We start from the raw sequence: 57,671 nt of genomic DNA on the forward strand, positions 1-57,671 counted from the left end.
AGTTAAGCCCGTTAGCGCCGATGGTACTGCCACACCAGGTGGGAGAGTAGGTCGCCGCCTCCTTCAAACCCCTTTACGATTCGTAAAGGGGTTTTTTTATGCCTTGAATCGACTAATTAAGGCGAATAAAAAGGCAGATGATAAAATCTGCCTTTTAACTACTGTATAGTATTTACAATTACCAATAAACTGCTAACCCCTGTGTTTTTAATTATGTTTTGTAAGTGCTGTTTTCTCTATATATATTTAAGAATTGAATGAATCCAAAATAAAAAAGGCAGGTATTGATTACCTGCCTTTTGCTAATCCAAATTGGGTTTTGGATTAAACCCTTGGTAAATCGCCTTGGCCTTTTAATGGGAGTTGTGACGTTCCCATTAAATACTTGTCTACATGATGTGCTGCTTGTCTACCTTCAGATATAGCCCATACTATTAACGACTGTCCTCTTCTTTGATCTCCCGCAGCAAAAACACCCGGTATATTTGTTTTATAATTATTTTCTGATGCTTCTATGTTAGTTCTAGCATCCATTTTTAGACCAAATTGGTCTGCTAACGTTGTTTCGGAACCTGTAAAACCTAGCGCTAATAAAGCTAAATCACATTTCCATTCTTTTTCCGTTCCTTCAACTTCTTTTAATATGGGTCTTTGCCCTGGATTAATTTCCCATTCAACTTCTGTAGTAATTAATCCGGTAAGATTACCGTTGTCGTCCCCAATGAACTTTTTGGTAGAGATACTAAAGAATCGTTCAGCACCTTCTTTATGAGAGGTGCTAGTTCTCAATCTCATTGGCCAAAATGGCCAGGGTTGGTTTACTGGTCTTTCTGTGGTAGCCATGGGCATAATCTCAAAATTAGAAACAGATTTAGCGCCATGTCTAATAGATGTACCTATACAATCTGATCCAGTATCGCCACCACCAATTACAATAACTTCTTTATCTGTTGCTAATATTTCTTCTGCAAAATCGGTAATGCCATCTACCCTTCTGTTATTTTGAGGTAAAAAATCCATTGCTTGTACAACACCTTTTAAATCTGAGCCGGGAATAGGTAAGTTTCTCCTAACAGTTGCACCTCCGCACAAGATAACGGCATCAAACTGCTCTTTTAATTCATCAGCTTTAATATCAATACCAACATGTACTCCGGTTTTAAATAGGATACCTTCTTGTTTCAATATTTCTAAACGCCTATCTATTACGTTTTTTTCCATTTTAAAATCTGGAATTCCGTATCGTAAAAGACCTCCTGGTTTTTCGTCCCTTTCAAAAACGGTAACGGTATGCCCTGCACGGTTTAGCTGTTGTGCAGCTGCTAAACCGGCTGGTCCGGAACCTATAACAGCAATAGTTTTACCTGTTCTTTTAAATGGAATAATTGGTTTAATCCATCCATTTTTAAATGCGTTTTCTACAATGTTTTTCTCAATGTTCTCTATGGATACAGGGTCTTCATTAATACCGAGTACACAAGCTTCTTCACATGGAGCAGGACATAAACGTCCTGTAAATTCTGGAAAATTATTGGTAGCATGTAGGATCTGCGCTGCTTTTTCCCATTTGCCTCTATACACGGCATCGTTAAAATCCGGTATTAGGTTTCCAAGTGGGCAACCGCTATGACAAAATGGTATACCACAATCCATACAACGAGCCCCTTGGTTTTTAATTTCATCCTCTTTAAGGGGTTGGGTAAACTCGTTATAATTTTTAATTCTTTCTTCAACAGGAATATAAGCTTCGTTTTGGCGCTTATATTCCATAAATCCTGTAGTTTTTCCCATGTTGTAAATTATATGGTTTCCAATTTTTCGTTCTCTAATCTTATTAATGCCTGTCTGTATTCTTCTGGGAATACTTTTACAAATTTTGATAGGTTCTTTTCCCAATGCTCAAGTATTCTTTGCGCTAAGGGACTTAATGTGGCATTATAATGATTTTCTATAAGCTGTTTAAGTTCGTTAATATCATTGTCCTCTTCAACGGCCAATAAATTCAATGCTTCATTTTGGCATTTAGCTTTAAAGGTATTTTTTGGGTCATAAACGTATGCAATGCCCCCACTCATACCTGCTCCAAAATTTCTTCCAACATCACCTAAAATAACCGCGATACCACCGGTCATGTATTCGCAACCGTGGTCTCCAATACCTTCTACAACCGCTTTAGCTCCTGAATTTCTTACGCAGAAGCGTTCTCCTGCCTTCCCGTTAATATATGCCTCACCACTAGTGGCTCCGTACAGGGTTACATTTCCTGTAATAACATTCTCTTCTGGAGTAATTGTTGCTGCATCTGGAACTTTGATGACCAGTTTAGCGCCTGAAAGCCCTTTACCTAAGTAATCGTTTGTGTTGCCGTTTACGACCATAGTGAGGCCCTTGGTGGCAAATGCTCCAAAACTTTGTCCTGCGGAGCCCGTAAAGTTTAATTTTAGGGTATTTTCTGGGAGCCCTTCTGCTCCGTAGATTTTAGAAATTTCATTACTGGTAATTGCACCAACCGCTCTATCCGTATTACAAATAGGAAACTCCAAAACTGTTTTTTCTTTACGGAATAGTGCAGGGTGCGCTTTAGCAATAATTTCAAATTCTATACTATCCTTTATATCATGAACCTGTTTTTCTGTATTGTATAAAGGGGTGCCTTTTGCTACATCTACTTGGTAAAGGATTGGCGACAAATCTATACCTGCAGCCTTGTAATGGGCAATAACTTTTTTCCTATCGAGTTTCTGAACTTGCCCAACCATTTCATTAACGGTTCTGAAGCCTAATTTGGCCATTATTTCCCTTAGTTCCTGGGCAACAAAATACATGTAATTAACAACGTGTTCTGGCTTACCCTTGAATTTTTTCCTAAGTTCAGGATTTTGTGTAGCTATACCTACAGGGCAAGTGTTTAAATGACATACACGCATCATTATACAACCTGAGGCTACTAGAGGAGCAGTTGCAAAGCCAAACTCTTCTGCACCCAGCAGACAGGCAATTGCTACATCTCTACCTGTTTTAAGTTGTCCATCACATTCTAAAACTATCCTGTTTCTTAAATCATTGAGTACTAATGTTTGTTGCGCTTCTGCAATACCCAATTCCCAAGGGAGACCTGCATGTTTTAAAGATGTTAGTGGTGATGCACCAGTGCCACCATCAAATCCTGAAATCAGCACAACATCTGCCTTTGCCTTAGCTACTCCCGCAGCTACGGTACCAACGCCAACTTCAGAAACTAGTTTTACATTAACCCTAGCCTCCCTGTTGGCAGATTTAAGGTCATAGATTAATTGGGATAAATCTTCAATTGAATAAATATCGTGATGCGGCGGTGGTGAAATTAGACCAACGTAGGGTGTAGAATTCCTTGTTTTGGCTATAGAAGGGTTCACTTTAGGTCCTGGTAGTTGGCCACCTTCTCCAGGTTTAGCACCTTGAGCCATTTTAATTTGAATTTCGCTAGCATTGGTCAAGTAGTTTGAAGTAACACCAAACCTACCAGATGCAACCTGTTTTATTGCACTATTGCGCCAATCACCAGACGGACTTTTATAAAAACGGTTCTCGTCTTCACCACCTTCACCAGAGTTACTCTTACCTCCAATACGGTTCATTGCAATGGCTAAGTTTTCATGAGCCTCCTTACTTATACTACCGTAAGACATGGCCCCAGTTTTAAAACGCTTAACAATCTCTGTCCAGGGTTCTACTTCTTCTAATGGAATTGGATCGTAGTTAGAAAATTCAAATAACCCTCTTATGGTCATTAAATTTTTAGATTGCTCGTTTACCAGTGCAGAGTATTCTTTATATGTAGTTGGCTCATTATTGCGAACTGCTTTTTGTAGCTTGGCAATACTTTCCGGATTGAACATATGTTTTTCACCATTTCTTCTCCATCTGTATTCGCCTCCTATCTCTAAGTCTAAATTGGCTTCTACTTTGTCGTTGAAAAATGCGTTTCTGTGTCTTTTCGCTATTTCTTTTTCAATCTCATACAGACCAATGCCTTCTATTCTTGTTGGGGTATTAGGAAAATATTTATCTACCACCTTTGTATTAAGGCCTATACATTCGAAAAGCTGGGAACCACGATAGGAATTCAGAGTAGAGATTCCAATCTTGTTCATAACCTTTAATATGCCTTTACCAACTGCCTTGTTATAGTTTACAATAGCTTCTTCAAAGGAATAGTCTTTTATTTGGTTTTCTTCTATTTGTTGTCCTATTATTTCATTAACCAAATAAGGGTTTATTGCGCTAGCACCAAAACCGAATAACAGTGCAAAATGATGCACCTCTCTTGGTTCGGCAGATTCTACTATAATACTTAACTTGGAACGTTTTCCCTTTTTGCGTAAGCCGCTATTTACATAGGAGCAGGATAATAAGGCAGGAATTGGAGCCATCTCCTTACTTACCATTCTGTCTGATAAAATTATAATATTGGCTCCAGAATCAACAGCATCAGAGGCTTGCTGTAAAATGCCGTTCAACGCCATCTCTAAGCCATTATGCCCTTTTTCTATTTCATAAAGGGTGCTTATGGATACTACTTTGTAATTAGGACTCTTGTCATAGTTTTTAATTTTATCCAAATCTTCTTTGGATATTACGGGGTTTTGAATTTTTAGTTTTCTACAGTGTAATTCTGAAAATTCAAAAATATTATGGTCGCTACCCAGGGTAAGACTAATATCCGTAATCATTTCTTCCCTAATACCATCCAAGGGAGGGTTGGTTACCTGAGCAAATAACTGTTTAAAGTAATTGTATATTAGTTGTGGCCTTTCTGATAGAACGGCAATAGGAGTATCTGACCCCATGGATCCAATAGGTTCTTTACCGTTTTGCGCCATAGGCATTATTATGGTATTGATATCTTCTTGGGTATATCCAAATGCAGATGTACGCGTATCTAATGGGAATTCTCCTAAAAATAAGGGACAGTCGTTATAAGGAATGTCTTTTAGGTGAACCAAATTTTTATCTAACCATTGTTTGTATGGATGCTGTTTGGCAATTTTTTCCTTTATTTCTTCATCATTAACAATTCTGCCTTCTTCCATGTTCACCAAGAACATTTTTCCAGGCTCTAGTCTACCATGATATTCAATATTTTCTGGCTCTATATTTACCACGCCAGTTTCTGAACTCATGATTACGTACCCATTTTTAGTTACAGTATATCTTGATGGTCTAAGACCGTTACGGTCCAATACTGCGCCAATGTAATTACCATCTGTGAAAGGAATAGATGCCGGCCCATCCCATGGCTCCATTAAGCAGCTGTTATATTCATAAAATGCCTTTTTTGTTTCAGACATTTCGTTATTTTTTTCCCATGCTTCCGGTACTAGCATCATCATTACTTCAGGTAGCGATCTACCCGTCATCAATAGCAACTCTACCACCATATCCATACTTGCAGAATCTGATTTACTAGGAAGAATAACTGGAAGAATTTTTTTGATGTCTTCCCCAAACCAATCACTTTGCATAAGTTCTTCTCTAGAACGCATTCTAGCAACGTTACCCCTTAGGGTATTAATTTCACCATTATGACACATGTATCTAAAGGGTTGTGCCAAATCCCAGGTTGGGAATGTGTTGGTAGAAAAACGTTGGTGTACCAAGGCAAGTCTAGTTACCACTCTTGGATCCATTAAGTCTTCATAATATTTACTTATGTCTTGCGGCATAAGTAAACCTTTAAAAATAATTATGGTTTGTGAAAGACTTGGTAGGTAAAAGAATTCTCTTTGGGAAAGTTTTGAAGCCTCTATTTCGTGTTCGGTAATTTTTCTAGCAACAAATAATTTTTGGTTGAATTGAAAATCGTCCTTAGCATTACCCTTCCCAATAAATATTTGTTTTACAAAAGGCTCTGTTTCAGCAGCTATGGAACCTGGTACAGATTTGTTTACAGGCACATTTCTCCAACCTAAAAGTTCTAAGCCTTGATCAGCAATATTCTTTTCAAATGTTGTTATACAGAATTCTTTTTGATTTTCTTTTTGAGGTAAAAAAACATTACCGGTTGCATACTCACCCGCTTCAGGTAGTGAAAACGAGCAAACATTTTTAAAGAATTCATGAGGTATGTCTATTAGAATACCAGCACCATCACCTGTAACGCCATCTGCACTTACGGCGCCCCTATGTTCTAACTTTACTAATATCTCTAATGCCTTGTGTATAATGTCGTTAGACATTTTGCCCTGTAGGCTACATATAAAACCTGCCCCGCAATTATCATGTTCAAATTCTGGCAGATATAATCCTTGTCTTTTTGGCTTCATTGCTTATGGTATTTACTCAAAAATATCATAAACAGTGAATTATATGCAATAATGAATGTTAAACGCAACAAAAATTTTAACGTATGTAATTTTTTGCTGTGAAAACTTGAATTTAGGAATTAAATGATGTAATACTATTGAATTGGTAATGTGGTTACATCCAAATTTGCTTTACCTGTAAGAAATTAAGGTGAGTTAGTGTGTTAGGATTTTTACTAACAAACAACACCCCATTTTTTTAAGGGGTGTTGTCTAAATATTTGTAGATTGTAAATGGGTACCCCCTAATGGGCTAGCCTTTTATAATGCTTCTTGAAATAACAATTTTCTGTATTTCTGAAGTACCCTCATAGATTTGGGTTATTTTGGCGTCCCTCATTAAACGTTCTACATGGTATTCTTTAACAAAACCATTTCCTCCGTGTATTTGTACTGCTTCAGTTGCAACTTCCATGGCAGTTTCAGCGGCATATAGTTTTGCCATAGCGCCAGATAAATCATAGTTTTCTCCAGCGTCTTTATCACAAGCTGCTCTATAAACCAAATTCCTTGCGGCTTCAATCTTAGTGTGCATATCTGCCAACTTAAATGCTATGGCTTGGTGATTGCAAATTTCTGTTCCAAAAGCTTTTCGTTGCTTAGCATATTCCAATGCCATTTCGTAAGCTCCTGCTGCAATACCTAAGGCTTGTGCTGCAATACCTATTCTACCGCCGGATAAGGTCTTCATGGCGAATTTGAACCCAAAACCATCCTCGCCAATTCGGTTTTCCTTTGGTACCTTAACATCGTTGAACATTAACGAGTGGGTATCACTGCCTCTAATACCAAGTTTGTTTTCCTTTGGACCAATTTCAAAACCTTCCATGCCTTTTTCCACGATTAAGGCGTTGATCCCTTTGTGTCCTTTTTCGGTGTCTGTTTGTGCAATAACTAAATATACCTCAGCGGTTCCACCATTGGTAATCCAATTTTTGGTTCCATTTAGTAGGTAATGGTCACCTTTGTCTATTGCAGTAGTTTTTTGTGATGTAGCATCGCTTCCAGCTTCTGGTTCAGATAAACAAAAAGCTCCTATAATTTCGCCTGTTGCTAATTTGTGCAGGTATTTTTCTTTTTGAGCCTCGGTTCCGTAAGTTTCTAGACCCCAGCAAACCAGAGAGTTGTTTACGGAAACAATTACAGAAGAAGACGCATCTATTTTAGATAGTTCTTCCATTACTAGAACATAGGATAAAGTGTCAAGACCGCTACCGCTATATTTTTCGTCAACCATCATACCTAGAAAACCTAGCTCTCCCATTTTTTTAACCTGTTCTTTGGGAAATTTTTGCTGCTCGTCTCGTTCAATTACTCCAGGTAATAGTTCGTTTTGAGCGAAATCTTTCGCAGCTTGTTTAATCATTAATTGTTCTTCAGAAAGGGAAAAATTCATTTTTATTATGATATTATTAATCAGTCTTTACAAATATAAGTTTTGATTGGCATATTATTAATTTTTTAATCGATTTTGTAATATTATGTTAAACCAAAAATTAACCTTTGGATTTGGGAGAATCTTTTGGCAATCCTTATATTTAGCCCATAATATCGACTGGTTCTGGTTAGCTGGTCGATATTTTTTTCAATAAATATAACAGCATTAAAACCAACTGATTAATGGAGACGATTGTAATAATTGTGTTTTTAGCAGGTTATTTAGCTATCACTTTAGAGCATAACCTGAAAATTGATAAGCTAATTCCGGCTTTGGCCATGATGGCCATTTTATGGGCTATAATTGCCCTTACCCACATGGATGTTTTTGAGGTAAACGCCCAGCTAAAAGAATTGGAGCCAACTCATTTAGAAGAGATTCTACTGCATCATCTGGGGAAAACTGCAGAAATTTTGGTCTTCCTTTTGGGTGCCATGACTATTGTAGAGATCATTGATTATTTTGATGGTTTTGCTACCATCAAAGGCTATATAAAAACTAAAAGCAAACGTAAGTTGTTGTGGATTTTTTCAATCCTAGCTTTTATCCTTTCAGCCATAATTGATAACCTTACCGCTACTATTGTGCTAATTACAATTTTACAAAAGGTAATTAAAGATAGAGAAACCCGTTTATGGTTTGCCGGTTTGATTATTATTAATGCAAATGCTGGTGGTGCTTGGTCCCCAATTGGTGATGTAACTACAACAATGTTATGGATAGCAGATAAGGTACATGCAGGTTCTTTGGTTACCCATGTATTATTACCTTCCATTGTATGTATGTTTGTGCCAACTTTAATAGCAAGTAGGTTTAAAGCCTTTAGTGGTTCTATAGAAGTAGATGAAATACAAGAAGCGCCAAAATCAAAATTTGGTTCTACAATGTTGTACTTAGGGTTAGGGGCTATAGTGTTTGTGCCATTCTTTAAAACTATTACGCATTTACCTCCTTACGTAGGTATGATGTTGTCTTTGGCAATTGTGGCAACATTTGCAGAAATCTACAGTAACGCTAAATTCTCTATAACATCTGCTACAGATGATCATCATCATGAAGGTGCCCACCACAGCCCTGTGCATTCTGCATTAACTAAGATAGAATTACCTAGTATCCTTTTCTTTTTAGGTATTTTATTGGCTGTTGCAGCTTTGGAATCTTTAGGTATACTTTTTAATTATGCAGAAAGTATGAACGAAGCCATACCACAAACGGATATTGTGGTAATGCTATTGGGAATTGGTTCTGCGGTAATAGATAATGTTCCGTTGGTAGCGGCAAGTATGGGTATGTTCTCAGAGGGCCCCGATCATCCACTATGGCATTTTATAGCGTATTCTGCGGGTACGGGTGGTAGTATGTTGATTATTGGTTCTGCAGCAGGCGTAGTTGCAATGGGTATGGAAAAAATAGATTTCTTTTGGTACCTAAAGAAAATCACATGGTTAGCATTCGTAGGATTTGCTGCTGGTGGTTTGGTTTTCATTGCTTTGCGTGAATTTGTTCTGTAGCTATAATTTATTTGTGAAATTCCCGTTATTATTGCAATAAAATTGGGATTCACTTATGACATTATTTCAAGAGCAAGTAACTACAGAGGAAGTTGCTAGTACTGTATCAGAAGAAAAAACACTTTCTGTAATAGATTTAATAATAAATGGCGGGGCGGCCAGTACAATTATCGTAATTGTACTGTTCGTCCTTCTTTTTGTTGCATTGTATATTTATTTTGAACGCACCTTTGCCATAAATGCAGCGTCTAAAATAGATAAGAACTTTATGAATCAAATAAAGGACCATGTAATGAGTGGCAAATTAGAGGCGGCTCGTTTATTATGTGCCCAGACAGATTCTCCGGTGGCAAGGTTAACAGAAAAAGGAGTTGCTAGAATTGGAAAACCGTTGGATGATATTAATACGGCAATTGAAAATGCTGGCACGCTAGAAGTTTATAAATTAGAGAAAAACGTAAACATTTTAGCCACGGTTGCCGGTGCGGCACCAATGATTGGATTTTTAGGTACGGTTATTGGGATGATATTGGCGTTCCATGAAATGGCCAGTAGTGGTGGGCAGGCAGAAATGGGGTCTTTGGCTTCTGGTATCTATACCGCAATGACTACCACAGTGGCTGGTTTAATTGTTGGGATTATAGCTTATATAGGTTATAATCATTTAGTAAACAGGACCGATAAAGTGGTGCATCAAATGGAGGCACATGCTGTAGAGTTTTTAGATTTATTGAACGAACCTGCGTAACCCAATAGTCTAATATGAAATTAAAGGGTAGAAATAAAGTAAGTCCGGAGTTTAGCATGTCTTCCATGACAGATATTGTTTTTCTGTTGCTGGTATTTTTTATGCTTACCTCAAATGCGCCCAATGCACTGGATTTATTGTTGCCAAAAGCAAAAGGGAAATCGACCAATACACAAAATGTTTCGGTTACTATAGATAAAAACCTTAACTATTATGTGAACAATCAGCAGATAAACGGAGAATACATTGAAATTGAATTAAAAAAAGCACTAGAGGGTCAAGAAAAGCCTACAATAATTCTTAGGGCAGAAGAAAGTGTAGCCATCAAAGAGGCAGTAAACGTAATGGATATTGCCAATAAGAATAGTTATAAGGTGATTTTGGCCGTGCGACCTAATTAATGGCCTTTTTAAATACGAGACACAAGAAAAAATCTTTTACCGTTACCACTGTGTTATTAAGCATTTTGGTCTTGGTATTATTTTATATTGGGTTAACCTATATGGACCCGCCAGAGGAAAATGGTATAGCCATAAATTTTGGAACCATGGAGTTTGGTAGTGGAACCAAACAACCCTTGGAGAAGATTAAATCTGAACCTTTAGATATTCCAAAACCTACTAATTTACCCGAAGCTACAGAAGAAGAGGAGGTTAAGGAAGTAGAAACTGTGCCAAAAAGTACAGAAGATGCCCCAGCAGAAAAGTTGGTTACACAAGACGATGAAGAAAGTATTGTGTTAAAACAAAAAAGAGCAGCAGAGAAAGCGGCTAAAGATGCTGCAGATCGGGCTAAGGCAGAAGCAGAACGCATTGCTAAAGAAAAGCGGGACGCAGAAGCCAGAAAAAAAGCAGAAGAAGCAGCTAAAAAGCAAAAATTAGACGCATTAATGGGGGGTATAGGCAAGTCTGATGGCGCAGCCTCGGGCAGCGAAGGTGACGATAACCTACCTGGAGATAAAGGGGATCCAGCAGGTAATCCGTATGCAAGTTCTTACTATGGAGCGCCAGGAAGTGGATCTGGAACCGGAGGTTATGGTTTAAACGGAAGGTCTTTGGTATCTAAAGGTAAAGTACAACAAGAATGTAACGAAGAAGGCAGGGTGGTTGTTAGAATAACGGTAGACCGAAATGGTAGGGTTATAAAAGCTACACCGGGAGTTAAGGGTACAACAAATAATTCTCCTTGTTTATTGGAGCCAGCCAAGAAAACCGCTTTTATGCATAAATGGAATTTGGATTCTAATGCGCCAAACCAGCAAATAGGGTTTGTAGTAGTAAACTTTAAATTAGGGCAATAGATGACCTATAAAGAAACGGTTGCTTGGATGTTTGAGCAACTGCCTATGTATCAAAAAAAGGGAGTTGATGCATACAAGGGAAAGTTAGATAATATAATTTCATTTGCTTCCCATTTAGATAATCCTCAGAATAAGTTTAAATCTATACATGTAGGAGGTACTAACGGTAAAGGGTCTAGTTCTCACATGTTGGCATCAATCTTACAAGAAGCTGGCTACAAAGTAGGCTTGTATACTTCTCCACATTTAAAAGACTATAGGGAACGTATAAAGATTAATGGTAAAAAGGTAAGCAAGCAGTTTGTCAAAGATTTTATAGCCAACAATAAAAGCTATTTGGATTATAATGGTCTTTCTTTCTTTGAAATGACCGTGGGTATGGCTTTTACCCATTTTGCATGCGAAAAAGTAGACATTGCCATTATAGAGGTTGGACTAGGCGGTAGATTGGATAGTACTAATATAATTACTCCAGAGGTATCCTTAATTACCAATATTGGCTTTGATCATATGCAAATTCTAGGAGATACTCTAGAAAAAATAGCCATGGAAAAAGCAGGTATTATTAAAAGAACCGTTCCTGTTGTGGTTAGTGAAAAGCATGTCAAAACAGAAATGGTGTTTAAATTAATTGCTGGTCAGCTAAAATCTAAACTAATTTTTGCAGAAGATGTATCGTTTCCCAAATACAAGTTAGGTTTAAAAGGAACATATCAAAGTAAAAATGTAAAAGGTGTTCTTGCTTGTCTAAAAGAATTAAAAGGCTTTAAAGTAAAAGAGAGACACATTGAAAATGGTTTGGTAAATGTGGTTGATAATACTGGGCTCTTGGGAAGATGGCAGCGCTTGGGCAAATCGCCTTTAATTATTTGCGATACGGCACATAATGAAGCGGGTTTAAAAATAGTAACACAACAGATTAAAGAACAGCAATACAAAGAGCTTTTTGTGGTTCTAGGTTTTGTAAACGATAAGGAGGTAATTAAATTATTGAGGCTCTTTCCAGAAAAAGCGAATTTTATTTTTGTAGAGCCAAAAATATCTCGAGCTTTAAAATTAGAAGATTTAGAATCAATAGTGTCCCAAGTTGGGTTAAATGCTACTTTCATTCGTTCGGTATCAGCAGGTTATGAGTTGGCCAAGTCTAAAGCCAAAAAGAACGATATGATTTATATAGGGGGCAGTACATTTGTGGTGGCAGAAATTTTATAAAAAAAATCTATTTTTTGTTTGGCGATTTAAAATTAGCTTCTATATTTGCACTCCGAAAATGACACGGGCGCGTAGCTCAGTTGGTTCAGAGCACCTGGTTTACACCCAGGGGGTCAGGGGTTCGAATCCCTTCGCGCCCACAGAAAAAGTCTCCTTAAATAGGAGACTTTTTTATTTTATAAGGTTTTTACCACTTGAATTAGGTATTGCTAAACTTGGCTAGTTAAAAACAACTAAACTATCTTTGCTAACTTAAAAAAAGTACCCATGATTGCCACCATTTGTAGAAAGGCTCATTTTAATGCAGCACACCGTTTGCATAACCCTAAGTGGAGTGATGAAAAGAATATTGAGGTTTTTGGTAAATGCAACAGTCCGCATTATCATGGTCATAATTTTGATTTAGAGGTGCGAATTCGTGGAGAAGTTAATCCAGATACTGGATTTGTAATGGATTTGGCAGTTTTAGGAAGTTTAATTAAGAATGAAATAGAAGAACGCTTTGATCATAAAAACCTAAATGTAGATTGTCCTGAGTTTGCAGAAATTCTACCTTCTACAGAGAATTTTGTAAAGGTAATTTATGATATTTTAAAACCAAAGTTGGCAGGTGATCCACTACTCCATATTACGTTGCATGAAACCACTAAAAATTCGGCCGAGTACGGAGACTGGTAGTAGATAATAATTAGATTTAATGGAGTATTAGCTCAGTTGGTTTAGAGCGCTGCCTTGACAGGGCAGAGGTCACTGGTTCGAATCCAGTATACTTCACCATCCTTTCCTTTTTAATAGCAGCTTGCTGAGTTTTTTAATTTTCAATGTTAATATACAATTAAGCTAATATGAAATTTTCAAATTAGCGATATAATTATCTGTAAAACAAGTTTTTAATATTGCAAATAATCTTATAAAATTACAGGTGCAATTAAAATTTGTATTGTTTTTTAGACGTCATTTGCCGCCAAAATTTAACTATGGAAATAAGCATTATGCTTATTGGCTTTCTACTTGCAGGTTATGCGGTTATTGCAAATGATGTTATACAAACATTAGGCACTTTTATACTTTCTAATAAGAATTATCATTGGTCTTTACTCTGGGGTTTCGCCAGTATGATCCTTACCTTGACGTTAATTTACAGCTGGTATTTTAATGGTGGTGATGTTTCCTATCATAGGTTAGACAAAATTCCTGTACCAGAAAAATGGCATTGGTCTTTTTTATTGGCGCCTTTGGCGCTCTTGGTACTAACTAGAATTGGTGTGCCGGTAAGTACAACTTTTATAATTTTAAGTGTTTTTTCTGCTCAACAATTAATTGGTAAAATTGTTCTTAAATCAGTTTATGGGTACGCTATTGCATTTGTAAGTGCCTTTATTTTGTATGTGATAATATCAAAGAAAATAGAAAGTAAGACTGCCGTACTGCAGATTCAGAATGGTAAAGGGCGTCATTTTTGGATAATTGGTCAGTGGGTGTCAACTGCTTTCTTATGGTCTCAATGGTTAATTCAAGATTTTGCCAATATTTTTGTGTTTCTACCAAGAAGACTTTCCATCTACGAACTCTTTCTATCTCTAACCTTTATATTGGTTGTAATGGCGTTTATTTTTAAGCAGCGCGGTGGAAAGATACAAGAAGTTGTAAGTAAGAAAACCAATACCCAAAATATAAGGTCTGCTACATTAATAGATTTAGTGTATGCATTATTGTTGTTCGTCTACGGAAATATAAATTCGGTGCCAATGAGTACAACATGGACTTTTATAGGTTTGTTGGCAGGTAGGGAGTTAGCTATAAGTTATCTGCTTAACCGTTCCAATATTAAAGGTGTAACTGTGATGGTACGAAACGACTTGTTTAAGGTGATAACAGGTTTAATTGTAAGCATTCTTATCGTTTTTTTGATACGCTACTTTGTATCCTACAACTAGTAAAGTTTAGTCCTCAGTAATAGCTATTTATTTAACTGCAATTATTGGCAATAGCAAAAATGGGTAAAGAATAAATTTCTTTAGCGGTATTTTGGTTCTACATGTCTAATTGATATGTACTTAAAGGAAGTCTAAAATGCGTTCCATGGCCATACCTCTGGATCCTTTGATCAATAGGGTACCTTTGGGAATAGGATTTACTTCTAAGTATGTTTTAAGCTCATTAAAATTTCTGAATTTGTAAGCTGTAGTTTTGACTTGATAGTAGTTTTCGCCCACTAAGTAAGCATGCTCAAGTCCAAGGGAGTCCAAATAATCCGCTATAGATTGATGTTCTTCTTTAGCGGTTGGTCCCACCTCGAACATATCACCCAAAAAGGCAATCTTTTTCATTCCTTTTAATGCAGCAAAACTGGATAGTGCCGCGCTTGTACTTGTAGGGTTGGCGTTGTAGGCATCTAGAATAATTTTGTATCCATTTTTCTCTAGAACTTGAGAACGATTGTTTTTAGGCTTATAGTTTTCCAACGCGGTTTTAATTTTTTCCTTAGGAACGTTAAAATACTTGCCTATAGTTATAGCAGCACAACAATTGGTAAAATTGTAGGTGCCTATTAGCTGTGTTTGTACCGTGACCTCTTCAAATTGTAATCTAACATTAGGGTTGGTGTCTAGTAATTTAATTTGGTAATAGTTTTGCTGATTTTGGCTAAAACCAATCTTCTTTACATATCCGGACAATTTTTCTAATTGTATTGGGTCGTCAGCATTCAAGAAAATATGTTTATCGTGTTCTTGTAAATAATTGTAAAGTTCACTTTTGCCCTTGATTACCCCCTCAACACCTCCAAAACCTTCTAGATGGGCTTTTCCAAAATTAGTGATGTAACCAAAATCAGGTTGTGCTAGATTGGAAAGAAAGGCTATTTCACCTTGATGGTTGGCTCCCATTTCTATAATGCCTATTTCCGTTTCAGGAGTTAGTCTAAGCAAGGTTAATGGTACGCCAATATGATTGTTTAGGTTGCCATGGGTGGCAATGGTACTGTAAGTAGTAGAAAGCACCGCATGTATTAATTCTTTTGTTGTGGTTTTGCCATTACTCCCCGTAAGGGATACAATTTTGGTTTTACAGTAGTTTCTATGATATATAGCTAGTTTTTGTAATGTTTCAAGAACATCGTCTACCAATATTGTTTTTTCAGAAGTTTTATAGGTCACTTCGTCTACAATGGCAAAACTAGCTCCTTGTGCCAACGCTTGTTCAGCAAAAGTGTTTCCGTTAAAATTTGGTCCTTTTAAAGCAAAAAATAGGCAGTTGGGAGTAATTTTTCTCGTGTCTGTAGAAACACTATCGCAGCTTAAGAAGTGCTGGTGTATATGCGCTAATTCCATGGCTCGAATATATAAAAAAAGCCCTTGGTGTTTACCAAGGGCTTTTCTATTTTGAAACTAAATAGTCTTATTTCGCTTTTTTGTGTCTAACGGTCTTGTTCTTAGACTTAGACTTAGAGCCAACTCTTGACATTGCACATCTAAAGCCAATATCATCAGTTGCCATATACTGTGGTAAATACCTTCTTTGAGCAGGATCTAACCAGAAAGCTCTGTCTCTCCAAGAACCACCTTTGTATATTCTTACTTCATCGTTTATTAAGGAAGTTCTATAATTAGAAGTATCATACTGTCTTATTAATTTCCCTGTAGAATCTCTTTCTACCTTGTGCTTTGGAGAGTCGTACATTTTACGTTGGTCTTCTTCGTCGTCACTAAAACGGTCAAAGAACCTAGAAGAACCTGGGTCTCCATCTCTATAGCCTCTGTTGTCGCTAGATGAGAAATTGGTTCTTAAATAAGTTTCCTCCTCACCAACAGGAACTTCTTTAATTTCACCTGGTAAATTAAGCGCAACAATTTTTCCGTTCGGTAATGTGTCGTATACTATAGAATCTCTAAGTACTTTTACTTTACCATCTTCTCCAATAGCTTTTTTCATGTAAATGTTACCACGGTAGTAGTTAAAATCGCTTATTTCGTCATCAACAATTGGACGATACACATCTGCAACCCATTCACTAACGTTACCTGCCATATCATAAAGTCCAAAATCATTAGGCTTGTATGATTTTACCTGGGCGGTAATGTCTGCTCCGTCGTCTGACCATCCGGCTATCCCGCCGTAATCACCTTTACCTTGTTTAAAGTTGGCCAATTGATCACCTCTACCTAAACGTTGTCCATTACGAGTGTAATCTCCCTCCCAAGGATATTTTTTTCTACCTCTGTAGTTGTTGTACTCACGAGTTCCAATTAATGCTTGTGCAGCATATTCCCATTCTGTTTCTGTTGGTAAACGGTACTCTGGAGTTATAATTCCACTACTTCTCTTAGCAAAGGCGTTTATAGAATCTTTTTTCTTTTTACCTTGTAATGAATCTATTTGGCCTCCATATACAGATTCTGGATTGTTAAGATAGGCCTCTGTGCTAAATGTTCCGTCTACCTCACCTGTAAGTGCACCATACATTGCGTCTTCTGCCAAATAGCCCTCACGTACCAACATAATTTCATTTACACGATCTGTACGCCATTCTGCGTACTGCGTGGCTTGTACCCAATTTACCCCAACTACAGGGTATTCTGCATAAGCAGGGTGTCTTAAGTAACTATTGGTCATGGTTTCATTGAAACCTAAGCGGTTTCTCCAAACCAAAGTATCTGGTAAGGCACCTTTATATATATTCTCGTACATTGGGTTTTCTGGTGGATAAACCTTTTTTAGGTAATCCAAATACTCCATGTACATTTTATTGGTAACCTCGGTCTCATCCATATAGAAAGATTGCACGTGCTGCTGTGTTGGTCTGTTGTTCCAATCGTGCATCACATCATCTTGTACTTGACCCTTGGTAAAAGTTCCTCCTTCGATAAAAACGGTTCCTGGAGGTGTTTCTTGTTCCTTAAAGTCGGAATTGTGCTGAAAACCGCCTTCTTTTCCATTGATATTCCAGCCAGTGGCCCTGGATACATTTTTGGACCCAGAAGAATTTTTACAACTGGACAAACTTCCAATGACCAATGCAGAAGAAAGTGCAACTTTTAAGTATTTTTTCATAATTAAGACTTGAGTTCAAATAGTTGGTTTACAGTAACCAACACTTTAGTTTCATTTGATTTTAAAATCGCTTTCGGCAAATAGAACGCAAAGAATGAAACATTATTACATTTTAACAGATTTAAATTGTCAATCCATTCCTTGGTTCGCTAATCAATAAACGAAGCAAACAGGCTAAAATTATTCGTATTCCTTTTTTTTTTAATAAATGTTAATGGTTCATATAAGATTTGTACTAAAAACCCGTTTATACGTAATACGTCTAAAATTTTTTAGAAAAGATCAAATTTTTAAGACTTTTCAAACACTATTAATAGTACACACTAAAATGAAAAGAATCATATTATTCGCCTTAGTACTAGGCATTACCAAGGTTGTGGCTCAGGAACAAGACAGAACCATTACTACTGCTGTACCTTTTTTAACCATTGCGGCAGATGCTAGGGCATCTGGTATGGGCGATATTGGGGTTGCAACTTCTGTAGATGCTTTTTCACAACAATGGAACCCCTCTAAATACGCCTTTGCCGAAAGAAAAATGGGAATAGGTGTAAGTTATACTCCCTATTTGGAAAGCATTGTAAACGATATTTCTTTGTTAAGCGCTAATTATTATAACAAGTTAAATGATAGAAGTGCGTTTGCCGTTGGATTAAGGTATTTTGGGTTAGGTGAAATAGAATTGAGACAGAATCAAAGCGATGAAGGAACTCTGGTAAAGCCAAATGAGTTCGCATTGGATGGTACCTATGCGCTAAAATTAAGCGAAACTTTTTCCATGGCCGTTGGTGGGCGTTTTATCAGTTCTAATTTACGTTTTCAACAGTCGGGGCAAGATTCTCAGGCTGCAAATGCATTTGCTGTAGACGTTTCGGGTTTTTACCGTTCTAGGGAAATTGCCTACAACTCTTTTGATGGCCGTTGGAGAGCTGGTTTTAATATCTCTAACCTTGGAGGAAAATTGCAATACGATGAAGGTGGTCAGGAAAACTTTTTACCAACTAATTTAAAGTTTGGTGGCGGTTTTGATTTTATTTTTGACCAAGACAACGTATTGGGTTTATATACTGAATTTAACAAGTTATTGGTGCCAACTCCTCGCGATTTTAATGGTGATGGAGTAATAGATCAATCGGACACTGATGAATATGAGCAAATAGGTTTTTTTAGTGGGGTATTTGAATCTTTTGGAGACGCGCCAGACGGATTTAAAGAAGAATTACAGGAAACCACCATTGCCTTTGGGGCAGAATATCGTTACCAAGACGCTTTTATGCTAAGGACGGGATATTTTAATGAGAACGAAAATAAGGGGGCAAGACGTTTTTTAACTTTAGGTGCAGGTTTTAAGTTTAAAGCGGCACAGGTGGATTTGTCGTATTTATTTTCCACCTCCCAAGTTAAGAGTCCTCTAGAGAATACCCTACGCTTTTCGTTGACATTCAATTTGGGTGAAGAATTCTATAACGATTAATAAAAAAGATGTTAAAAAGATACCCCGGCATTGTCCGGGGTTTTTTATTTTAGAGCTCTATTTAAGTGAAAATCGAATGAAAAAAAGAACGGTAGTATGTGAATTGGAAGAGTATGATACTTCCTCAAAATTGCCGGCCAATGAGGCCGATTTGTTATCCAGTGCCATTACTGCTCGTAAGAATTCTTATGCCCCATATTCTAAATTTAATGTAGGGGCGGCCGTTCTATTGGAAGGTGGTGAAGTGGTGTTGGGTAATAATCAAGAAAACGCTTGTTATCCCTCTGGACTGTGCGCTGAGCGGGTTGCGCTTTATGCTGCTGCTGCCAATTATCCAGGAAAAAAAATATTGGGTATAGCTATAAGTGCCGGTTCTAAATTGCATAAAGTTGACCGTCCGGTTGGTCCTTGTGGTAATTGTAGGCAATCCATAATGGAGTACGAGGTAAAACAGCAAACCCCCATCTTTTTAATTATGCAAGGCGATGAGGGAGTTATTTTAAAAAGTAATTCACTACAGAATATTATGCCCATATCATTTGATGATTCTTTTTTGGGCGATTATTAATCCAAATTTTTCCCAAAAACAGATATATATGTATTTTTGTTTCCCGCTCACGGAGAGCGCTGTATCAAACAATGCATATTGATGGAAAAAATCACAAAAGAGGTATACCTAAAGTGGTACGAAGACATGCTTTTCTGGCGCAAGTTCGAGGATAAACTTGCCGCAGTCTATATTCAACAAAAAGTTAGAGGTTTCTTGCACCTATATAATGGTCAAGAAGCGGTATTGGCCGGTTCATTACATGCCATGGATTTAACCAAGGATAAAATGATAACCGCATACCGTAACCACGTTCAGCCAATTGGTATGGGTGTTGATCCCAAAAAAGTAATGGCAGAGCTATATGGTAAGGTTACCGGTACCTCCAAAGGTAACGGTGGTTCCATGCACATTTTCTCTAAAGAACACCGCTTTTATGGAGGTCATGGTATTGTTGGTGGCCAAATTCCATTGGGAGCTGGTCTAGCATTTGCAGACAAATATTTCAAGAGAGATGCAGTAACCCTTTGTTACATGGGAGATGGGGCCGTAAGACAGGGCTCTTTGCACGAGGCTTTTAACTTGGCTATGTTGTGGCAATTGCCAGTGGTATTTATTTGTGAGAACAATGGATATGCCATGGGTACTTCTGTAGCTAGAACCTCTTATTCAACAGATATTTGGAAACTTGGTTTAGGATATGAGATGCCTTGTGGGCCTGTAGATGGTATGGACCCGGCAACCGTAGCCAAAGAAGTTTCTAAAGCTGTAGAAAGAGCAAGGAGTGGTGGTGGACCAACTTTCTTGGAAATGAAGACCTATAGATATAGAGGACATTCAATGTCAGATGCACAGCACTACAGAACTAAAGAGGAAGTAGAAGAATACAAGAAGATTGATCCTATTACTCAGGTTAAGGATGTGATTTTAGAAAAGAAATATGCGTCTGAGGACGAAATCAAGGCCATAGACAAGCGCGTTAAAGCTTTGGTTAGCGAATGTGAAAAATTCGCGGACGAGTCAGATTTTCCTCCGTTGAGCCAATTATACGATACAGTTTACGAACAAGAAGATTATCCATTCTTAAAACATAAATTATAAGCAAATGGCCGAAGTAATCAATATGCCTAGATTAAGCGATACCATGGAAGAAGGTACAGTCGCTAAATGGTTAAAACAAGTAGGAGATAAGGTTGAAGAAGGGGATATTTTGGCCGAAATTGAGACCGACAAAGCCACTATGGAGTTCGAATCTTTTTACGAGGGTACTTTGCTACATATTGGTATCCAAGAAGGTGATGGTGCTCCAGTAGATTCATTGTTGGCCATCATAGGTGAAGAAGGTGAGGACATTTCCGCGTTACTAAACGGTGGTACCACTACTACTTCATCATCTAATGAAAAGGAAGCAGCTGCTGCTGAAGAAGGTTCAGCGGATAATAATGATGAGGCAACCACACCTTCTGCTGAAGTTCCAGAAGGCGTAGAGATTATTACGATGCCAAGGTTGAGCGATACCATGGAAGAGGGGACGGTTGCATCTTGGTTAAAGAAAGTGGGAGATGCTGTTGAAGAAGGAGATATACTTGCTGAAATTGAGACCGATAAAGCAACAATGGAGTTTGAATCTTTCTACTCTGGAACGTTGTTACATATAGGTATCCAGGAAGGAGAAGGTGCTCCCGTAGACTCACTTTTGGCAATTATTGGTCCTGAAGGAACCAATGTAGATGCTATTCTAAATGCTAAACCTAAAACAGAAAGTTCCGCGTCTAAAAGTGAAACCCCTAAAAAGGAGGAGGCTGCAAAAGAAGAAAATGCAGCTTCAACTTCAGTAGCGGTAGAAAACACGTCTAATGGTGGTCGTATTTTTGCTTCTCCACTCGCTAAAAAAATTGCCAAAGATAAAGGTATAGATTTAGCACAAATCAAGGGGTCTGGAGACAATGGTCGTATCGTAAGAAAAGATGTGGAAAACTTTACACCCAGTTCGCAAGCAGCGTCTTCAAGTGATAAGGTAGAAACTGCAAGCGGCAGTGTGGCTACTCCAGCACCTATGAATTTGCCAGTAGGAGAAGAGCATAAAGAAGAGGTTAAAAACTCTACCATGCGCAAGGTTATTGCTAAACGTTTGGGAGAGTCTAAATTTACGGCGCCACATTATTACTTAACTATTGAGGTAGATATGGACAATGCCAAGGCGTCTAGGGCACAAATAAATAGTCTGCCAGATACCAAGGTATCTTTTAATGATATGGTTCTTAAAGCTTGTTCCATGGCATTGAAGAAGCATCCACAGGTGAACACCTCTTGGAATGGAGATACAACAATCTACAACCATCATGTTCACATGGGTGTTGCTGTAGCTGTAGATGAAGGTTTAGTTGTACCGGTCCTTAAATTTTCAGATCAGATGAGCCTTACACAAATAGGTGCATCGGTTAGGGATTTGGCTGGTAGAGCTAGGGATAAGAAAATAAAACCAAACGAAATGGAGGGTAGTACCTTTACCGTTTCAAACTTGGGTATGTTTGGAATACAGGAATTTACTTCTATAATTAATCAGCCAAATTCAGCAATATTGAGTGTGGGTGCAATTGTAGAAAAGCCGGTTGTAAAAAATGGTGCGGTAGTTCCTGGAAGCACTATGAAAGTTACTTTGGCCTGTGATCACAGAACGGTTGATGGTGCTACAGGTGCACAGTTCTTACAAACATTAAGGGCATATCTTGAAAATCCAGTTACTATGTTGGCCTAGTTTTAGTTCAGCATAAATTAATATACAAAGCACCCTGTAGCGGGTGCTTTTTTTATCTTTATACTTTAGCATAAATCACATGAAAAAAATAATTATAGTATTTGCATCATTGGGTGTTCTAGCTTGCGGAACCCCAAAACTAGTAGTTACCAATCCAGACAATAGCAACAATAATTCAAGCGATGCTGTTGTAAAGGATGGTCCAGAAGGATTAAAAGCAAATCCAGAATCAATGGCGTCCGGTCCATTGAAAACGTATACGGTTACGTCAGAAGCAGAAGTAAGCAAGATTATAGGTTTTTTAGCATCGGACGAATTGGAAGGTAGGGATACCGGCTCTGAAGGAATAGAAAAGGCCGCGCTATATATAGAGAATCATTTTAAGGTTAATGGTGTTGCTCCCTATTATCAAAGCTACCGTGATACACTGTCTAACTATAAAGATCCTGCTTTTAACGTGGTTGGTGTGGTGCCAGGTAATGATGCTGGCCTAAAAGATGAAGTAGTTATAATTGGAGCACATTATGATCATATTGGAAGGGCAAATGCAGTTAAGGGCGATGCAATTGCAAACGGGGCCAATGATAATGCTTCTGGTACTACGGCGGTTTTGGAAATGGCAAAGTACTTTGGTAAGAATAAAACCAATAAACGTACACTAGTTTTTGCACTTTTCAGTGCAGAAGAGAAGGGGCTGCTAGGTTCTGAACATTTGGCCAAGAGAATGAAAAGGGAGAATATAAATTTATATGCCATGTTAAATTTTGAAATGATAGGAGTTGCACTTCAAGACAAACCTTATGATCTCTATATTACGGGGTTTGAAAAAAGTAATTTGGCAGAGGTGAGTAATGCCTATGCAGGGGGAAATTTAATTGGTTATTTACCTACTGCAAAAAAGTATGGTCTTTTTGGAAGATCGGATAATTATCCCTTTTATACCGAATTTAAAGTGCCAAGCCACACTTACTGCACGTTCGATTTTACAAATTTTGATTTTTATCACAAGCCTGGCGATGAAGTAGCTTTGATGGATATGTCCCATATGAGTAAAATGATAAATAGGCTAACACCGGTGGTAGAAGGTATTGCCAATGGAGCTAAAGAAGAATTAAAAATGACCAAAGATTAATGTCTAAGAATATTGTAATAACAGGAACAAGTAGGGGCATAGGATTGGAATTGGCCAAGTTATATGCAGATAACGGTCACAAGGTGTTGGCGTTATCCCGTAACCCAAGGCCAATTTTGGATTTAGGGCATTCAAATATTGCTACTTTTCAATTTGATTTGAATGCTGCCGATGACTATAAAAAAGTTACCAATTTTATTAATGATTGGGAGCGAGTTGACGTTCTTATAAACAATGCAGGTTGTCTTATAAACAAGCCATTTGAGGAATTGAGCTGGCAAGATTTTGAAAAGGTATATCGGGTAAATGTTTTTGGGGTTGCCGAAATGATAAAAATAGTTCTACCAAAAATGGACTCCAAGGGCCATGTTGTTACTATCAGTTCTATGGGAGGTATTCAGGGTAGTATGAAATTCCCTGGTTTAGCAGCTTATAGCAGTAGTAAAGGAGCAGTAATAACCCTTTCTGAATTATTGGCCGAAGAATACAAGGATTCTGGTCCAGCGTTTAACGTGTTGGCTTTGGGTGCCGTACAAACCGAAATGCTAGAAGAGGCTTTTCCGGGTTATAAAGCACCTTTGTCTGCAATGGAAATGGCGGACTATGTATTGGAATTTTCCCTAAATGGCCATAAATATTACAACGGCAAAGTATTACAGGTAAGCAGTAGTACTCCTTAGGTTATAATTGTTTCTCAGTATAGGTAAGGCAAACTTCTTTTTCATTTGAGGTTAGTCTTTTTTTAGTTTTGTCCCATTTGGAGTGCTTGGACATTTTGTCAATTGTTTCCATTTTATTTGAGGGGAATAGTACAATTTCCCACTCCGGGTTTGTCTGGGTTACCCTAACCGTTACTTGATTATCTTTTTTTTCGTAGTAAACTGAAACCTCATTGGCGCCATCGCCCATTACTATCTGTTCCAATGATGCATTATTCCAAGCGCTTGGCATTTGAGGTTGTATTAGTACTTGTTTATTTTGCGCCTGCGGTTTTACACCAAAAAATTGATGCACAATTGGGTAGGCAAAACTGTAAATATTCCACGCTTGCACAATCATTCCATAATCAGGAGATACTTCGTACATGCTGCCCGGTAAAGCATAACTAAATGTTCTTGTCATTCTTTTTAGATAATCTAAAGCATTATCTGCCCTTCCATAATTGTTTTCGGCAATAGCTTGTACACCGGTTGGCAATGTCATCACCGCTCCAGTATAGGAAAACAATTTTGGCGGCACAAAATTATTTTCGTTGGCACCGGCAGAATTGTCCCTATCTATACCCGTTACAAACATGCCAAAAGGATTTCTATATTTTTTAGCTGTTTCCAGTGCTTTTAAGGCCTTAGTGCTATCTGCTAGACCAACTTCCATAGGGGTGTTAACCACCCAATTGTGGTGTAGAACAAAAGGTCTGGCCTTTTTAGAAGGATGGTCCTTTATGTATTCTGATAAACTTTGAAGTTCTTTTACAGACCAAGGTTTATTTAGCGTATCAGCTCTCACAATGGCATCTTCAATTAAATGCTGCGCTTGCATATCGGTGCCAATAAAATCTGCATAACTATTAAATTCATCGGACCAGAATTCGTTGTTTATTTTATCTTTTAAGGATTGGGCTTTTTGTTCGTACAGCACTGCCAATTCTGGTTTATTTAGTTCTTTTGCCATTTTTGCAGCTGCCGTAAAAGCTTGCTGGGTGTAAGCAGCAACATCTATCATTTCACTATCTAGCCCATGAATTTCCATCATGCCAAAGCCTTCCGGAAAGCCATTATTATTTAAATCATTTTCCTCTAATAACCACTGTAATCCTTTTTGTACCGTTGGAAAGTATTTGATTAAGAATTCCTTATCGCCGTTCCATTGATAAATTCGCCATATTAATGTGGCAAACTGTGGAGTTTCGTTAATATTTCCAGGGTTAAAAACGGCTCCGTTGGTAGACATTTCATGTATTATTTTGCCGTTGTTGTTAGTCTCCCTAGAAACGCTGTCTAATAACTTTATGGTGTTATAAACAGCATCTTTTTGGCCAATGGCCATGTAGCCTTGTAAGGCATATTCGCTATCCACGCCAAACCACCAAGGATAGTCTGGAATACCAGCGGTAATACCACTGCCAATTTCTGGAACGGTCCTTACCAGCCAATCACAATTATATTTTAACCATTCAAACGTTTTTTGCAGACTGGTATCTGGGATGCTTAATTTGGATTGGCTAGCTAACTTTTGATACCTATTTTGTTTGATTGTAAAGAACTTTTTCCAATTAGTTTCAAGGGAATCTAAAGTTGTTATTGCATTTTTTTTGTGTGTATAGGAGCCAGCAAGAAAAAAATGCACTTCCTTTTTTTCCAATGGTTCTAATGGAACTTGATAGGATAAACTAAAATTAGCACCCTTACCGGAATAGGTGTTTTGCGTTATTGAATTGGTTGTTGATTTCAAATCACTATTAACGGTTAAGAACCAAGCATTTTTATCGTCTTTAATTATAAAACCATCTATATCTTGGTTGTAAATTGCAACATCGTTACCGTCTTGCATATTGGTGCGTTCACCTAACCAGGTGGGCCGTAAATCTGATTGGGTGTTAAAGTTCAATTCTATATTCTGCTTATCCAGGCTGGTGTTTTCAATTTCCAGGATTACTACTAAACCTTCAATATCATCGGGTACAAATTGTTTTCTTTTAAACTTCAGGTTTTCCTTGGTCCACTTAAATAAATGCTCGTTGTAAAAAGGATAGTTAACAAAACGCTCTGCATTGTTTAGGTTTTGCTCATGGCCATTTACCTTGGCTATTATCTCAAAACCATCTGCCAATTTAATGGGATGGTTCCATAATCCTCCCATTTCTCCTTTAATGTGCCAACCTAATTCTGGGAAACTGCCGTTTTGATGGCCAACCAAATACGTGCGATTGCCAGCGGTTACAAATGGTGAATTTAAATATTCCGGTTTTCCTTCTATTCCAATTTCATCAAAAGGTTGTTGTAAAACTGTTTCATTTTTATTGGTATTGGTACAGGAAAGAAAAAGGCAGAATAGTAGAAAAGATGCAGATAGGTTTTGCAACATAAATTCAGTTTTATCTAAAGTTACCGATTTATGTAAATAGTTTTAATCAAAAACCAACGAAAAGGTTTTTGATTAAGACAGTGTAAAAATGGTAATTTCTGGTCTTACGTTAAAACGTATTTGGTATAAATGGCCCAGGGCCCTATTTATATATAAGGTTCTACCATCTTGTAAATCTTTGATTCCGGCATCATAGTTAGGATTTTGAACCGGTAGAATGGGTGGTTTTAAAAAGGGAGGTTTACATTGGCCACCATGGGTATGGCCAGATAAAATCCAACCTTTGTAATTGTTCCATACATTTAAGTCACAAACATCTGGGTTGTGGCACAAAACAACCGTAGGTTTATTCGGTTGGTAATTTTCCATAGCCCTATCAGGAGCAAAATTGGTGCCCCAATAATCATCTAATCCTATAAAGGTTAAACCATTATTTTCTGCAATTTCATTTCTTAAAACCGTAATCTTATTGGCTGCTAAAATTTCTATGATTTTTGTAGCAATAGTATCATCTAGCCATTCTTCTCCATAATCATGATTGCCTAAAATGGCATACGTACCTAGTGTTCCCTTTGGAGCCAAATCCATTACCGCTTCCAATTGATCAAAAGTGCTGTAGTTTTCAAAGTGAATAAAGTCTCCTGTATACACCACATAATCTGGGCGCTCTCTTTTGGCCAATTCCATGGCATTGAGTAGAAACTTTTGGTCAACCAAAGGTCCTACGTGTATATCGCTCAGTTGCATGAGCTTTTTTCCTTTAAGGTTGTTGGGTAGATTTTTTATAGGCATTTTCAAGTGTACAAACTCTAGCCAATGTGGTTCTATTTGCCAGCTATATAGCCCCATTAGCAAGCCAGAGCCACTTAACGCGGCAGCTCCTTTTATAAATCTACGTCTATTCCAAATTGGGTTACCCATTTTTGTTTTTAAACTACAATCCAAACGAATGTAAAGTTCTGATTATTTTATGTATGCTAGATTATTTAATGCTTTTGGATTGTCTATTTTTGAAATATGAATCAAGTATTGGCTAAGTACTTACCGGAAAGGGCTGTTGCTCCCTGTTTTGAGCTAATAAAGGAATATGCTGTTCACCTTAAAATAGTGAACAAACGGGTTACCAGACATGGAGATTACAGGCGTTTACCCACTGGTGAGCATTTAATAACTATGAACGCTACTAGTAATAAATACCAATTCTTGATAACTTTAATACATGAAATTGCCCATTTGGTGGCTTTTCAAAAATATGGTAAGTACATAAAGCCGCATGGTCAAGAGTGGAAAAAAACATTCAAGATATTAATGGTTCCTTTTATACGACCAGAAATTTTTCCATCTAAATTGTTGCCTGTTATTGCTAATCATTTTAAGAATCCTAAGGCAAGTAGCAGTACAGATACGCAACTGGCACTTGCTTTGAAAGCCTACGGAGGAACACAACATAAAGAAAATTCTTACGTTTTTGAATTGCCATATGGAAGTATATTTAGGATATACAATGGCAAAATTTTTAAAAAGGGAAATAAACGAATCAAACGCTATGAATGCCTTGAAGTGGCAACAGGCAGGTTATATCTTTTTCAGCCCAATGCTGAAGTAGAATTGATAAACGATTAAAAAAAACACATATGAGCAATAAAAACTATTACGCGGTACTAATGGCAGGGGGCGTAGGCTCTAGATTTTGGCCAGTTAGCACCACAAACAACCCAAAACAGTTTCATGATATGTTGGGTACGGGAGAAACCCTAATCCAGAAAACGTTTGCCCGTTTAAACAAATTTATTCCAACAGAGAATATTTTGATTCTTACTAATGAACGATACAATGATTTAGTGCTAGAACAATTACCGGCCGTAAAACAAGAGCAAGTTGTACTTGAGCCGGCCATGCGTAATACAGCCCCGTGTATACTTTATGCCTCTTTAAAAATTCAAAAAATGAATCCGGATGCGGTTATGATCGTAGCGCCAAGTGATCATTGGATAGAAGACGAAGCGGCATTTGAAAAAGATGTAAAAGCTTGTTTTACTAAATGTGAAGAAGAGGCTGCGCTTTGTACCTTGGGTATACAGCCAACCTTTCCTAATACTGGTTTTGGATATATTGAGTTTGAAAAAGCAGCAACCACATCTTTAAAACCGGTTACCCAATTTAGGGAAAAACCAGATTTAGAAACGGCCAAATCATTTTTGGAACAAGGCAATTTTCTATGGAACGCGGGTATATTTATGTGGAGTGTTAGCACTATTGTAACTGCATTTAAAAAGCACCAATCAGAACAGTATGATTTGTTTGAAAAAGGAATGTCTTGTTATAATACCAATGAGGAACAGGCTTTTATAGCGGAAAATTACCCTAAAGCAGAAAATATTTCTATTGATTATGCTATTTTAGAAAGAGCGGAAACCATATACACTTTGCCAGCAACTTTTGATTGGAACGATTTAGGTACTTGGGGCGCACTTTATGATAAATTGGATAAAGATGCATCTGAAAATGCCGTAGTAAATGCAGGAACAGTTCTTGAGGATGCTAAAGGAAATATGATTAGCGCCAAAAAAGGTAAAATTGTTGTGGTAGATGGATTAGAGGATTACATTATTGTAGATAAAGACGATGTATTATTGATTTATCCAAAATCAAAACAACAAGACATAAAATCAGTTCGTAACCAGGTAAGTGATACCTTTGGTGATCAATTTGCATAATATATGAGTAAACATCTTTTTCAAGAAGAACAAGATCATACCGAAGCTAATTCGGAAGAAGTTAAAAAGGACTTTAAAGGTCTATTGGGAAGCGTTAAAAAGTTTTTATCCGAGCTTTTAGAGATTAGAAGTAATACGGATGCGGTAGCTACCAAAGAATCTATTATTCAAGATATTCCATTTAAAGGACATACCTCTTGGATTTTAATTTGTTCCATATTTATTGCCTCTATTGGTCTTAATGCCAATTCAACGGCCGTTGTAATCGGTGCCATGTTAATTTCTCCTTTAATGGGTCCCATTTTAGGAATGGGCTTGTCTTTGGCAATCAATGATGTAGAAACACTGAGAAAATCACTCAAGAACTTCGTGGTCATGGTGGTTTTAAGTGTTATCACCGCTTTTTTATTCTTTTATGTTTTTCCAATACAAGATGAATCTTCTGAGTTATTGGCCAGGACCAAACCAGATATTCGTGATGTATTGATTGCTTTTTTTGGTGGTTTGGCCTTAGTTATAGCTAGGGCAAAAAGAGGTACTATTGCCAGTGTTATTTTTGGTGTGGCCATTGCTACGGCACTTATGCCACCTTTATGTACGGTTGGTTTTGGCTTGGCAATAGGTAAATGGGGTTATGCATTAGGCGCAATGTACCTATTTATTATCAATACAATTTTTATTGGTTTGGCAACCTTTTTGGTCATAAAATACCTGAGATTTCCTATGGTAAAATATGCTAATAGTCAGCGTAGGAGGTTTATTGCTAGGATTGCCTCAACGGTTGGCTTTTTAGTTATGTTGCCTGCTGGTTATACTTTTTACATGGCTTTTAACGAGTCTATGTTCAAAAAAGAGGCCCAAGAATTTTTATCAGATACTATAGAACAATATGAGTTTACCAAAAATGGTAGGTATGTAGATAACCTTACCAAATTGGAGTATGATAAGAATGGCGGACTTATAGAAATAGTTTGTATGGGAACGGAAGAAATTCCAGAGAATATTATCAACTCCTGGAGAACCCAAAAGAACTCTTTTAACAAGTTAAAAGATGCCGAACTGAACATAATTCAGGGTGGAAGAGATGATTCTGAGGAAAAGTTTAATTATGTAACGGAGTTGTACGAATCTAAAAAAGCAGAACTATTAACTCGCGAAGAGCGCATACATTTTTTAGAGGCAGAAGTAGCTAGGTTAAGTCAGAATGTGGGTAAACAAATTCCTTTTAAAGAAGTGACCACAGAGGCTAAAATTAATTATGAGGATATAAATGCCATAAATTTTGCCTATCAAATAAAGACCGATTTTAAAAAGACGGATACCATACCGGTCTTTGAGGTAGAATGGAATAAAAAATTAAAAGACGATTATATTGCCAAAGAAGAGCAAAAATTAACCAAATGGTTAAAACAACGATTGTTGGATTCTACCATACAGGTTAAAAAGATGTAGCTAATTAAATAAAGAAAGGAATTGATTTTTTCAATTCCTTTCTTCAATATACATCTGTCTTACTTTTTTAAATAATTCAGAAGAGTAAACAAAGTCGGTTACCGCTTTATTGTCCGTTTTAAAAATCTCTTTATTGGTGCCTTCCCATTCTAAATAACCATTTTTAAGGAAGATAATTTTCTTGCCTATCTCCATTACAGAATTCATGTCGTGCGTATTAATTACGGTAGTAATATCGTATTCTTCTGTAATCTCCTGTATAAGGTTATCTATTAAAATGGCGGTTTTTGGATCTAAGCCAGAGTTTGGCTCATCACAAAATAAGTAACTTGGTTTCATTACAATTGCCCTAGCAATCGCTACCCTTTTTTGCATTCCACCAGAAATTTCAGAAGGGTATTTTTTGTGTGCATCTATAAGGTTTACCCGTTTTAATACAAAGTCTACGCGGTCTTGCATTTCGCTCTTACTTTGTTTGGTAAACATATCCAACGGAAAGCTTACGTTTTTTTCTACTGTCATGGAATCGAACAAGGCGCTACCTTGAAAAACCATACCCATATCTTGTCTTAAGTCCCTCTTTTCGGCATTGGTCAAATCAGCATAATTTTTACCACTATACCTAATATGTCCTTTTTCCGGAGAAAATAAGCCAAGTAAACACTTTAAGAAAACGGTTTTACCAGAACCACTTTGACCAATAATCAGATTGGTTTTTCCCTTATCAAAAGTGGTACTAATACCTTTTAATACGTGGTTATCTCCAAAGGTTTTATGTATGTTGTCTACCTCTATCATTAGCCAAGCATTAATTGGGTTAATACATAATTAATAATAATGATTACCACACTTGTCCACACAAAGGCTGTGGTACTAGCTTTACCTACCTCTAGAGCGCCTCCTTTCATATAGTACCCAAAATAAGAAGGTATGGTAGCAATTACAAATGCAAAAACTAAGGTTTTAATAAATGCATAGGTAACATGAAAAGGAATAAAATCAGTCTGTAGTCCCTGTATAAAGTCACCACTGGGCGCATAATTGCCAAAAACCGCTGCAATCCATCCACCAAGTACGCCCATGTACATGGCAATAGCAACCGCAAAGGGGTAAAACAACATGGCTATTATTTTAGGAAAAACCAAGTAATTTAATGAGTTAACCCCCATAACTTCTAGAGCATCTATTTGTTCTGTTACCCGCATGGTTCCAATACTGGACGTTATGTAAGACCCCACCTTGCCAACCATAATAATAGAGGTGAAAGTAGGGGCAAATTCTAGAATAACAGACTGTCTGGTGGCAAAACCAATTAAACTTTTGGGTATTAACGGATTGGTTAAATTAAGCGCCGTTTGTATAGTAACTACGCCCCCAATAAAAAAGGCAATAAAAATTATTATGCCCAATGAGTTATAAATTAACTCATCTATTTCCTTAAAAATCAAAGATTTCATTATGCGCCATTTGGTAGGTTTCTTAAACACTTCCCAAACCATAATAAAATACTTGCCAATAGAAGCAATATAATTCATGCAGTAGATTGTCTATATGCTTTGGTAAAAATAAGCATATTGAATTGCTTTTAACCTTCAATTAAAACTTTAAAGGTCTTTATTCAATAAATTTGTGATGCATAACTAGATACCAATGATAAAAAATACGTGGCCACTGGCCGTACTGTTAGTGCTAATCTTTTCGCTAACCGCTTCTGCACAAAGAAGAAAAAAGGATAAAGTAAAAGAAGAAACGCAGGTTGAGGTTACAACAAAACCAAAGCTGGTTGTGGGTATAATTGTAGATCAAATGCGCTACGATTACATAACTCGCTTCTGGAACCATTATGGGGAAAGCGGTTTTAAGAAATTGGTAACCCAAGGCGCCAATTGTAAAAATAACCATTTTAATTATGCGCCAACCAGTACTGGGCCAGGCCATACATCGGTCTACACGGGTACCTATCCGGCGGTGCATGGTGTTATTGGTAATAATTGGTATGATAAGGAGTCTGATAAAACTGTGTATTGTGCGTCTGACGATAATTATGAGTCTGTAGGTACAACCGGTTACAAAGGAAAAATGTCTCCGCATAGAATGCTAACTACTACTATTACCGATCAAATGCGATTGCATACACAAATGAGGGGTAAAACAATCGCCGTAAGTATAAAGGACAGAGGTGCGGTATTACCGGGAGGCCATACGGCCAACGCTGCCTATTGGTATGAAGGAGGCGAAACTGGTAATTTTATAACCAGCACTTTTTATATGCAAACCTTGCCAAAATGGGTACAGGATTTTAATGCTTCAGATGCGGTAGAGGCTTATAAAAAACCATGGGAAACCCTTAAACCTATAGCATCTTACAAAGAAAGCGTTGCCGATGCCAACAATTACGAGGGCGGTTTTAATGGTAAGGCAACAGCTACGTTTCCGTATGATTTGCCGGCCTTATGGGATAATAATGGTAAATACACTTTGTTGGCAGAAACGCCTTATGGAAATTCATTGACTACAGATTTTGCACTTGCAGCGTTGAAAAATGAGAATTTAGGTAAGGATAATGACACCGATTTTTTGGCTATTAGCTATTCTAGTACGGATAAGGTTGGACATAACTTTGGTGTTGATTCCAAAGAAGTGCAAGACACTTATTTACGATTGGATTTGGAGTTAGAAAAATTGTTGACAGAGCTGGATAAAGAAGTAGGAGCAGGTAATTATACATTGTTCTTAACGGCAGACCATGCTGCCATTCCTGTACCCACCTATTTAAAAGACGTAAAAGTTGCAGCAGGATATTTAAATATGAAACAATTTGATGAAAAGTTGGAAGAATACTTGAAGTATCGGTTTGGAACTACCGATGTAGTCAAAAACATTAGCAATAATCAAATTTTTCTAGACCATAAGGTTGTTAGTAATTTAGATATGGATCTAGCGGCTGTTCAGGAAGAAATTGCCATGGAAGTTCTATCTTATGAAGGTATGGATAAGGTTTATACAGGTACGCAAATGTGGTCAGGAAATTATACGCGTGGCCTTCCTTATATATTACAAAATGGTTGGAACCAAAAAAGGTCTGGAGATGTATTATTTGTACCAAAACCTGCACATATATCTTATAACCCTACAGGTTCTACCCACGGTTCCCCTTTTATTTATGATACCCACACGCCCTTACTCTTTTATGGTAATGGTATTAAACCAGGTGCTGTTACCGCACGTACCGAAATTACTGATATTGCGCCTACATTAGCGGTTTTACTAGGTATAGCATTTCCCAATGGCGCCACTGGAACGCCAATAAGCACGGTTTTGAAATAAGACTTATATGGTATATTAAAAAAAGCATCCTTAATTGGATGCTTTTTTTATGGGTTCAATTTCTTAATAATTCCCTTCCATCTGTACGTTCTTATAAATTGGCCTTCTTTTTTGGTTACAAATGGTACAGTGCTAGTAAAATAACAACCTATGTAAGCTAACATTGCTTGTAGGTATAATCTTGGTGATTTGGCCTGCATTGCCATTTTTAGAAGTGCAATTTTTGCTAATACGATATCATACCGCATTTTATAGAGTGCAATTCCTTTTTCTTTATAATTTTTTGAGGTGTATCCATGGCCAGTGGGTCTAAGGTGCTTTACTTTCAAATTTTTATCTGTACATACCTCAAAATCATGAAACTTACATAGTAGTACATCTACGGTATCCCAACCAACTGCGGGTTTAAGCCCATCCATTAACTCAAAAACCTGTCGGTAATAAAGTTTAACAGGGCCTCTAACATGATTTTTGTCTGCTATTGTCTCGTATTCCCATTTCCCATTTACTTCTACATACAATAAGCCAGAGCACATACCCAATAACCAATTAGATTTAAAATGGTTACGCATGGTTTCAAAATAATTGGGAGGTAAAACCACGTCGGCATCAAACTTACCGATCAAATCAAAATGTAAATTACATTTAGCTAGCCCAAAATTAAAAGTGTCTATTACTTTTTTACCGGGTATATGGGCCGTATTGCTTTTACGTTGGTAAACGGTTATCCAATCATGTTTATCTGCATATTCTTTGGCAATTTGAAAGGTATTGTCCGTAGAATTATCATCAATTATAATAAGTTCATCTGGAGGATGTGTTTGGTTTACAAAAGAAGCCATGCACAATGGCAAATAATTTGCTTCGTTATGCGCTGGTATTACTATGCTTACAACCATGGTAAAATAAAAAGATTAATCTTTAATCCTTTCGGCATAGACTATGTAATATCTATTGGTAAACCTACGTAGTAAAGGGCGAATCCCAATTTTTTTTACAGGATTGGTCCATTTGTTACGGTCTTTTATTTCCCAACCGGCCTTTTCTAATAACCAATCAAATTGCCAGTCTTCAAACTCATGATAATGTCTATCCCATGGGTCTGTTTTACTTCTGTAGGCATTAGAAAACCATAGCTTTAAAGGAATACTTGCCACTAATTTATCTGCCTTAATTTCTTTTAGAATATTATACGGAGCCAATAAATGTTCAAATATTTCAAAAGCCGTTACCACATCTGCTTGACTATTTTTAACACCGGTAAAATCATCATCCAAATCTTCACCTTTGGTGTTGGTAATTTTATAGCCGGCCTGCTCCATCACCTTTGTAAACGGGTTGGTTACGCCAAGGTCTAAGATGGTTTCATTGGTGTTAATATGCTTTTGTAAAAACGCTAGCGTGTGCTTGTATCGTTTATGCGGAAATTTACCTTCGTACATATGGTAAAGATTCAAAAAACCTTTTTAATCCACCAAATCTAACCAAGATTTCACAAATTAAAATCTATAGACCATGGCATTTATATTCATGCCAGCACCTACACTAGCAAAAAGTACAAGGTCTCCTTCTTTTACGTGGTGATTTTTTAGGTTGTCTTTTCTAACCATATCTAGTAAGGTTGGAATGGTGGCTACAGAACTATTCCCGTGAAAGTTTATGTTCATGGGCATAATGTTCTCAGGAACGGATTTGCCGTACAATTTGTAAAATCGTTTTACAATGGCCTCATCCATTTTTTCATTGGCCTGGTGTATAAAAATTTTTTGAACCTCTTCTATTTGAACGTTGGTTTGGTCCAAACAACTCTTCATGGCTTTTGGAACATGAATACAAGCAAATTCATACACTTTTCTTCCAAGCATTTTTATATAGCGTTGCTTGTCCGTTATGTTGGATTCATAACTTCTGTCAAAATAAAGGTAATAGGCTTCATCTAAAGCATGTGTTTCTGAGGCATGGGCTAAAATGTTTCCGCCTTTTTCTGTTTGTTGAAGGATGGTGGCACCGGCTCCATCTGCAAAAATCATGCTATCCCTATCATGTTCATCTGTGATGCGTGAAAGTGTTTCCCCACCAATTACCAAACATGTTTTTGCCATGCCAGATTGTATAAAAGCTTTGGCTTGTATCAATGCTTCTACCCATCCTGGACAACCAAAAATCATATCGTAAGCTACACATTTTGGGTTTTTTATGCCCAATAAGTTTTTAACGCGCGTTGCTAGACTAGGTAGCGTATCGCCTTGATTTTTATCAGCGGAAAGGTCTCCAAAATTATGGGCATAAATGATGTAATCTATTGTTTCTTTATCTATCTGCGCATCATCTATTGCTTTTTCGGCTGCAAAAAAACCTAGATCGGAAGCTTTATGGTCTGCTAAGGCATATCTTCTTTCAGAAATACCGGTTATAGCTTCAAATTTTTGAATTATTTCTTCGTTGGTATTGGTAATGGCTAGGCCGTCTGCAGTTTTGAATTTGGCAGTTAAAAAATGGGAATTGGGAACAATCACTTCTGGAATGTAAGACCCAGTTCCGGTTATAGTTATATTCATTTTTAGTTTGCGTTTGTAGAAAGATAGGCGCAAGCTTCTATATTTATTATGCATGCATAGTAAATAATCCAATGTCCAAAAAGAAAAACGCTGTTCAAAATAAAATTAGAACAGCGTTTAGTAATTAATATATTTTGATAAAACACTAATAAATAGTAGTCTTTCTAAGCTTCGGCATAGGCTTCAATAGGTGCGCAGGTGCAAATTAAATTACGATCCCCAAATGCTTCGTCCGTTCGTCTAACAGATGGCCAAAATTTATTTTCGAATACGAATTCCAAAGGATATGCCGCATCCTTTCTACTATATGGAAAATCCCATTGGTCTGCCGTAACCATAGCCATGGTATGTGGCGCGTTTTTTAGAACGTTATTAGGTTCAGCTGCATTGGCCTGGTCTATTTCTTCTCTTATGGAAAGCATGGCGTCACAGAATCTGTCTAATTCTTGTTTGCTTTCGCTTTCTGTAGGTTCTATCATCATAGTGCCCGCCACTGGAAAAGAAACGGTTGGTGCATGAAAACCGTAGTCGATAAGCCTTTTGGCAATGTCCGTAACCTCAATGCCATTTTCTTTAAATGGTCTACAATCTATAATCATTTCATGAGCTGCACGACCTCTTTCTCCCGTATATAAAACCTCATAACTGCCAGCTAACCTTTCTTTGATGTAATTGGCGTTAAGAATAGCGTATTTTGTGGCATTAGTAACTCCTTTGGCGCCTAGCATTCTTATATATCCATAAGAAATTAAGCATACTAAAGCACTACCCCATGGAGCAGCAGATATAGCGGTAATGGCATTATTGCCGCCAGTAGCCACAACAGGGTTAGATGGTAAAAAGGGTTTTAGCTGTTCCGCAACACAAATTGGCCCTACACCAGGCCCACCACCACCGTGAGGTATGGCAAAAGTCTTATGTAGGTTTAAATGGCAAACGTCTGCGCCAATGGTTGCTGGGTTGGTTAAACCAACTTGGGCGTTCATATTGGCACCGTCCATATAAACTTGGCCACCATGGTCATGGATTAATTGGGTAATTTGTTTAATGGAAGATTCAAATACGCCATGTGTAGAAGGATAGGTAACCATTAAAGAAGATAGGTTTTCTGAATGTAATTTTACCTTCTCTTCTAAATCTACTAGATCTATGTTTCCATTTTCATCTGTTTTGGTTACTACAACTTTCATGCCCGCCATGACAGCAGAGGCCGGGTTGGTACCGTGAGCAGAAGCCGGAATAATACAAATATTTCTATGTCCTTGGCCATTTGCTTCATGGTAGGCCCTAATTGTCATTAGGCCTGCAAATTCTCCTTGTGCTCCAGAATTAGGTTGTAAGGACGTGGCCGCAAAACCAGTAATCTCAGTTAAGTAATCTTCTAGTGATTTTAGCATTACCTGGTAACCCTCTGCTTGGTTTATGGGAACAAAGGGATGTAAGTTGCCCCAGTTGGCCCAGCTCAAAGGCAACATTTCAGATGCCGCATTCAACTTCATGGTACAACTTCCTAAAGAAATCATAGAATGGTTTAACGCCAAATCTTTACGTTCAAGTTTCTTGATGTAACGCATTAAATCCGTTTCTGAGTGGTAACTGTTAAAAACCTCATGGGTTAAAAATTCTGTGTCTCTTTTTAAACTATCTGGAATTTCTTCAAAAGAGGTTCCTGTATCTGATGTATTGCCCACCTCAGAAAATACGGCCAATATATCTTTTACATCCTCGAAGGAGGTTGCTTCGTTCAAGGAAATGGTAACCGTATTGCTATCTACGTAGTTTAGGTTAATTTCATTATTAAGGGCTACTTCTTTTAAGGCTTCGGCGTCTGCAACTTTTACCTGTATGGTATCAAAAAACACCGTGTTGGTTTGTGCAAAACCTACCTCTGCCAACATGCCTGTTAATTGCTTGGTTTTCTCATGAATGCTATTTGCTATGTACTGTAAACCTTTTGGGCCATGGTACACGGCATACATACCGGCCATTACGGCCAACAAAACTTGAGCAGTACAAATGTTAGAGGTAGCTTTATCTCTTTTTATGTGTTGTTCCCTTGTTTGTAGGGCCATACGCAGGGCGGGGTTACCGTCTGTATCTTTGGTTAAACCAATAATTCTTCCCGGAATGTTTCTTTTGTAGGCTTCTTTTGTTGCAAAAAATGCAGCATGTGGCCCACCATAACCTAGCGGAATTCCAAAACGTTGTGTAGTGCCTACCACTACGTCTACACCCCATTCTCCAGGGGCTTTTAATAACACCAAGCTAAGTAAATCTGCGGCAACGGCCACTTTGATTTCATTAGCGGTTGCCTGTTGGGTAAATTCTTTAAAATCTTTTACTTGTCCGTGCTTTCCTGGATATTGCAAAAGGCTTCCAAAAAAATCTGTTGTATAGGTAAATTGTTCTGGATTACCTATTACCAATTCTATCTCTAATGGTGTTGCTCTGGTTTCTAATAGGCTTAAGGTTTGTGGTAGTACGTTTTCATCTACAAAAAATTTAAGAACACCATCTTTTTTTTGTTGTCTACTACGCAAGTCATAAAGCATGGTCATTGCCTCTGCGGCTGCTGTACTTTCATCTAAAAGTGATGCGTTGGCTATTTCCATACCGGTTAAGTCCGTAACCATGGTTTGAAAATTGAGCAACGCCTCTAAACGCCCTTGTGCAATTTCTGCTTGGTAGGGTGTATAGGCCGTATACCATCCAGGATTTTCTAGAATATTTCTTTTAATTACAGATGGTGTTAGGGTATTGTGATACCCAAGACCTATATAGGTCTTAAAAATTTTGTTCTTTTCTGATAATTTCTGAACATGCCCTAAGAACTCATGTTCGCTCATGGCTTTAGGTAATTCTAGTTCTTTCTTTAACCGGATATCATCAGGAATGGTTTGGTACATTAACTCTTCCAAATCTTTTACTCCTACGGTTTCTAGCATTTTAGAAAGGTCTTCTTCCCTAACGCCTATGTGGCGCGATGCAAATAATTCTGTGTTCATAAAGGCAAAAAATAAAGTCGCAAAATTAGGCATTAATTCACTTAAATACCGCATTTTAAAATCGTCAAGGGCTAAAGTTGTTAACCAAGAATTAACCTTTACTGCTTTATGTTTAATTTTGTTTAATGCGTTGGGTACGATCGCTTTTTAAATTTTATTTGGATGCTAGTGTTCACGTATCATTAGCGGTATTTTGCTTATACTATGCAACCTGCGTTAAGTTGAACATTATCTTTGACTTGGATTATGCTTTTTTTTTGTTTTTTGCGACTATTGTAGGCTACAATTTTGTAAAATACGGGGTAGAGGCAAAAAAATATTGGATAGTAGCCAAACAGCGACACAAGGCAATTCAATTATTTAGCATTTTAGCAGGCTTGGGCGCTTTCTATAGTGGGGCTAAAATTGATTCTAGTTTGTACTTTCCACTTTTTGTTTTAACCCTTATTTCTGCCTTATATGCAGTGCCTTTTTTACCCAATGCGAAGAATCTAAGGAGTTTAGGCGGATTAAAAGTGTTTTTGGTGGCTTTTGTTTGGACCGGGGTAACCCTTTGGTTGCCTTTATATGCTACCGGAATAACCATTGGTGTGGACCATTTAATTTTAATGCTACAGCAGTTTGTACTAGTTTTATTGCTAATGGTTCCTTTTGAAATTAGAGACCTTAAATATGATCAGCCCGAGCTAAGAACAATACCTCAGCAAATAGGAGTGCTCAATACGAAATACGTTGCATATTTTATGTTAATCGTATTTTTAGCGAGTGCCTTATTACTGCATAAAAATATGATGCAGGTTCTATTTTTAGATTTAATCTGGGTGTTGCTTATAGCTTACTATATCCATAAGAGTAAAGTTGACCAGTCTAAATATTTTGCTTCTTTCTGGGTAGAAGCTGTTCCAATATTTATGGCCATTGCCTTATTTGTTTTTAAGGTCTAAGAGTTGGCTTGTTCCTTTATACGTTGTTTTATTGCCTCTTTTTCTTTTGCACTTAACGTATGCAGATTTGCTTTCTCGCACAACGCGGTTAGATACGTATTTTTCTTGGTGTGGCTAGAACAATGTTTGCAGAACAAAATATGAAAACGTAGTTTCCAAATATCCCAGAAGCCTGCTTCTTTGTACTGACTTTTGTTGCAAATTTCTGAAGCTTTATCACAAGAAATCATAAATTCTAAAACCAATTATCGTTTAAACAACCCATAAGCGCCGTTCTGGCCCTATGTATCATAACCCACAGGTTAGACGGGTTTATTCCTAATTCATTACAAATATCCTCAGTATCCATTCCTTGAATGGTTTTCATTTTAAAAACTTGCGCCTGTTTGGTAGGTAATTTTTCTATGCAACCGTATATGGCATCACCTAATTCTTCATTTTCTAGAAATGCCTCCCCATCTCTGTCCTGGTTGTCTGCAACTCTTTTTTCTAACCAATCTCCTTCTTCACTGTCTGCGGCAAAGTCTATTTTTACCTCAGCCTTTCCTTTTTTAGAGTTTATTTTTCTGTAATGATCAATTACCTTTCTTTTAAGAATAGCAATTAACCAGGTACGTTCTGCGGCATCGCCTTTGAAATTGGGTGCAGATTTTAAGCCGGCAAAAAAAGTTTCTTGTACTAAGTCTTTAGCCAATTCTGCATTATTAACCCGGCTTACGGCATAATTAAAGAGGTAGTCCGCATATTTATCTACCCAAGTATCCGGATGTAATACATTTGTTGGCATTGTTCTTTTTAACGTTATCAAAAGTAGTCAATTTTAATAGTTACACCATTTTCTCAAGTCAAAGGTGCAATACCAACATCACAAAAAAATCACGCTTTTATCACATGTGTTTTTTAACCAGTAATTTATAAGGGAATATTTCACGGTTTTCAGGTAGTTGTTAATTTTTAATTAGGCATAACTTGCGTTTAAAACCATAAATAATGAAGCAGCTCTTGTTTGGATTACTCGTGTTTTTGAATCTTATATTAGTTTTTGGTCAAACCCAAACTAATCAGAATGTTCTAGGTAAGTATAGACTTAACTGGATAGCTTCTGGTTTTTTTCCTGCGGATGATCTTTTAATTGAGAAAACAGCGGAAGATGGCCAATACGTTTTTGAATTTAAAGAGGATGGTTCTTTTGTGCAGCACTTAACAGCAGAGACTTTTGGGGAATGCCCTGTGGGTGTTTTTGTTTTAGAAAAAGGGTTTTGGAACTTAGAGAAGGGAAAATTATCTCTTAAGATGAAAGGCGAAAAATTAGCAGATTATACGTTTGAATATGAGATTGTATATCAGATTAAGAAAGAAAAAGGTAAATTAAGGCTTTTAGTAGATAAGATTTTAACCAATAAGGAAGTTAAATAATTATGGTTTTTAAGTATAGAAAGGTAATTATAGCTTTAATAGCAACTTTAGTTACCGTTTTTATTTTGTTTAGAATGTGGCTTGTAGCCTTTGACACTTTATAAATATTAGCAACGCGAGCAGGTGTTTTTAAACTGGGTTTTTGCTATATGATAATCGGTGGCGTTATCTCAACTTTAATACAAAGCCACAAAGTTGCCAACTACTCTATCGTATTGGATATATCTTTTAAAATTATTTTTAATTTTCCGGGCTCTACTGGTTTTACAATATAGTCTGAAATTTCACTGATTTTTTTTGCCCTTTCTATATCCTTTGGGTCTACAGAAGAAGATACCATATAAATGATGATTTTCTTACCAACTTTTGGCTTTAGTTCTACATAACGTTCCATAAATTGAAAGCCATCCATTATTGGCATGTCTATATCCAAAAAAATAACATCTGGAAGGTCCTGGTCATTATCAATGTTGGAGATAAAAAAATCCAAAGCCTGTTCACCATCTTTAAAGACCAATATGTCTTTGACTATTTTTTGTTTGTCTAATATAGACTTCATGGTAAATTGATAGATTGGATCATCATCAATAATACATGCACTTAAGTTTCTACGTTCTTGGGACATAATTTAAATCTATTTCAAATTTGGTTCCTTTATCAATTTCACTATCAATGGTAATGTAGCCACCCATTGCTTCTACTTGCGATTTGGTCAAAAATAAACCAACTCCTTTAGCCTCTGGGTGTCTGTGAAAAACTTTATTAAGCCCAAAAACTTTATGCCCATGCATTTTTAAATCAATGCCTAAACCATTGTCTTCAAAACTTAGAAATGCCCTTCCTTGTTTAATTTTAGATGTAATCTTTAAAATAAGCGGCCTATGTTTAGACCTATATTTAATAGCGTTACCAATTAAATTTAGGAAAATACTATCCAAATATATCTTGTTGTATTCTACACAGGGCAAATTACTAAAATCTACTTTGATGGTCGCATTTGAATTAATAATCTCTGCAGCTAGTATTTCCTTAGTATTTTTAACGGTTTTTGCCAGTGTTATCTTTTCTACATTTTTATTGCCTTCACTTTTAGCTTTTATAGATTCTACAAGCGTATTAAGTGTTAAGGTAAGATGGTCTATTACCATCTCGAACTTTTCAAACAACTCAGCTTTGCCAAGTTCATCTGTTTCCTCTTTATGTAGCTCTAGCAGCATATTTAAGTTGCTAACGGGAGACCGTAAATTGTGAGAGGTTATATGGTTAAATTCTGCTAATTGGTTGTTTCTCTTTGCTAATTTATTAGAATATTCTTGTAAATCTTTGTTGGCCCTAAGCAATTGCTTTTCCGCTTTTTTTAATTCTGTAATATCCCTTAAAGCTATAATCACCAAAGGACCATCTTCTGTAAAAAGCGGGCTCAAACTTAATTGTGCAGGTACTTCGTTTCTGCCATTATGCATAACATAAAAGTCTTGCTTAAATCCTAATTTTTGATGTTTAAAGTCTTCAAAAAACGTTTTAGCATAGTTATACATGGCATTGTGTTGCCTTTGTGGGGTAAGTTGGGCAACAGAAAGCCCTACTAGATCTTTGGCCGCCATGCCAAAAAGTGTTTCTGATTGTTTGTTGGTAATCTGTATAATGCCCTTTTTATCTACAATAATCATGGTATCTGGAGCGGACTCTAGTAAATTTTTAAATTTTATTTCTTCCATGCGTTGCATGGTTACATCTTGTAATGTACCGCTAATTTCTATTACTTCTCCTTCTGGATTGGTGATGGCAACCGCTAGTAATTGAATGGTTTTGATACTACCATTTTTTAGTACGATACGGTGTAATATATCATGGTATTTCTTGCCTTGAAAAGCCAAGGTTATTTGTTCAGAAACAAATTGTTGGTCTTCTGGATGTATGTAGTTAAAATAGGTGTCAAATACTATTTTTGTGCCAGGCTCGTGCTCAAATATAGTATACATCATATCTGACCATTCTATGTTGTTGTTGCCAACATCCCATTGCCAATAGCCAATCTTGGAAAGGTTTTCTACAAAGGTTAGGTATTCGTTTTTTCTTATGAGTTCTGTTTCTGTTTTTTTCTGAAGTGTGATGTCTTGTAACGTTCCGCTTATCTCTTTTACTGCACCATTTTTGTTACCAATGGCAACGGCTAGCAATTGCAATGTTTTAATGGTGCCGTCATTAAGGAGAATCCTGTATGGAAACTCGTGATATTTTTTACCGTTAAAAGCTAGTTGTATGTTGTCAGAAATGAGTTGCCTATCTTCTGGATGTACAAGCGCAACAAAATCATCAAACATAATTTTGGTGCCGGGCTCTAAACCAAAAGTGTCATAAAGAATATCTGAAAAAAATATTTCATTGGTAATCGTGTTCCATTGCCAATATCCTATTCTCGCTAGTTTTTCAGAAAAGCTTAAAAATTCATTTTTACGGGTTAAATCATTTTCAATTGCTTTTTGTTCGGTTATGTCTTGGGCAGCTCCGGCAACTTCTATTACTTCGTTAAAACTGTCTGTAATTACTTTTCCAGATAATTCAATTGTTCTTTCGGTTCCATCATCAAGGACAATACGATAGGAATATTTCTGAAATCTTTTATTTTTTAAAACATCTTCTGAAATTTGCACCACCTTGCTTCGATCGTCTGGATGTATTCTTGCTAGTACCTTATCATAATCCATTACCTCTGCGGTAGGTATTTGAAAAATGTGGTACAGTTGTTTGGACCAAACTACTTGGTTCGTTAGGGTGTTCCAACTCCAATAGCCAGAATTGCTTACTTTTTCTGCTAGGTTTAATTGTTCAACGGTGGTAGTTAGTCTAAGTTCATTTTCTTTTCTAAGCGTTATGTCTTCAAATATTCCGTAGCTCCTTACACATACACCATTTTCAAAATCTGCTTGGCCTGTGGTTCTTACATGTTTAGTATTTCCTTTAGCCGTTAAAATCTCTAGATCAATATCAAAAGGTTCCCCTTTTTCTTTTAAATTGGAATAAGCTTTTTCAAATAGAGCTCTATTTTTTCCTTCTTTATAGAAACTAAATCCATTGGATTTGGAAGGAATAAAATCTGGTGGTAATTCAGCAATGTCATTGATAACGGAATTCCATAGCAATGAGTCCTCTTCGTAATCAAATTGCCATATACCAATTTTAGCGTGATGGTTTATTTTTTGTAGAATATCGTCTACTTGGATAAGGGGAGCTTTCATCTATTAATTTTATAAATCTTACAAATCAACATCATATGTAAGAATTAGCTTTCAAATTTAAAAAAATAATCCAGTCAAATAATAAATGATGCTATATGTGGTTAGTTCTTAATAAATTATCACTTTTTACTATCTAAACGAACTTATTTTTCACTGGATTCTGGGGGTAGCGTCTTGGATAGGGTAAATATCTTTGTTGTGTGGTAATAAAAACATGAAATTATGATACCAAATAAATTAAGATACCTTCTTCTATTTTACACCTTTATTGTTTGTGTGGTACCAATAAACGCGCAAAAGGATACTATTTTTTACGATGCGCAGTGGAAGGTTATAAACAGCAAGGATAGCGCTAGCTTTTATAGACCACCTATTAAGAAAGTAGGTGATTTATTCCACATTCAGGATTACCATATTAGCGGTCAAGTGCAAATGGACGGCTATTCTACATCAGATGTTAAAGATATTTGGACCGGCAAGGTAAGTTGGTATTATAAAGATGGTTCCCTACAGCAAGAAGCCAATTATAGTGATGGCTATTTAGAAGGGGAATTTATTTCCTTTTTGAACGGCGAAAAGCTAACGGCCCTATATAAAAAAAATAGATGGGTCTCTGGAAAAAGAAATATAGTTTATGCTTCTGGTAGAAAATACTACATGGAGAAAAAAGGAGATACCATAAAAGAAATTATTTATCAAGATAGCATTGATGGTATTAGGTTAGAGCGTGTTGGTACCGATGAAATCTACGAGATTTATGCCGTATATTATGGAAAAGGTGGTGCGTATATTGGTAAGAAAAACAAGCTGCAAAATGGTAAAATAGATGGGGTAGATGTTATTTATAACTATGATCCAATGCGCGTGGTTAGTGTTTCCTATTATGATCAAGGAACGTATTTGGGTAAAACGGCATATTATCCAAATGGTAAACTACAAGCTCAATTTAAAAAGGAACCCGAGCTATCCACTATTTATTATAACCGTAATGGTGAACAAATAGGTGAAATTACCTATACTTTAGATCAATATGGTAGTAAACCCTATAATGGAAAGGAATATTCTTTTGGTTATTATGGTGCAAAAGGAGCGGATGCCTACTGTATAAAATCTAGTAGAACATATGCTAACGGCAATATATCCGAAGACGAAACCTATTATGACGAATGTGGAGTCTTAAAAACCGTAAACAAATACAAAGACGGTAAAAAATACCTGCAAATAAGCTATTTAGAAAATGGCGATGAATTATCCCGTATGGAGTACGATAATTACAGACCCATGAACGGCACCCAAATAGTTAGGGATACTAAATCTACCTATAAAGATGGAAAATTAATTGTAGAGACCAATTATTTTCCAAACTCCAAAGTGGTAAAGTCCACAAAAACTCCGCTCAAGGAAGTTTATTTTGATTTTAATGGAGAGAAACTGGGAGAACTTTCTTTAAATGGAGATGAAACATATCCAAAACCAGTAGACGGATTGCGTTTTTCTTATCATTACAAGAAAAATACGGTGGAGCGCATAGAAGCGTATAAAGATGGTGTAATTGTAAAAGCCACCAACTGGAGAGAACAAACTATTGGTAACAATAAAATCGAAACATTTAAAGAGGTTAACGAATATGCCCCAAATGGATACGATAAAGTAAGAACCGTAAAATTTTATAGCAACGGTGAAAAACAAAGTGATATTACATACAAAGGTTATAAAGAACAAAACGGACTTTTTTACGACCAAGAGGGCAAGTTGATTGGAGAGTATGATTTTCTTACTAAAAATGGTAAGCGCTATGAATTTTTCTCTAATAGCGATGAAATAAAGGAGTTTGAAGAATCTAAAAACGGAAAACAACTTAAATTTAAACGTTACGATTATGGCCCGTATACTACTAGTGGAGCCATTAATCCTGTTTTAATGGAAGATATAGATGTAGCTTGTTGCGCTATGTTCTATAAAAGAGAAGGCGGATTAATTGCAAAAACCGAATTCAAAAATGGGATTCCTTGGGCTGGAGAATATTTTGATACCAAAACAAGAGAAAAATTTACCATAGAAAATGGAGTAAAATCTGGTTCATATCAAAAGCTAGATTATAACTTTCAAGTTCTAGAAGAAGGTAATTATGTGGCGGATAAAAAGGAAGGAACGTTCAAAAAATTTACCTATGCAGGTGCAATTATCTCTGAAGAAAACTACAAAGCAGGTGTTTTACATGGAGTTTCTACCTATTTTGATGAAAAAGGTGAGGTTGTTGGAAAGATGGAATATAAAGATGGGAATCCGTATGAAGGTACAAGAACATTAGATACGTCTTACAAAAAAGAAAAAAGAACACAAGTTTATAAGGCAGGGAGGCTAACCAAAGAAATCGCTGTATCTGATAATGGCCGTTTGGTAAAAACTTTTAAAGACGATGATACGGTACTTTGCGAATTGTTTTATTTAGATACAGCCAAAAAGAAACTAGTCTACAACCTATCTGGCGGTGTTATTAATGGTAAGGTAATCAGATATGACCAAGAAGGAAAAATACAGGCAACCGCAAATATTGAAAGAAGTACGTACAAATCTGGAGTACTATTTCTAAAACCACAATATTCAGACAATGGCGCTGCATACTACAAGGTTGGGAAAAATGAAAAGGAAATTGAGATTACCATTTTTAATGAAAGGGATGAAAAGATTTTCTCGTCTATAGAACAGTTACAATTTAACAATGCTATTTTCTCACAAAAGTTAGAGGTCAATACCAATCAAGTGTATGAGTATAATTTATACTAGGTCTCAGCAGGGAAAATTATTTTCTGGTTATTCGCTTTCTTTTTTGGTGGCAATCACGTTTTTAATTGTAAACGGTTGTAAAGGAAGTAAGGAAGAACCACCTGTTGCTTATGAAAATGAAACTTCCATTGAAGAAAATGGTTTGCGGGTACGTACTGTTTCTATTTTACCAAAAAGTCCGCAGCCAGGGCCAAATTCTTTTACCTACGGACAAACGGTGGTTACCAAATTTATGGCTGTACAGGGGTTTAGAGAAGATAAAGATGAGGTGCAACCTTCTTTAAGTATAACGGTAACTAATTTAGAAGGAGATACCTTGTTGTACGAACCTGAATTATTAAATGGGTTGTCCCAGCCAAAGGATACCGAACTGTCTGGAATTTTAACTTTGGCGCATCCTATGCGTTCTGGCCACAGGTATATGGCTACCTATGTATTGTCAGATTTAAAATCTAATGCGAGCTTAATACATCAAATGCCATTTAAAATTGAACCAGATTCGCATTTTCAAGTAATGGAAAAGGGGCTTAAGGTAGGTGAGGTCTATTGTCTAAACACAAAGAAGAATACAATTATCTCTGATGGTAAAATTCCTTTTGATGAACAAGTGTCTCTTAACCTACAATTTTTGGAAGGATATACAAAAAACAGTAACGGTATTCGTTTAGGCATGTCCGTTATCGTTCAAGATGCCAAAGGAAAGCTAATTGTAAATGAAGAAGATGTTTTAAAAGGGCAAAGTTATTTCCAAATACATCCTCAAGAGATAATTTATAACTATTTACAAATTCCAAAAGGAAACATACATAATCCAGTAGATTGGAGAGTAAAGGTATGGGATAAAAATAGTGATGCCAGTTTAAAGGTGGTAGGTAACGTAAGTTTAAGATAAAATGCTAAGGGTTATTTAACGGTATTTTCTATTTGCCTTACCATTGCGGCTAATTTACTTTCCTCAATAGGTTTTATAAGGTACTCTTTTATGTTTTCAATTTTATTGGCCTTAACTATATCTTTTGGGTCTAAGGAGGAAGAACTCATATAAATTGTGGCCGTTTTTTTTAGTTGTGGTAAAAGTATTTCATATTGCTCCATAAACTGAAACCCATCCAATACCGGCATGTCTATATCTAGCAATACCAGGTCTGGTATCTTTTCTGGTTCTTGCGCATGGCTACTTAGATAGTCAATGGCTTCTTCTCCATCATTAAAAATATAAATCTCTTTAAAACAAGCCATTTTGGTTAAAATAGCTTTCATGGTGAACTGATAAATGGTGTCATCATCAATTATACATGCTATAAGACCTTTACGCATCAGTACCATTGTTTAAATTGATTATAAATGTGGTTCCTTTGTCCACTTCACTTACCACGTCTATTGTGCCTCCCATAGCCTCAATTTGGGCTTTAGTCATAAACAGTCCTATACCGCGAGCTTCTGGATTTCTATGAAATACTTTGTGTAATCCAAAAACCTTGTGGCCATGTTTCTTTAAATCAATGCCTAGGCCATTATCCGTAAATTGTAAGTGCACTTTGTTTTCCTTGATATAACTTTTTATGGTAACCTTGGGTTTTCTTGAAGGACAGCTGTATTTAATACTGTTGCTAATAAGATTTAAGAAAATACTTTCTAAGTAAATTTTATGATAACAAACAACCTGCTTAGCCGAGAAATCCGATACTATTTCAACATCCTTTTCTTTGATTTGAGCGGCCAAGAGTTCAGTAGTTTTACGCAAAACAACATCTAATTCCAGTTGCTCTTTCTCTGGATTTGTTTCGTTCTTAATCATTAAACTTTCTATAAGTGTGTTTAATGTTTCATTTAGATGATGGGAAACCGTTTCCAGTTTTTCAAAAATAAGGTCTTTGCTCTCCTGATCTGGCGTTTCCTTATAAAAATTAATTAACGTTTTTAAGTTGTTTACTGGAGACCGAAGGTTGTGAGAGGTAATATGGGTGAAATCTTCTAATTGCCTATTCTGGATTCGGAGTTTCTCAGAACTTTCTTTTAGTTCAGCATTTGCTAAAAGTAGTTCTTCCTCTTGTTGTTTTATTATGGTTATATCTTTAAGGGTTATAATGGCCAATGTTTGGTTATTTACCTTAAAGGGACCAAGAGTCACGGTGGCCGGAATGCGACGTCCATCTTTATGTACTAAATGCAAGTCGTCAAAATCGGTTAAGGTTAAGTTCTTTGGGTTTTTAAAGAACGCTTCATAATAGGCTACACTTTTTTTACGATATCCTTTTGCAACCAAGTTTACTACTATAAATTCTTTTAATTCTTGCGCTGTGTAACCAAAGAATTGTTCTGCCTGCTTGTTTACCAGTTGTATTTCACCATCTTCATTTGCAATAAGTATTGCGTCTGGGGTTGCGGCAAACAAATCTCTAAATCTAATTTCGGCTTCGTGTTCCGTACTAATATCTTTAACCGTTCCGAGAACCTCGGTAATTTCGTTTTTGGCATCCAAGATTACTTCTCCTTTGGCTTCAATAATTTTAATTTGGCCTTCTGGAGTCTTGATCTTGTAGGTGTGTTTTGGGAACCTTTTACTTTTGAAAATTTCTTGGTAGGCATCCAAAAGAATTTTATGGTCTTCTGGCAGTACATATTCCATTACATCCTCAAACGTCATTTTTTTGCCAATGGGCGCTCCAAATATCCTATAATGGTTATCGGACCATTCACCTTCGTTATTTTCATTGGGTTTTAAACGCCAATGCCCTAGGTTATTTAGTTGTTCTGCAGTATTTAAAAGGTGGTTGTTTCTAATTAGTTGCTGGGTCTTCTCTTCTTGTTCGGTTACATCTTGTAGCGTTCCAATAACTTCTATAAGTTCATTCTTTTCATTGTATTGCCCAACAGCTACCAAATGTATGTTTTTTACGGAGCCATTTTGTAATTGTATCCTATGGAATACATCATGGTGTTTTTTGCCTGCATAAGCTGCCTCAACTTGCTGCTGAACATAATCTCTATCCCCTTCGTGTATGTAGTTGTAGTAGGTTTCAAAAGTAATTGGAGCGCCTTTTTCATGTTCAAAAATTTCATAAAGGTTATCAGACCATATAATCTCATGGGTAACCGTATTCCATTGATAATAACCAATTTTAGCTAGTTTTTCTGCAATGTTTAGATGGTTGTTCTTTCTAATTAATTCCTGTTGTTGGCCTACTTGTTCAGTAATATCTTGGCAGGTGCCAAGCATTTCAATCACCTTACCCTCTTTGTTGTGTATTACCTTACCAACAGACTTTATGGTTTTAATTGCTCCGTTTCTTAACTGAATACGGTAAATCTGATTATCAAAAATGCCGGTTTCAAACGCTTTTCTTATTTTATCAGAAACATATTTCTTGTCATCTTGGTAAACATAACCAATGTAAGTATCGTAACTTATGGTGGCATCTTTTTCGTGTCCGTATATTTTGTATAAATTTTTGGACCATGTAACTGAATTAGTTTCTGGAAACCAACTCCAATGGCCCACTATGGCCATTTCTTCTGCCAAATTTAACTGATGGTTTTTTTGGATTAAGAGCTGCTCTTTTTTTTCTTGTTCGGTAATATCTTGGCAGGTGCCAATCATTTCAACCACCCGGTTATTTTCTATCACCTTTACTTCGCCAACCGTTTTTATGGTTTTGGTTTTGCCATTTGGTAATTGAATTTGATAGACTATATCGTTGAAAATCTTTGTTTTAATAGCTGTTTCAATATTCTTGGCTACTTTTTCTTTATCCGTATCAACAATGAAGCTTGTAAATTTATCTAAGGTTATTACGGTATTTTTTTCTACTTCATAGATGTCATAAAGATTGTCTGACCATAAAGCGATGTCTTCTTCCAAATTCCAGGTCCAGTGGCCTATACTTGCCATTTTTTCAGCTTTTCTAAGCTGATAGTTTTTTTGTTTAAGTTGTTTTTCCTTCTGTATTTGTTCCGTAATATCCTGGGCTGTTCCGATAATTTCAACAATGGTGTTGTTGGAATCTATAGTGGTTTGCCCTTGCAGTTCAATATGTTTGATTACACCAGTTTCTAGAACAATCCTATAACTGAATTTATCAAATACACCTGTATTTAAAATGTTGTTGGTACAATGCTCTACATGTGCTAAATCTTCTGGATGTACTTTGGCAATGGCATCGTTGAACTTTAGGGGCGTGCCTGGGGCAACCTCAAAAATAGAATATAGGTTCTTAGACCAGGTAACTTCATCTGTAGGTAAAGTCCACTTCCAATAACCAATAGCCACTGTTTTCTCTGCAAATCGTAACTGTTGATTTTGAATTTGCAGGTCTTTTTCTAACCCCTTTCTTTCCGTTATATCTTGGGCAATGCCATAAATTTTATTCGGATTTCTATCTTTATAATCTACTTCTGCAATACACCAAATATGTTTTGTATTGCCTTTTAGGGTTCGTATTTCAACGTCTACATTAATCATTTCTCCCGAAGTTAGGGCTCCATTAAAGGCATTGCGTATAATTGCCTTGCTTCTAGCGTCTTGAAATAACGAAAATGTGTTTTCACGGTTGGGAATAAACCCTTGGTCTGCTTCTACTATCTCATGTACACCATTACTCCAAGAAAGTAGGTCTTTTGCAATATCATATTCAAATATGCCAATTTTGGCAATTTTGCCAGCCTTATTGAATTTATCGGTCTGAATTTGAGGTGAATTAAACATGTAATAATAAACGGCTAATTGTGCTATAAATTATTTTTTTAGGTAGAAGGAGTCTTATATAAATGTAAGGTATTATCTATTAAATTACTACAAGTACCTCTGCTGAAATGCAAATACTATGGAAACTTACTAGTAGTTTTAGGCAGTGTTATTTTGAAAATAGACTCCCTAACCGTATTTGAAAGGGAGTCTATTAGATGTGTTTTATGCAGATTTTAGTAAACCGGCACGTTCTAAAAGTGCCTCAATCTTAGGTTCGGCACCTCTAAATTTCTTGTACAAATCCATAGGGTTTGCTGTACCTCCTTTAGATAGTACGTAATCTTTAAATTTTGTGGCTACCTCTTTGTTAAAAATGCCTTTTTCCTTGAAATAGGCAAAAGCATCCGCATCTAAGACTTCTGCCCATTTGTAGCTGTAATAACCAGAGGCATAACCTCCCTGAAATATATGGGAGAAAGAAGTACTCATACAGGTTTCAGGTGTTTCAGGATATAATTGGGTGCCTGCAAAAGCTTTGCTTTCAAAACTTTTTACATTGGTAATCTCTGTTGGGTCTTGGCCGTGCCAAGCCATGTCCAATAAACCAAAACTTAATTGGCGTACGGTTTGCATCCCTTCTTGAAAGGTGGCGGAATCTTTTATTTTTTGTACCAATTCCATAGGAATTAGTTCTCCTGTTTCATAATGATGGGCAAACAATTCTAGCGCTTCTTTCTCATAACACCAATTCTCGAGAACCTGACTTGGCAACTCTACAAAATCCCAATATACAGAAGTTCCAGAAAGGCTAGGGTAGGTGGTGTCTGCCAGCATACCGTGTAAACCATGACCAAATTCATGAAATAAGGTAGTAACCTCATTAAACGTTAATAAAGACGGTTTGCTAGCTGTAGAGGGAGTAAAATTACAAACATTACTTACATGTGGCCGCACATTTTTTCCATCTTTTCTAAATTGAGATTTAAAAGAGGTCATCCAAGCGCCACCACGTTTGCCTGGTCTAGGATGAAAATCGGCATAAAAAAGAGATAAGAAACCACCACTGGCATCGTAAACTTCAAAAGTTTTTACATCTTCATGGTACTTATCTATGTTGGTTACTTCCTTAAACGAAAGTCCAAATAGTTTTTCGGCAACCTTAAAGACACCATCAATAACATTTTCTAACTTAAAATAGGGTTTAAGCGTTTCATCATCCAAATCAAAAAGCTTCTGCTTTAGCTTTTCACTATAAAAAGCACTGTCCCACTTTTGTAGCTGGTCTATACCATCTGTTTCTTTGGCAAAATCTTGTAATTGCTTAAACTCAGCTTCGGCAGCAGGCTTAGCTTTGCTCAATAGTTCTTGTAGAAAATTATTTACTTTTTCCGGGGTTTCTGCCATACGCTCTTCCAGCACATAGTGTGCGTGGGTAGCATAGCCTAACAATTGGGCACGCTCAAAACGTAGTTTGACTATCTTTAAAACATTTTTCTGGTTGTCTAGTTCATCCCCATGAAACCCTTTGCTGCCAAAGGCCAAGGATAGTTTTTTGCGCAATTCCCTGTTTTCTGCATATTTCATAAAAGGAATGTAACTTGGGTAATCTAGGGTAATTAACCAACCATCTAATTCTTTTGTTTTTGCCAATTGCGCGGCCGCCTCTTTGGCGCCTTCAGGCAAGCCAGCTAAATCAGACTCATCCGTTAGATGCATTTGAAATTTGTTGGTTTCTGCCAATACATTTTCACCAAAGGTGAGTTTTAATTTTGCCAGTTCCGCATCAATTTCTCGCAACCGCTCTTTTTTGTCTTCCGGTAAGTTGGCGCCGTTTCTGCTAAATGCTTTGTAGCGCTTGTCTAGTAATTGTTGTTGCTCGCCATTAAGGTCTAAACTGTCTTTTTGTTCATAAACCGTTTTAACCCTTTTAAATAAGCCTTCGTTTAAGGTAATATCGTTCTGAAAAGCTGATAATAATGGAGAAACTTCTTGAGCTATTTTTTGAATGTGCTCATTGGTCTCTGCTGAATTTAGGTTAAAGAAAACGCTGGTAACCCGATCTAATTGATAGCCCGCATAGTCCAACGCCGCGATGGTATTCTCAAAGGTTGGGGCTTCTTTATTGTTGGCAATTGCCTCAATTTCTGCTTTTGCCAAGGAGATACTTTCTTCTATTGCAGGTTTAAAATGCTCGTTTTTTATCTGGGAAAACGGAGCCATATCAAACGGTTCTAACAAAGGATTTTTCATTGTTTTCTTTTTCAAATTTTAATTTCTTCAGTTTCTTACCATCAACCATCAACCATCAACCATCAACCATCAACCATCAACCATCAACCATCAACCAATAACTAATACTTATTTCTAACTTCTTCTGCGCCTTTGATTACCTTTTCCTTTAGTCCTTCTTTATACACTAAAATTTTATCAAGCACACACTGGTCGCTTGCGCCAATTATCTGTGCCGCCAAAATACCGGCATTTTTTGCGCCATTTAGGGCAACCGTAGCTACAGGTACACCGCCCGGCATTTGTAATATAGATAAAACACTGTCCCAACCGTCTATGGAGTTAGAACTTTTTACCGGCACGCCAATAACGGGTAGGGGAGACATGGAGGCAACCATACCCGGTAAGTGTGCGGCACCGCCTGCACCAGCAATAATTACCGCATATCCGTTTTTGTGTGCATTAGTACTAAAATCAAATAGTTTTTCTGGGGTTCTATGGGCAGATACAATGTCTACATCTACCTCAATATCAAAACCTTTTAAAATATCTATAGCATCTTGCATAACGGGTAAGTCACTTGTACTACCCATAACTATGGCTACTTTGCTCATTTGCTTATTACTTTAATTTTTTCTTTTACTTCTTGTGCTACCTGTCTGGCCTTTGCCATATCGGCATCTACTATGGTTACATGTCCCATTTTCCTAAATGGGCGCGTCATTTTTTTACCGTAAATGTGTGGGGTAACCCCGTCCATGGCCAAAACCTCTTCTATGTTTTCATAAACTACTTCTCCCGTATGGCCTTCTGCCCCCACAAGGTTTACCATAACACCAGCTACTTTACTTTCGGTTTTTCCCAAAGGTAAACCAAGAATGCATCGTATGTGTTGCTCAAACTGATTGGTAAAGCTGCCCTCTATGCTATAATGCCCACTATTATGAGGTCTTGGAGCTACTTCATTCACTAAAATAGCATCGTCTTGTGTTTGAAAAAGTTCAACGGCCAACAAACCTACTTGTCCAAAACCTTCGCTCACTTTTTTAGCAACGGCTTGTGCTTTTTGGGCCACTTCTTCTGGAATACGTGCTGGGCAAATTACATATTCTACTTGGTTGGCCTCTGGGTGAAACTCCATTTCTACCACAGGGTAAGTCTTGGTTTCGCCCTTACTATTACGGGCTACAATTACGGCCAATTCATTTTTAAAGTTTACCATCTCTTCTGCAATACACTCCACGTTTGGTAAACCTTCTAGATCAGACAATTCACGAACAATTTTAACCCCTTGTCCATCATAACCAAATTGCGCGCTTTTCCAAACAAAAGGCAATTCCAAACCGCCGTTTTGCACACTTTCTTTAATTTCAGAGGTATAGGCGTATCTAGTAAACTCAGATGTGGGTATGTTGTTGTCCCTATAAAACAATTTTTGTGTAGCCTTGTTCTGGATAGTGCGCAAAACTTTAGGTTGCGGATAAATGGTTTTACCCTGTTCCTCTAAGGCTTCTAGCGCATCTACATTAACATTTTCTATTTCTATGGTGAGCACGTCTACATCCTTTCCAAAATCCATCACGGCATCATAATCCAAGAGTTTGCCAAGAACAAACTCGTTACAGGCAATAGCACATGGTGCCTCTTGTGATGCATCCATAACTTTGGTTGCAATGTCCCATTTACGGGTTTCATAAAGCATCATTTTACCCAATTGGCCACCGCCTAAAATACCCAGTTTAAAATCCGAAGAAAAGAAGTGCATGGTTATATCTAATTTTAATGCTGGCAAAAATACGGGTATTCCTTTAAAGCAAGAAGTTTTAGGCGTTAAGGGCCGTTAAAAAATAGTATATTTGCCCACTGCAAAAACAGGGGACACAGGTGATACAATTGCACGATAAGTTTTTTAAGCCGTATTTGAGCGAGGCTCAGATACTCAATGCCGTAGAGAAAATGGCACTTGCCATTGCGGAAGATTATAAAGATGAAGTGCCTTTGTTCGTTGGTGTGCTCAACGGTTCGTTCATGTTTGTCTCAGATTTTTTAAAGGCTTACCCTTATCCATGTGAGGTGTCTTTTGTAAAGCTGAGTTCCTACCAAGGCCTTACCTCTACAGGGATAGTAGAAACCCTTTTGGATGTTTCTGAAGATATAGCGGGTAAGAGCGTAATTATCTTGGAAGACATAATTGATACAGGCCGTACGTTACAGCAATTGGTGCATTTATTTTCTAATACCAACGTAAAGGAATTTAAGATTGCCTCTTTGTTTTATAAGTCCGAAATCTATAATGGCGAATATGCGATAGATTATTTTGGAATGGATATACCCAACAATTTTATTGTTGGTTATGGGTTGGATTATAACGAACTGGGCAGAAACCTAAGAGAAGTATACACATTAAACCAAACTGATATGATCAACTTAGTACTTTTTGGAAAACCTGGTGCAGGGAAGGGTACACAAGCAGGATTTTTAAAGGAAAAGTATAATCTAAAACACATTTCTACTGGAGATGTCTTTAGATACAACATTAAAAATGCTACGGAATTAGGCACACTTGCTAAGTCTTTTATAGATAAGGGCGAATTGGTACCAGACGAGGTTACCATTAATATGCTCAAGGATGAGGTAGAAAAAAATCCGGATGCAGCAGGATTTATCTTTGATGGTTTTCCAAGAACTACGGCACAAGCAGAAGCTTTGG

Annotated in this window: 44 protein-coding genes and 2 tRNA genes (1 of these 46 running past the window's edge); 24 read left to right on the forward strand and 22 right to left on the reverse strand. The window is 37.0% G+C overall.

Translation table 11 applies throughout. From position 1 onward, the window contains the following. Window positions 1-324: 324 nt before the first annotated feature. The 3 genes from BUL40_RS15075 to BUL40_RS15085 all read right to left on the reverse strand — a co-directional run bounded on the left by BUL40_RS15075 (window position 325) and on the right by BUL40_RS15085 (window position 7,740). Entirely contained in the window at window positions 325-1,791 is a 1,467-nt protein-coding gene (locus tag BUL40_RS15075) for a glutamate synthase subunit beta (protein ID WP_080319959.1), read from the reverse strand. Between the two features lie 8 nt (window positions 1,792-1,799). Next, entirely contained in the window at window positions 1,800-6,305 is a 4,506-nt protein-coding gene (gene gltB / locus BUL40_RS15080; RefSeq protein ID WP_080319912.1) for a glutamate synthase large subunit, read from the reverse strand. Between the two features lie 292 nt (window positions 6,306-6,597). Continuing rightward, entirely contained in the window at window positions 6,598-7,740 is a 1,143-nt protein-coding gene (locus BUL40_RS15085; RefSeq protein ID WP_080319913.1) for an acyl-CoA dehydrogenase, read from the reverse strand. A gap of 224 nt (window positions 7,741-7,964) precedes the next feature. On the opposite strand from BUL40_RS15085, the gene nhaD reads away from it, so the two are divergent. From nhaD to BUL40_RS15130, 9 genes are all read left to right on the forward strand, one after another. Further along, window positions 7,965-9,293, forward strand: coding sequence for a sodium:proton antiporter NhaD (nhaD, locus tag BUL40_RS15090; RefSeq protein WP_010519320.1), 1,329 nt, complete (start codon window positions 7,965-7,967; stop codon window positions 9,291-9,293). A gap of 55 nt (window positions 9,294-9,348) precedes the next feature. Next, window positions 9,349-10,041, forward strand: a complete 693-nt coding sequence (locus BUL40_RS15095; protein ID WP_010519321.1) for a MotA/TolQ/ExbB proton channel family protein — start codon at window positions 9,349-9,351, stop codon at window positions 10,039-10,041. 14 nt (window positions 10,042-10,055) lie between these two features. Beyond that, on the forward strand, window positions 10,056-10,442 hold the full coding sequence (locus BUL40_RS15100) for an ExbD/TolR family protein (protein WP_010519322.1): 387 nt from the start codon (window positions 10,056-10,058) through the stop codon (window positions 10,440-10,442). Next, on the forward strand, window positions 10,442-11,341 hold the full coding sequence (locus tag BUL40_RS15105) for an energy transducer TonB (protein ID WP_080319914.1): 900 nt from the start codon (window positions 10,442-10,444) through the stop codon (window positions 11,339-11,341). Before BUL40_RS15100 ends, BUL40_RS15105 begins: the two co-directional genes overlap by 1 nt. Continuing rightward, window positions 11,342-12,553, forward strand: coding sequence for a bifunctional folylpolyglutamate synthase/dihydrofolate synthase (locus tag BUL40_RS15110; RefSeq protein ID WP_080319915.1), 1,212 nt, complete (start codon window positions 11,342-11,344; stop codon window positions 12,551-12,553). It begins immediately after the preceding gene. Window positions 12,554-12,618: 65 nt separating this feature from the next. Beyond that, a tRNA-Val gene (locus tag BUL40_RS15115) sits at window positions 12,619-12,693 on the forward strand. A gap of 127 nt (window positions 12,694-12,820) precedes the next feature. Beyond that, the gene (locus tag BUL40_RS15120) at window positions 12,821-13,231 is read left to right on the forward strand and encodes a 6-carboxytetrahydropterin synthase (RefSeq protein ID WP_080319916.1); all 411 of its coding nucleotides are present in this window, start codon (window positions 12,821-12,823) and stop codon (window positions 13,229-13,231) included. Between the two features lie 21 nt (window positions 13,232-13,252). After that, window positions 13,253-13,330, forward strand: a tRNA-Val gene (locus tag BUL40_RS15125). A 200-nt stretch (window positions 13,331-13,530) separates the two neighbouring features. Further along, entirely contained in the window at window positions 13,531-14,490 is a 960-nt protein-coding gene (locus tag BUL40_RS15130; protein ID WP_080319917.1) for a hypothetical protein, read from the forward strand. Window positions 14,491-14,610: 120 nt separating this feature from the next. Here BUL40_RS15130 and BUL40_RS15135 read toward each other — a convergent pair whose 3' ends face one another. After that, the gene (locus BUL40_RS15135; protein ID WP_080319918.1) at window positions 14,611-15,885 is read right to left on the reverse strand and encodes a UDP-N-acetylmuramoyl-tripeptide--D-alanyl-D-alanine ligase; all 1,275 of its coding nucleotides are present in this window, start codon (window positions 15,883-15,885) and stop codon (window positions 14,611-14,613) included. A 67-nt stretch (window positions 15,886-15,952) separates the two neighbouring features. Next, a complete protein-coding gene (gene gldJ, locus BUL40_RS15140; protein WP_010519328.1) occupies window positions 15,953-17,605 on the reverse strand; it encodes a gliding motility lipoprotein GldJ in 1,653 nt (550 codons plus the stop codon). A gap of 328 nt (window positions 17,606-17,933) precedes the next feature. Here gldJ and porV point away from each other — a divergent pair, with 328 nt between their 5' ends. The 6 genes from porV to BUL40_RS15170 all read left to right on the forward strand — a co-directional run bounded on the left by porV (window position 17,934) and on the right by BUL40_RS15170 (window position 24,196). Further along, complete coding sequence (gene porV, locus BUL40_RS15145) at window positions 17,934-19,079, forward strand: type IX secretion system outer membrane channel protein PorV (RefSeq protein WP_080319960.1); 1,146 nt, start codon at window positions 17,934-17,936, stop codon at window positions 19,077-19,079. A gap of 76 nt (window positions 19,080-19,155) precedes the next feature. Beyond that, window positions 19,156-19,647, forward strand: a complete 492-nt coding sequence (locus tag BUL40_RS15150) for a cytidine deaminase (RefSeq protein WP_080319919.1) — start codon at window positions 19,156-19,158, stop codon at window positions 19,645-19,647. An 81-nt stretch (window positions 19,648-19,728) separates the two neighbouring features. Further along, complete coding sequence (pdhA, locus tag BUL40_RS15155; protein ID WP_010519331.1) at window positions 19,729-20,727, forward strand: pyruvate dehydrogenase (acetyl-transferring) E1 component subunit alpha; 999 nt, start codon at window positions 19,729-19,731, stop codon at window positions 20,725-20,727. Window positions 20,728-20,731: 4 nt separating this feature from the next. Next, entirely contained in the window at window positions 20,732-22,384 is a 1,653-nt protein-coding gene (locus tag BUL40_RS15160) for a pyruvate dehydrogenase complex dihydrolipoamide acetyltransferase (protein ID WP_080319920.1), read from the forward strand. Between the two features lie 79 nt (window positions 22,385-22,463). Beyond that, window positions 22,464-23,516 (forward strand): M28 family metallopeptidase, encoded by a 1,053-nt coding sequence (locus BUL40_RS15165; protein ID WP_080319921.1) that lies wholly within the window; start codon window positions 22,464-22,466, stop codon window positions 23,514-23,516. Next, window positions 23,516-24,196: an SDR family NAD(P)-dependent oxidoreductase gene (locus BUL40_RS15170; protein ID WP_080319922.1), complete on the forward strand. Its 681-nt coding sequence runs from the start codon at window positions 23,516-23,518 to the stop codon at window positions 24,194-24,196. The genes BUL40_RS15165 and BUL40_RS15170 overlap by 1 nt, the downstream gene beginning before the upstream one ends. 1 nt (window position 24,197) lies before the next feature. Here the strand turns inward: BUL40_RS15170 and BUL40_RS15175 are convergent, their stop codons facing one another. Both BUL40_RS15175 and BUL40_RS15180 read right to left on the reverse strand, forming a co-directional pair. Beyond that, window positions 24,198-26,600 (reverse strand): GH116 family glycosyl hydrolase, encoded by a 2,403-nt coding sequence (locus BUL40_RS15175; RefSeq protein ID WP_080319923.1) that lies wholly within the window; start codon window positions 26,598-26,600, stop codon window positions 24,198-24,200. A gap of 72 nt (window positions 26,601-26,672) precedes the next feature. After that, complete coding sequence (locus tag BUL40_RS15180; protein WP_080319924.1) at window positions 26,673-27,521, reverse strand: metallophosphoesterase; 849 nt, start codon at window positions 27,519-27,521, stop codon at window positions 26,673-26,675. Between the two features lie 96 nt (window positions 27,522-27,617). Here BUL40_RS15180 and BUL40_RS15185 point away from each other — a divergent pair, with 96 nt between their 5' ends. Genes BUL40_RS15185 through BUL40_RS15195 form a run of 3 tightly spaced genes read left to right on the forward strand, consistent with a single transcriptional unit; the run spans window position 27,618 to window position 30,769 of the window. After that, window positions 27,618-28,223 (forward strand): SprT-like domain-containing protein, encoded by a 606-nt coding sequence (locus tag BUL40_RS15185; RefSeq protein ID WP_080319925.1) that lies wholly within the window; start codon window positions 27,618-27,620, stop codon window positions 28,221-28,223. 11 nt (window positions 28,224-28,234) lie between these two features. Then, window positions 28,235-29,317, forward strand: a complete 1,083-nt coding sequence (locus BUL40_RS15190) for a mannose-1-phosphate guanylyltransferase (RefSeq protein ID WP_080319926.1) — start codon at window positions 28,235-28,237, stop codon at window positions 29,315-29,317. 3 nt (window positions 29,318-29,320) lie between these two features. Next, the gene (locus BUL40_RS15195) at window positions 29,321-30,769 is read left to right on the forward strand and encodes a DUF389 domain-containing protein (RefSeq protein ID WP_080319927.1); all 1,449 of its coding nucleotides are present in this window, start codon (window positions 29,321-29,323) and stop codon (window positions 30,767-30,769) included. Window positions 30,770-30,799: 30 nt separating this feature from the next. Here the strand turns inward: BUL40_RS15195 and BUL40_RS15200 are convergent, their stop codons facing one another. Continuing rightward, complete coding sequence (locus BUL40_RS15200; RefSeq protein WP_080319928.1) at window positions 30,800-31,567, reverse strand: ABC transporter ATP-binding protein; 768 nt, start codon at window positions 31,565-31,567, stop codon at window positions 30,800-30,802. Next, the gene (locus BUL40_RS15205) at window positions 31,567-32,304 is read right to left on the reverse strand and encodes an MlaE family ABC transporter permease (protein WP_080319929.1); all 738 of its coding nucleotides are present in this window, start codon (window positions 32,302-32,304) and stop codon (window positions 31,567-31,569) included. Before BUL40_RS15205 ends, BUL40_RS15200 begins: the two co-directional genes overlap by 1 nt. 115 nt (window positions 32,305-32,419) lie before the next feature. On the opposite strand from BUL40_RS15205, the gene pafA reads away from it, so the two are divergent. Then, window positions 32,420-34,096 (forward strand): alkaline phosphatase PafA, encoded by a 1,677-nt coding sequence (gene pafA / locus BUL40_RS15210; protein ID WP_080319930.1) that lies wholly within the window; start codon window positions 32,420-32,422, stop codon window positions 34,094-34,096. A gap of 47 nt (window positions 34,097-34,143) precedes the next feature. Here pafA and BUL40_RS15215 read toward each other — a convergent pair whose 3' ends face one another. The 4 genes from BUL40_RS15215 to gcvP form a co-directional block, all read right to left on the reverse strand. After that, window positions 34,144-34,995 carry a glycosyltransferase family 2 protein gene (locus BUL40_RS15215; RefSeq protein ID WP_080319931.1) on the reverse strand — a complete coding sequence of 284 codons (852 nt, stop codon included), beginning with the start codon at window positions 34,993-34,995 and terminating at the stop codon, window positions 34,144-34,146. A gap of 15 nt (window positions 34,996-35,010) precedes the next feature. Then, on the reverse strand, window positions 35,011-35,538 hold the full coding sequence (locus BUL40_RS15220; RefSeq protein ID WP_080319932.1) for a class I SAM-dependent methyltransferase: 528 nt from the start codon (window positions 35,536-35,538) through the stop codon (window positions 35,011-35,013). 57 nt (window positions 35,539-35,595) lie between these two features. Beyond that, window positions 35,596-36,654 carry a 3-oxoacyl-ACP synthase III family protein gene (locus BUL40_RS15225; protein ID WP_080319961.1) on the reverse strand — a complete coding sequence of 353 codons (1,059 nt, stop codon included), beginning with the start codon at window positions 36,652-36,654 and terminating at the stop codon, window positions 35,596-35,598. Window positions 36,655-36,818: 164 nt separating this feature from the next. Further along, on the reverse strand, window positions 36,819-39,659 hold the full coding sequence (gene gcvP / locus BUL40_RS15230; protein WP_080319933.1) for an aminomethyl-transferring glycine dehydrogenase: 2,841 nt from the start codon (window positions 39,657-39,659) through the stop codon (window positions 36,819-36,821). A 221-nt stretch (window positions 39,660-39,880) separates the two neighbouring features. Here gcvP and BUL40_RS15235 point away from each other — a divergent pair, with 221 nt between their 5' ends. Beyond that, the gene (locus BUL40_RS15235; protein WP_176465498.1) at window positions 39,881-40,603 is read left to right on the forward strand and encodes a UbiA prenyltransferase family protein; all 723 of its coding nucleotides are present in this window, start codon (window positions 39,881-39,883) and stop codon (window positions 40,601-40,603) included. On the opposite strand, the gene BUL40_RS15240 is transcribed toward BUL40_RS15235, so the two are convergent. Both BUL40_RS15240 and BUL40_RS15245 read right to left on the reverse strand, forming a co-directional pair. Then, window positions 40,600-40,848 carry a hypothetical protein gene (locus BUL40_RS15240; RefSeq protein WP_244901888.1) on the reverse strand — a complete coding sequence of 83 codons (249 nt, stop codon included), beginning with the start codon at window positions 40,846-40,848 and terminating at the stop codon, window positions 40,600-40,602. The two genes, BUL40_RS15235 and BUL40_RS15240, sit on opposite strands and share 4 nt — an antisense overlap. After that, window positions 40,839-41,390 (reverse strand): sigma-70 family RNA polymerase sigma factor, encoded by a 552-nt coding sequence (locus BUL40_RS15245; protein ID WP_010519349.1) that lies wholly within the window; start codon window positions 41,388-41,390, stop codon window positions 40,839-40,841. The genes BUL40_RS15240 and BUL40_RS15245 overlap by 10 nt, the downstream gene beginning before the upstream one ends. A gap of 203 nt (window positions 41,391-41,593) precedes the next feature. Here BUL40_RS15245 and BUL40_RS15250 point away from each other — a divergent pair, with 203 nt between their 5' ends. Further along, window positions 41,594-42,019, forward strand: coding sequence for a hypothetical protein (locus tag BUL40_RS15250; protein WP_080319936.1), 426 nt, complete (start codon window positions 41,594-41,596; stop codon window positions 42,017-42,019). A gap of 202 nt (window positions 42,020-42,221) precedes the next feature. Here BUL40_RS15250 and BUL40_RS15255 read toward each other — a convergent pair whose 3' ends face one another. Further along, entirely contained in the window at window positions 42,222-42,644 is a 423-nt protein-coding gene (locus tag BUL40_RS15255) for a response regulator (RefSeq protein WP_080319937.1), read from the reverse strand. Beyond that, the gene (locus BUL40_RS15260; RefSeq protein WP_080319938.1) at window positions 42,628-45,258 is read right to left on the reverse strand and encodes a PAS domain S-box protein; all 2,631 of its coding nucleotides are present in this window, start codon (window positions 45,256-45,258) and stop codon (window positions 42,628-42,630) included. Before BUL40_RS15260 ends, BUL40_RS15255 begins: the two co-directional genes overlap by 17 nt. 222 nt (window positions 45,259-45,480) lie before the next feature. On the opposite strand from BUL40_RS15260, the gene BUL40_RS15265 reads away from it, so the two are divergent. Together BUL40_RS15265 and BUL40_RS15270 are read left to right on the forward strand one after the other, a co-directional pair. Then, window positions 45,481-48,045: a toxin-antitoxin system YwqK family antitoxin gene (locus tag BUL40_RS15265; protein WP_080319939.1), complete on the forward strand. Its 2,565-nt coding sequence runs from the start codon at window positions 45,481-45,483 to the stop codon at window positions 48,043-48,045. Continuing rightward, on the forward strand, window positions 48,026-48,937 hold the full coding sequence (locus BUL40_RS15270) for a hypothetical protein (protein WP_080319940.1): 912 nt from the start codon (window positions 48,026-48,028) through the stop codon (window positions 48,935-48,937). The genes BUL40_RS15265 and BUL40_RS15270 overlap by 20 nt, the downstream gene beginning before the upstream one ends. An 11-nt stretch (window positions 48,938-48,948) precedes the next feature. Here the strand turns inward: BUL40_RS15270 and BUL40_RS15275 are convergent, their stop codons facing one another. From BUL40_RS15275 to BUL40_RS15295, 5 genes are all read right to left on the reverse strand, one after another. Next, window positions 48,949-49,362, reverse strand: coding sequence for a response regulator (locus tag BUL40_RS15275; protein ID WP_010519355.1), 414 nt, complete (start codon window positions 49,360-49,362; stop codon window positions 48,949-48,951). After that, a complete protein-coding gene (locus tag BUL40_RS15280; protein WP_080319941.1) occupies window positions 49,355-52,750 on the reverse strand; it encodes a PAS domain-containing protein in 3,396 nt (1,131 codons plus the stop codon). Before BUL40_RS15280 ends, BUL40_RS15275 begins: the two co-directional genes overlap by 8 nt. Window positions 52,751-52,954: 204 nt before the next feature. Further along, window positions 52,955-54,982, reverse strand: a complete 2,028-nt coding sequence (locus BUL40_RS15285; protein WP_080319942.1) for a M3 family metallopeptidase — start codon at window positions 54,980-54,982, stop codon at window positions 52,955-52,957. A gap of 101 nt (window positions 54,983-55,083) precedes the next feature. Next, window positions 55,084-55,575 carry a 5-(carboxyamino)imidazole ribonucleotide mutase gene (purE, locus tag BUL40_RS15290; RefSeq protein ID WP_010519358.1) on the reverse strand — a complete coding sequence of 164 codons (492 nt, stop codon included), beginning with the start codon at window positions 55,573-55,575 and terminating at the stop codon, window positions 55,084-55,086. After that, complete coding sequence (locus BUL40_RS15295) at window positions 55,572-56,726, reverse strand: 5-(carboxyamino)imidazole ribonucleotide synthase (protein ID WP_080319943.1); 1,155 nt, start codon at window positions 56,724-56,726, stop codon at window positions 55,572-55,574. Before BUL40_RS15295 ends, purE begins: the two co-directional genes overlap by 4 nt. 119 nt (window positions 56,727-56,845) lie before the next feature. On the opposite strand from BUL40_RS15295, the gene BUL40_RS15300 reads away from it, so the two are divergent. Continuing rightward, a protein-coding gene (locus tag BUL40_RS15300; protein ID WP_010519360.1) for an adenylate kinase crosses the window boundary here: on the forward strand, window positions 56,846-57,671 show its 5' portion. The gene runs 281 nt beyond the window's last position; 826 of the gene's 1,107 nt are visible here — the first part of the coding sequence; its start codon is at window positions 56,846-56,848; the stop codon falls past the right edge of the window.

The sequence above is a fragment of the Croceivirga radicis genome (assembly GCF_002072105.2).
Lineage (GTDB): Bacteria > Bacteroidota > Bacteroidia > Flavobacteriales > Flavobacteriaceae > Croceivirga > Croceivirga radicis.

What these genes read in the sequence shown, in the direction of transcription:
- BUL40_RS15075 (WP_080319959.1), bottom strand. Translation starts at nt 1,791, where the DNA reads ATGGGAAAAACTACAGGATTTATGGAATATAAGCGCCAAAACGAAGCT.
- gltB (WP_080319912.1), bottom strand. Translation starts at nt 6,305, where the DNA reads ATGAAGCCAAAAAGACAAGGATTATATCTGCCAGAATTTGAACATGAT.
- BUL40_RS15085 (WP_080319913.1), bottom strand. Translation starts at nt 7,740, where the DNA reads ATGAATTTTTCCCTTTCTGAAGAACAATTAATGATTAAACAAGCTGCG.
- nhaD (WP_010519320.1), top strand. Translation starts at nt 7,965, where the DNA reads ATGGAGACGATTGTAATAATTGTGTTTTTAGCAGGTTATTTAGCTATC.
- BUL40_RS15095 (WP_010519321.1), top strand. Translation starts at nt 9,349, where the DNA reads ATGACATTATTTCAAGAGCAAGTAACTACAGAGGAAGTTGCTAGTACT.
- BUL40_RS15100 (WP_010519322.1), top strand. Translation starts at nt 10,056, where the DNA reads ATGAAATTAAAGGGTAGAAATAAAGTAAGTCCGGAGTTTAGCATGTCT.
- BUL40_RS15105 (WP_080319914.1), top strand. Translation starts at nt 10,442, where the DNA reads ATGGCCTTTTTAAATACGAGACACAAGAAAAAATCTTTTACCGTTACC.
- BUL40_RS15110 (WP_080319915.1), top strand. Translation starts at nt 11,342, where the DNA reads ATGACCTATAAAGAAACGGTTGCTTGGATGTTTGAGCAACTGCCTATG.
- BUL40_RS15120 (WP_080319916.1), top strand. Translation starts at nt 12,821, where the DNA reads ATGATTGCCACCATTTGTAGAAAGGCTCATTTTAATGCAGCACACCGT.
- BUL40_RS15130 (WP_080319917.1), top strand. Translation starts at nt 13,531, where the DNA reads ATGGAAATAAGCATTATGCTTATTGGCTTTCTACTTGCAGGTTATGCG.
- BUL40_RS15135 (WP_080319918.1), bottom strand. Translation starts at nt 15,885, where the DNA reads ATGGAATTAGCGCATATACACCAGCACTTCTTAAGCTGCGATAGTGTT.
- gldJ (WP_010519328.1), bottom strand. Translation starts at nt 17,605, where the DNA reads ATGAAAAAATACTTAAAAGTTGCACTTTCTTCTGCATTGGTCATTGGA.
- porV (WP_080319960.1), top strand. Translation starts at nt 17,934, where the DNA reads ATGAAAAGAATCATATTATTCGCCTTAGTACTAGGCATTACCAAGGTT.
- BUL40_RS15150 (WP_080319919.1), top strand. Translation starts at nt 19,156, where the DNA reads ATGAAAAAAAGAACGGTAGTATGTGAATTGGAAGAGTATGATACTTCC.
- pdhA (WP_010519331.1), top strand. Translation starts at nt 19,729, where the DNA reads ATGGAAAAAATCACAAAAGAGGTATACCTAAAGTGGTACGAAGACATG.
- BUL40_RS15160 (WP_080319920.1), top strand. Translation starts at nt 20,732, where the DNA reads ATGGCCGAAGTAATCAATATGCCTAGATTAAGCGATACCATGGAAGAA.
- BUL40_RS15165 (WP_080319921.1), top strand. Translation starts at nt 22,464, where the DNA reads ATGAAAAAAATAATTATAGTATTTGCATCATTGGGTGTTCTAGCTTGC.
- BUL40_RS15170 (WP_080319922.1), top strand. Translation starts at nt 23,516, where the DNA reads ATGTCTAAGAATATTGTAATAACAGGAACAAGTAGGGGCATAGGATTG.
- BUL40_RS15175 (WP_080319923.1), bottom strand. Translation starts at nt 26,600, where the DNA reads ATGTTGCAAAACCTATCTGCATCTTTTCTACTATTCTGCCTTTTTCTT.
- BUL40_RS15180 (WP_080319924.1), bottom strand. Translation starts at nt 27,521, where the DNA reads ATGGGTAACCCAATTTGGAATAGACGTAGATTTATAAAAGGAGCTGCC.
- BUL40_RS15185 (WP_080319925.1), top strand. Translation starts at nt 27,618, where the DNA reads ATGAATCAAGTATTGGCTAAGTACTTACCGGAAAGGGCTGTTGCTCCC.
- BUL40_RS15190 (WP_080319926.1), top strand. Translation starts at nt 28,235, where the DNA reads ATGAGCAATAAAAACTATTACGCGGTACTAATGGCAGGGGGCGTAGGC.
- BUL40_RS15195 (WP_080319927.1), top strand. Translation starts at nt 29,321, where the DNA reads ATGAGTAAACATCTTTTTCAAGAAGAACAAGATCATACCGAAGCTAAT.
- BUL40_RS15200 (WP_080319928.1), bottom strand. Translation starts at nt 31,567, where the DNA reads ATGATAGAGGTAGACAACATACATAAAACCTTTGGAGATAACCACGTA.
- BUL40_RS15205 (WP_080319929.1), bottom strand. Translation starts at nt 32,304, where the DNA reads ATGAATTATATTGCTTCTATTGGCAAGTATTTTATTATGGTTTGGGAA.
- pafA (WP_080319930.1), top strand. Translation starts at nt 32,420, where the DNA reads ATGATAAAAAATACGTGGCCACTGGCCGTACTGTTAGTGCTAATCTTT.
- BUL40_RS15215 (WP_080319931.1), bottom strand. Translation starts at nt 34,995, where the DNA reads ATGGTTGTAAGCATAGTAATACCAGCGCATAACGAAGCAAATTATTTG.
- BUL40_RS15220 (WP_080319932.1), bottom strand. Translation starts at nt 35,538, where the DNA reads ATGTACGAAGGTAAATTTCCGCATAAACGATACAAGCACACGCTAGCG.
- BUL40_RS15225 (WP_080319961.1), bottom strand. Translation starts at nt 36,654, where the DNA reads ATGAATATAACTATAACCGGAACTGGGTCTTACATTCCAGAAGTGATT.
- gcvP (WP_080319933.1), bottom strand. Translation starts at nt 39,659, where the DNA reads ATGAACACAGAATTATTTGCATCGCGCCACATAGGCGTTAGGGAAGAA.
- BUL40_RS15245 (WP_010519349.1), bottom strand. Translation starts at nt 41,390, where the DNA reads ATGCCAACAAATGTATTACATCCGGATACTTGGGTAGATAAATATGCG.
- BUL40_RS15250 (WP_080319936.1), top strand. Translation starts at nt 41,594, where the DNA reads ATGAAGCAGCTCTTGTTTGGATTACTCGTGTTTTTGAATCTTATATTA.
- BUL40_RS15255 (WP_080319937.1), bottom strand. Translation starts at nt 42,644, where the DNA reads ATGTCCCAAGAACGTAGAAACTTAAGTGCATGTATTATTGATGATGAT.
- BUL40_RS15260 (WP_080319938.1), bottom strand. Translation starts at nt 45,258, where the DNA reads ATGAAAGCTCCCCTTATCCAAGTAGACGATATTCTACAAAAAATAAAC.
- BUL40_RS15265 (WP_080319939.1), top strand. Translation starts at nt 45,481, where the DNA reads ATGATACCAAATAAATTAAGATACCTTCTTCTATTTTACACCTTTATT.
- BUL40_RS15270 (WP_080319940.1), top strand. Translation starts at nt 48,026, where the DNA reads ATGAGTATAATTTATACTAGGTCTCAGCAGGGAAAATTATTTTCTGGT.
- BUL40_RS15275 (WP_010519355.1), bottom strand. Translation starts at nt 49,362, where the DNA reads ATGCGTAAAGGTCTTATAGCATGTATAATTGATGATGACACCATTTAT.
- BUL40_RS15280 (WP_080319941.1), bottom strand. Translation starts at nt 52,750, where the DNA reads ATGTTTAATTCACCTCAAATTCAGACCGATAAATTCAATAAGGCTGGC.
- BUL40_RS15285 (WP_080319942.1), bottom strand. Translation starts at nt 54,982, where the DNA reads ATGAAAAATCCTTTGTTAGAACCGTTTGATATGGCTCCGTTTTCCCAG.
- purE (WP_010519358.1), bottom strand. Translation starts at nt 55,575, where the DNA reads ATGAGCAAAGTAGCCATAGTTATGGGTAGTACAAGTGACTTACCCGTT.
- BUL40_RS15295 (WP_080319943.1), bottom strand. Translation starts at nt 56,726, where the DNA reads ATGCACTTCTTTTCTTCGGATTTTAAACTGGGTATTTTAGGCGGTGGC.